Genomic DNA, 43,564 nt, shown 5'->3' with positions numbered 1-43,564 from the left:
AAAAAGCCTGCGGCTTATTGGGATACTATACGGCCTGTTCCCTTAGAGGCGGAAGAGAAAAAAGATTACGATGTTAAAGACAGTATTTACCTGTTGCGTAAAGATTCAATCTTAAGTAAACGTTCTGTAGATTCGCTAAATAAAAAACAGGGCAAGTTAAAACCGCTGGATATTTTTTGGAAAGGTATCGACAGAAAACATTACACTAAAACCAATACCACCAGCTGGGGAATTGAACCATTGGTAAAGGCTTTGGAATACAATACCGTTGAAGGTGTTGCTGCCAACGCCAACTTCTATTTTAATAAATACCTGAAAAAAATAAAATCTAATTTTTCCATTCAGCCACATGTACGTTATGGTTTTAATAATACCCATTTAAATGCCTGGGCCGATATTAATTTTAATACAAGAGACTGGAATAGCGATAAAAAAATAAAACGGGAGAACTGGAGTTTATCAGGTGGTAAAAGAGTAAGCCAGTTTAATAAAGAAAGTACCATAACACCATTAAATAACTCCATTACCACTTTATTTTGGGGCGATAATTTCATGAAGATCTATGAAAATTATTTTGGCAGCATTGGATTCAGCAAACGTTACGAAAGTGGATTAAAGTTATCAGTTAACAGTTTGTACGAAGACAGGATGCCGCTTGACAATACCACTAATTTTACCTTATTTAAAAAAGATTCCATCAATATTACAGGCAACTATCCTGTAAACGAAATAATTAAAAACCAATTTACACCTCACCAGGTATTTTTGCTAAGCTTTGATATCAGTATTAAACCGGGGCAAAAATATATTCAGTTCCCTAATAATAAAGTTGCAATAGGTTCTAAGTATCCTACATTCAGTTTTAACTATACCAAAGGCATCGAAAATATTTTTGGCAGTGATGCAAATTTTGATAAATGGAAATTCTCGGTTAATGATACCAAAAACTTTAAGCTTGCAGGCGAGTTAAAATATAAAATTGGCATTGGCGGTTTTATAAACAGCAAAAAAGTTTATATACAGGATTACCAGCACTTTAATGGCAACCGTTCCACTGCCGCCAGCGAATATGTAAACAGTTTTCAACTGGCACCCTATTATGCCAACAGCACTGTTGCAAATTTTTATTCCATTGCACATATTGAACATCATTTTAATGGCTTGATAACTAATAAAATTCCTTTGTTTAAAAAATTAAATTGGAATTTGGTAGCGGGCAGCAATGCTTTTTATGTTAACCAAAAAAATAATTATGCGGAGGCATTTATTGGCCTCGAAAATATTTTTAAAATTTTACGGGTAGATTTTGTTGCCGCATATACCAACGGTAAACAAACTACCACAGGCATACGCATTGGTTTTGGTGGTATTATTGGCGGCAATATCCGCAAAAACGGAACCGGTCAAAACAGTACCATTTCTATAAGTTTATAATATTTATCTTTATAAAATAAAATTTGGTTTGCCTGCAAGCATCCAATCCAGCACACAAAGTCAGACGGGACGTCAGACCATGTGTGTAAAGATTTCCTTAACCGGATCAAATTAAAAAACTATGGCAATATTACACAACCGCATTTCGCAGGCGGAACTTAAAAAATTATTGTACCGGGAAACGGAGCAACGCACCACCATTTCATTCTACCATTATTTTACAGTAGCAGATCCCAAACAGTTTAGAGATGAGTTGTATAAAGCCTTAAACGAATTAAAAGTTTTTGGCCGCATTTACATTGCACACGAAGGTATTAATGCACAAATAAGTGTGCCCGAAACTAATTTCGAAGCATTAAAAAATTATTTAAATTCCATTGAACCGCTTAATGGCATACGATTAAATATTGCAGTGGATGATGATGGCAAAAGTTTTTGGGTATTAAAAATTAAAGTAAGAGAAAAAATTGTTGCCGACGGCATTACCGATCCCAACTTCAGTATGGCAAAAAAAGGCAATTATGTAAATGCTGTACAAATGAACGAACTTTTAAAAGATGATAATACTGTAGTGATTGATATGCGTAATCATTACGAATACGAAGTGGGGCATTTTGAAAAAGCCATAGAAATTCCCAGCGATACTTTCCGGGAGCAATTACCGATGGCAGTGCAAATGATGCAGGATAAAAAAGAACAGAATATAATTATGTATTGCACCGGCGGCATCCGCTGCGAAAAAGCCAGTGCTTACATGCTGCACAATGGTTTTAAAAATGTATTTCATTTGCAGGGCGGCATTATAAATTATGTACGTGAAGCAAAAGAAAATAATTTACCTGGAAAATTTATAGGCAAAAATTTTGTTTTCGACGACAGGCTGGGGGAGCGGATAACGGCAGATGTAATTGCACAATGCCACCAGTGCGGCCTACCCGCCGATACACATACCAACTGCAAAAACGATGGCTGCCATTTGTTATTTATACAATGCGATACTTGCGCCACAAAATACGATGGTTGCTGCAGTACCCAATGCCAAACCGTTTATAACTTACCAGCAGAAGAGCAAAAAGAATTGCGAAAAGGGATTGATAAAGGCATGATGGTTTTTAATAAAAGTAAAAAAAGATTGCGGCCAAGATTAGATGAAATGAATAAGAAATAGTTATTCAACTCTCTATTCCGTTCCAGCGGGGTTTGCACACTAATAAAATTTTAAGGTAATAAACAGTAACTGTGCAACCCCACTGTTGTGATATCTTTAAATTATTTACCGCCATCCCCCTTGGTTGCCGGGAGTAACAGCATGATGGTTAAGCAGCTTTTATTCAGCAGGGTTTCACCGAAATAGTTTTTAACTTTTTTTGCTAATGCGGTGAAAACCCGCTGGAACTACCCATTTTAAAAATGTCTCTTTTTTACCACCAACCAATATCTTTCCTCACTCATCTTTACATTTCAAAATTTACAATTATGAAACGTAAACAATTTTTACTTAGTTCACTGTTGGCAATTCCTGCTATCGCATTGTCAAAAAACAAATTTCAAAATAATCCAGATGCCGGCAAAGAACCTTTTGTAGTAAATGCCGGCCAATCCCGTTTTGGAGATACTATAAAATTTTTAGGTGTACACCACAACGATTTAAAAATATCTTCTAAAGATACCAACGGGCAATTATCAGTTTTTGAATACACAGGTCTGGCAAAAGTGGGTCCTTCACTGCACATGCATTTATACCAGGATGAAATATTTTCTGTATTGGAAGGGGAATATCGTTTTGTAGTGGGAGCGGACACCCATTATTTAAAAGCAGGACAAACCATTTTTCTTCCCCGCAATATTCCGCATACATGGATACAGCTAACTGATAAAGGAAAGCTTATTTATTTTTTACAGCCTGCCGGTAAAATGGAAGAATTTTTTACGCTGATGAATAGTTTAAAAGAAAGGCCTTCGCCGGAAGAACTGGAAAAATTTCATACCGCACACGGCATGAAATTAATGGGCCCGTCACTGAGTTTGTAATTTAATTGGTAACTTAACTTTTAAATACAGCATACTTTATTTTGTTATACCAAACTGAATTTCATTTTAGGTGAATGTGTGTTGGCTGAAATTCAAGCAAAGCCTTTGTGTGCAGGCCTTTGGTAAATACCGGATGGAATAACCTTAAAATTCAAATCGGTGCTACTAAAAGATTTTATACCCGCCGCCGATGTGCAGGAGTTTGTACAACTCTACCGCATTGTACACCTCAGTTTTGCCCATGGCGAGGCCGTTCCCGTAAAGGCCTACCCGCCACGGCCCGAGCATTGCCTGGCATTTTATCCCTTCGATACCGAAATAGTGGAGTATAAAAATTCAGGACGAATTGTAAAAAATATTCCCGTGGTTTTGTATGGACAGTTTAGCGAAGTTACTAACCGCAGCATTGGTAAAAATTTTTTAGTAGTGCAAATTATTTTTAACCCCGGTGCACTGTTCCGCTTAACAGGCATTGCCGCTACTGCATTAACCAACGAATATATTGATGCAGAAAATATTTTTTCTTCGCAATTACAAAATGTAAACGAACAATTATTTTTTGCAACAACGTACCCTGCAATGATAACCATAGTAAATAATTTTGTACGCAGCCTTATTAAAAAACAACAAAAGCCCAAACTGTTATTGGATGATGCCTGTACTTTCTTGCTGCAAAAAAAGGACAGCCTCAGCATAGATGCACTGGCAAAACAAGCCTGCCTCAGCACCAAACAATTAGACCGAAAATTTAACGAACGCACCGGCGTAAATCCAAAACTCTATGCAAAAATTATCCGCTTCGACAGGGCATTCCGTTTTAAAAACTCCCATCCGCATTTAGACTGGTTACGCATTGCAGTAGAATGCAACTATTACGATTACCAGCACCTGGTAAAAGATTACAAAGCCTTCACCGGCCTTTCACCCACCGCCTTTCACGAAATAGAAAACAATGCCCCAGAAAGAAAATTTGGATTGAGCGAAGGGTATTATAAAGAGTGATTGTAAACTTTATTATTTTTTTTTGGGGGGGGCAAGCATTTGTTCTTTAGGCATCATCGTTGCGTCGCACTCTTGTACGGCAAATCTTTATTGAACTTTTATTGAAGCGTAGATTGAAGGGGTGGTTTTAGCGTTTATACCAGCTGGAAATTAAGGGAATAGTTTTAAGCTGAGAATTAAAAAATTTATGTTGCTTTGCTTTAGTTTTAGTCTATTACACTAAATCGTTTTGTTTTAAAATCAATAATTACAGTATGATCCAGAAAAAGTTTATTTCCGATTGCACCTGCAACTTTTGCTTCATCAAATATTTCAGATTCTCCCTTTTCTAAATAAATTACCATATCCTTATACGTTTTACCCGCTATTTTAACTGCTTTGTTAGTTTTGCCTCCTAATGCATTATATACATTGCCCGACTCACCGTTATTAATATTGTATAAGGTATCTGTAAGTTTTTTTGGGGCAAAAGATGTTGATACCTTTGGTGTTACATTAAGCGTAAACATGCTTGCGCCGCAATCATACATAAAATTTAATTTTTCAGAGCCTATTTGCACAGGCAAAATAATTCTGTTTTTATAAAATTGAAACGGCGAAGAATTTATTTTTTGTTCGTAAAACTGTTTCGACAAGCTATCGCAATAACCTATTTTTTTATTTTTAAAATCCAGTACCAAAACTTTATCCTTAAAAATATCTACACCAATAGTTCCAATACTAAAGCCTTTGTATTTGTCAAGATAATCTTGTGGAAAGTCTCCGCCAATTTTATCATTTTTTAAAATTACATTAGGTAATATAGAATTGTCAAATATAAATGGGGGTGTAAATATTTTATACCAATTGCCATTATAAGCAGTGTCAATACGTTTTATTTTATCAAGTAAGTAAGGGTATTTTGTTGTAAATTTCTTAAAAGTTCCCCCTTCAATATAAGTATATGGGCTTCCGGTATCGAGTTGCCAGCGAAAGAAATAGTCAAGCGTATCAAGCTTTGAAGTGATTAGCATTACATCTTTTTCCGAAGGGTCAGCCCATTCAAAAATTGACCAAGACACATTTTCATTTTTAAATTTATTTTGCCCAAACGAATTTAGAACTGCTAAAAGTATAAATGATGATATAATTAAAAACTTTTTCATTGTAGTTGTGTTTTCAAAAAGTTAAAATCAGTAAATGGCTGTTCAATAAAATTAATAAATTTAAATTAAAATTATCTCTTTGTGATCCTAACTGGCGCAAATGTTCCGCATTAGCGGTTCACTTGTCTCTATTAGGATTTATAGAATCAAAGCAGGAGATATTTAATTTGCAATTTATCAATTTACCCGTTACTGTTTGCTGCGGTTAAAAACCGCCTGAGCTATTTGTCACAAGTGAACTGCCTGCGGCAGAACACTTGCGCCAGTGAATATCAATAAAAAAAAATAACTTTTATATACGCTGCAATAAAAGCTCCCCAAAGATTTACTGTTGAATCCCGTAAGTACGGGACCAATGTCGCCCCACCAGGGAACAAATGTTTATAACAAAAAATTCTACTTTCAAATAATTACAGTGCATTTATTTGGTTACTCAATGGCACTACACTTAAACGGAAGTTTTGCCTTGCATAATATCTTCGCTAATTATTTCCACAATCCTCGCCTTCACTTACCTTCCAATTCCTTCAACCTGTTTTTTGCTTCTTCATAACCCGGTGTTATTGCCAATGCTTTTTTATAAAACGTAATGGCTTCTTCTTTTTTGTTAAGTGCTGCATAAATATTACCCATTGTTACCAGTATTAAATCTTTAGTAGGAAATTCTGCAACATTATTTTCAGCAATTATTTTTGCATCTTCATATCTCTTAAGGTCAAGTAATTGCTGAGCAATAAAATTCATAGATATCCAGTCGATATAATAATGAGCAGTATCCGTTTTCATTTTTTTATATTCTTCAATAGCTTTTGTAACTCCAATTTGCTGAATATAAGTTTCCATTTTTTTGTGTACAGGTGATTTAAGATTAACCGGTTTGTTGTACAGCACTTTGTATAAATTACCTGTTATACCAAAAAAATCAGTTGGCGAACTGTTGCAAAGTATAACCACTACACTGTTGCTAGCAGGAACTCTGCGGATAAAAGAAATAAATCCTTCTGTCATACCCAAATGAAAGTTAGACATTACACTATCCGTAGTGGTGTATTTAAATTGTTTGTTAAACCAGCCATAGCCGTATTGGGCCGGTTCAATACCGGGTGCAAACATTTCTGCTGTTAGTGCTGCATTCAATAAACTGTTATTAGATAATGCTAAATGAAATTTAAAAAGATCTTCTACTGTGGAATAAATGTCGCCGGTGCCCATAGTATTGGATTGGTCTCTGAAATCGGAGGAAGTATAACCGCCAAAACTATAATCGTATCCTGTTGCCCTGTTGGGTACAATCTGCGTATGATAGTAAGAACCGGAATTGTTCATACCGGTTTTTTTAAAAATATCATCCGTCATTAATTGAGCATAGGTTTTATTGGTTACTCTTTCCATAATATAACCTAAAGTAAAATAGCCCCAGCTGCTGTAAGCATAGCGGGTACCGGGTTTAAATGCAAGGGCTGCATCCATAAATATTTTTACATAATCCTGCCGGGTAAAATTTTGTCGGCTTATCCGTGGAAAAAAATCTTTTATAATATCATAATTGGGTATGCCCGATGTATGGCTAAGCAATTGCCGTATGGTAACAGCAGCCGCCGGTTTGTTTTTAAATTCCGGTAAATAATCTTCAATGGTTTTATCCAAAGCCAGTAAACCTTTTTGCACCTGTATTAAAACCAATGTTGCCGTTATAGGTTTTGAAACAGAGCCGATCATAAATTTTGTATCTGTTCTGTTAGCAATATTCCATTCCCTGTTAGCCAGGCCAAATGCATCTTTGTAAATAACTTTTCCGTTTTCTGCTACCAGTACTGCGCCATCAAACATGTTGTAGTTATGATAAGCCTGCATCATTGCTGAGAGTTTGGCTTTTTTATTTTGTGCAAAATTTATTTGCCCAAAGGTTAGGCTGATAAGCAGGATAATTAATTTTTTTAAATGCATAGGTTATCATTTAAGAGTGGCGTTACAAATTATATACAACTTACAAAAAAAGGCCGAATTATATTTCGATTGAACAGGAGCGAAGGTTGCAGCGGAAGATTAGTGAAACATGGGGGCGGGGAACAAGCCACTTCATATTGTCAAACTGTTGTTGTAAGTTGGCCATTGATTCCTTTAAAATTTATGTACGATGTTGATCTGGCCATGGCCTGCCTTTGCCGGTTTCACAAAATAGCTTCAGGCTTTTAAGAAATTGCCCCCAGGTATAGCTGCATTCAGCAAACATCAATGTATATTCTTTCCAGTCATCATGATGGAAAATTAACAGAGTTCCTTTATCATTTTTTTGCTGTTCTACCTGACCCTGCATTTCAGGATATGAATTCAGCAATGTTTCTTTATCTGCTGGCAGCAATTTAAAAGAAATATTAGTCCCTATCCACTCGCCGGCACCTTTTGTGCAATTCCAGTTAACCAACTCCAAAGGTTTTAATGCTGTAATTTTCATTTCTTTGAAGTAACCGGCGCCAAAAGGAAAATGTGCAAAGCTGTTGAGTGCTGCCTTAGCGTTAGTGTCGGGTGTCCACCAGGCCGATAAACCTTCCTGGGTGGTAATTGCACTATAAACTTTTTCAACTGGTACACCGATAAGTAAAGCATAATGAATGTTTGGCATGTTGTAATGTTTTTAATTAATGAGCAAAAATCTGTGGTTAAATAGAATATTTTTTTACGGCTCATGCCTTAACTAACCATTAGCTTCGGTACCTGAACATAAAGTAAAATACAGATTTTTACAACCCATTTTCAAAATAATTACAGTGCATATATTGAGTGCTCAATAGTATTACAATTAAAAGGAAGAGAAGATTGCAGCGAACTACTCTTGATTATACCAATCTTAGCGGTTCGTTGTTCTTTTTCGTGAATGCTGATTTTTGTCTTTCCTTTTATTTTTTTTAAGTTTTGGTTCGGGCAATTCATTAACTGTAATTTTTATTAATTTTCTCAGCCACTCTCTATCATCCAATTTTTCTTCAATTAAAAAACTTGGTTTTGCTCCTGGGTATGGTGGTGCTTCAACAACGTCATTTATATATTCTCTTCCCGATTCAGTAGGCTTAATAAATAGTTTATTGTCACAAATAAGAGCAAATAATTTGTTGTCAAAATACAGTCCGTATTCACCAAACATTTTCTTATGTGTAACTTGCTTTGAAAAACCGATTTGGTCAACAATATAATCTACAAATTTTTGTTCTGATGCCATTATATAACTTCGTTTAATTTAAACTCTCTAAGTGGCCCTGTGTGGCACAAGTTCGCTGTAGCGGTGCAATTGTGTCTATAGCGTTAGCGGTTTTGTAACCATTGAACAACCTGCGGTAAAACACTTGCAATATTGATAGATTGTATGCCCCTCAACAGTGATTTTATTTAGCCTCTACTAATTTGTCTTCCTTATACACTTCTGTTTTTTGCAAAATTCCATTTTCATTGTAAAATTCCCAGATTCCTTCCTTCTTACCTTTTATATAACTACTTTTCGTTTTTAATTTACCATTGGGATAGTACACATAAAAATTTCCTATTGGTATATCTGTATCATAAAATTCATCTTGCCGCAGTTGCCCGTTTTCATGAAAATATTTCCAGGAACCATTTCCTTTTCCGTTTAACCAAAACGATGAAAACTTTAAATTGCCATTTTCATACCATTCTTGAAATTGACCACTGTAAAAACCTTTACTTACTTCAATCCAAATTTTTTGTTTGCCATTTGCGTAATTGTCAACTATAAATCCTGTAAAAAGTTCACCTTTTAATTCGTTAATGGTTACTCCATTTTTCTGCTCAGTTTGTTTAATTTCTTTAATGTTTACAATATTTTGAGCATAACAAAAAGAAGCAGATAAAATAGTAATAATAGCAATGGTTATAAATTTCATTATTTTAATTTTTAAACAGTTCATTAAATTTCAGTGCTTTTGTTTCTAGATAGTAAATACTCCAAATGCCATCCATCTCCGGGTTTGTCCTTTTCTCTCTGCTAAAGAAAAAGTATTTTCCATCTCTTGAAAATCTTGGGCTGCTTTCTTCTGCTGTTGTATTTATTAAACTGCCTATGCCTTTTGCCTTTGTCCAGCCGGTAGCAGTTTTCTTTGCTATGAATATATCTTCGCCACCAACACCGCCTGGTGCACCCGAAGAATTAAAAACTAAATAATTCCCATCAGCTGAATAAACGGCGGAATATTTCCAGTATTTTTCATCATCAAATAAACCGCTAATCTTTTGTGGCCTTGTAAAAGTGCCATTAAGGGCTTTGGTGGTATAAATTTGAATTGACTTGCTGCCCCTTACCATAGTGGTATAAATGAAATTTTTGTCATCATTTGAAAATATAAAATTTTCGTTTGATGATGGCCATTCCTCACCTGTTTCCTGTACCTGGTTAATAATATCCTGCAAAGCTGTTGGAATACTCCATCCGTTTGCTGTTTGCTCTACCTTCCAAATGTTCATATCAAAGTTTCCTTTGGTTGGCCTATTTGGAATAGGTCTTTGAGAACCGAAATACAAAGTTTTTCCATCCCCTGTTAAAAAAGGCGTTTCATCTCTGTCGGTTGAAAATGTACATATTTCAGGAGTTGTCCAGTTTCCGTTTTTGTAATTGGATTGCATAATTTTTTGCTTTTCATTGCCTTTTCTTTTTGTAAAATATGCAGTTTTACCGGTTGGTGAAAATGAAATATCAAACACACTCTCGCTGGTGGTGCAAATAGTTCCTGCTGCAAAAATTTCTGGTGTCAATATTTCGTTAGAGGAGTAGTTTATTTTATTTTTAGTAATTACAGGGCTGCACTGTGTAAATACAGTTATAATAAATATTCCAAAAATTTGTTTATTCATTTTAATTTAGTTTGCTGGGTAACCCCAAAAAATTACTGCTGGCATTTCTATCGCTAATATACGCTACTTGTTGTATAAAAATATACTTGCATATTTACTTTTTGCTTAGGCAATAAAACTTTTTAGATAATTAGAGTAGCGCAAATACAAAAGCAGCTAATTAAACTTCTCCCTTTTAAAATATTATTTAATTTGCTCTTTATTACTTTAACTGTTACTAACCGCTGTGGTTACCCCCCCCTGAGATATTTGAAACAAGAGAACTGCCTGCGGCAGAACACTGCGCCAGTGAGGAGCTCTATTTTATTTTTGTCATGTACATAAACCAATTCCATTCCCAAGTATGCCCATTATCGTTTGAAAAAGCCTGGCTCCAAACAGGGTTGTCTTTGTCCCTTGCATCCCAACGAAAAGCAACTAAGATATTTTTTCCATTGAATATATCTTTTGTAATGAAGTATCCGATATTATTTTCAAATGACCCTAATACTGGCGGGTCTAATCTTCCTTCGTTGGAATCTGCCCAATAAATACTCCATAATTTTGTTTTAGGATTGAAAAGCCTTACGGTCATTCCTTCAAATGGCTGTCCGTTAAATGTGGCAATAAAATTATCAATATTTCCAATTCCATTTAGTACTTTATACATCTCCTGGGTTGATTCAAACTCTGTCCATTCACTACAATTATTTAACCTTGATTTTAATTTTCTATTATGAAGATCCCATTTGCCTTCAAAAAAATCGAAGTCTTGTTTTGACGAAGTTGGGGAAGCTACAATAATTAACTCGCCGTTTGTATCAAAATTAATCTCAGGCATTTCTAAATTTTGTACTGATGTCATTTCTTTAATTTTTTTCAGGTTTAGCTTTTGCTGATTTTGGGCTATTATTTATCCTGGGGCAAATATTTTACAATGTCAATCCCAATTCCGTTGGGATCTTGAATTGCAAAATGCCTGTCGCCCCAGGGCTCATTACGAATGTCAATTTTAATTGCTACTCCTTTCTTTTTTATCTCGCTGTAAACTTTATCTACATCATCCACTTCAATAGTAAGGTACATACCCTGGCCTGCAAAAGGCTTTTGAAATAAAGATTGCTGGCTGGGATGGTTGGGCAGTAAAAAACTAATTTCTGCTTCTTTGTTGGGCGTATGCAATAAAAGATAAAATTCGTTTTCAAATGTTACCCCAAAGCCTAAAATATTAGTGTAAAATGTTTTTGTGTCCGCTAATTTTTCTGTTACGATACCTGCATTTAATTTCATTGTAATTTGATTTTTAATTATTGAATTAGTTTGTGAGCATGCGTTTACAGTAAAGTAAAATATTGTAAATGCTGTTAAAAAATATTTCATCATTTTGCTTTTTAGTTTACAGAACAAAATTCTAAAATATTACAAACCAATCATTGTAAAAATCGGACATTTTTTATCTTCCGAATGCTTTGGCGGGTGTAACCCCATAAAAGTTTTTAAACTCTTTTATAAAATGTGCTTGGTCGTAGTAGCCAACATCAAAAAATAATTTATTTTCTCTTAAGCTTTGTGTAGAAGGCTTGGCTCTTAAAATATTTTGAAAACGAACTACTTTGCTGAAAGTTTTTGCTGTGTCGCCGACATAAAACTGAAAAAGCCTGCGCAACTGTCTTGGGCTGATGCCTGTATCCAGATCTGTTTCAATATTAAGTACCCCAAAATTTGCAAGAATAATATTTATGGATTCATATAGTCTTGTATCGTTGTTAAATTGTATTGTTGTAATCAGTTCTAAAAAATAATTGTCAAACAGTGCTTTAATTTCTTTTATGTTTAGTTGTGCTTCAAAATTGTCTGCAATAAACGACGCTGTTTCAGGAACAACTATTTTTAAATGCTCAAAACGATTGCTTAACGCTGATGCGTTTATATTGAAAATTTGCGGAAACATTGTAGGCAAAAACCGAACACCGATGTAATGAAATGAATTATTAAGAGGGAATGCTGTATATTTTTTACAGAACCCCATTACAAAATTTTCCTGTGGATTGTTGAGTTCAAAAAAAATATCAATGCACCCGTCCGCTACTACTTTATAATTGAATGGTTCTTTAAGTGTTTGGTTTGTTTTAAGTTCCCAATAACAATAAATGTATGGTTCAAGTTGTAAGTGTGGTAAAAATTCAGCATAAGTAACATTGTCAGCCGATTGTTTAATAGTCGGTTGAATTGGATTGTAAAGTTGCCTTATGTTTACTGGAAGTTTCAAATTTGTATTGTGTTCCTTTAGAAAGACCGCTAAAATATATCTCAACGCTAAAATACACTACTTTTTGGGTAAAGGGATATCTGCAAATTTACGGTTTACTAAAGGCTATAAAAAAATGCATGACTGCTTTTTCATAGGGTAAATACAAATCTATTTAAATAAAAATTATCTCTTTCAAAAGTCGTATTAATAAAAAAATCGCTTTTATATACCCTGTAATAAAAGCTCCACAAAGATTTACTGTTGAATCCCGTAAGTACGGGACCAATGTCGCCCCACCTGGGAACCAATGTTTGCAACAAAAAAAATTCAGCACTGGTTCTTGTCTTCAAGAAACATTCACTTTAATACCTGGCCTGAAAATATAAAAGCGTACAAATTTATCCATCAGTTTATTTTCTTTACGGCATAAAAAAAGCAACAGTGTTATGATAAAACAAAAAGAATGTTGTACATTTTACTTCTCTTTTAAAATTAATTATTATGAAAATTATTTCCAGGAGAAGCGTTATTAAAAATATTGCACTTGGCAGTGCTGCAATAATGAGCGCACCCAACAGTTTAATTGCAGGATGCAGCAGCAGGAAAAATAATAAACTGGGTGTGGCTTTAGTGGGCCTGGGTTATTACAGTACCGATCTGCTGGCGCCTGCCCTGCAACAAACAGCCAATTGTTATCTTGCAGGCATAGTAACAGGTACGCCTGCAAAAGCTGAGGCATGGCAAAAAAAATATAATATCCCGGATAAGAATATTTACAATTATAAAAACTTTGATGAGATAGCCAATAACCCGGCTATTGATATAGTGTATGTGGTATTGCCGCCAAGTATGCATCACGAATACGTAGTACGTGCAGCTAAAGCAGGCAAGCATGTGTGGTGCGAAAAACCGATGGCCATAAACCCACAGGAATGCCAGCAAATGATTGATGCCTGTAACAACAATAAAATTACACTTGCAATTGGCTATCGCCTGCAGCATGAACTTAACACACAGGCCTGGCAAAAAATTGTAAATGAACAATTACTGGGCAAAGTAAAACAAGTGAAATGTGCAGCAGGATATTTTGATGGACGAACCAATCACTGGAAACAGATTAAAGCTATGGGTGGCGGTGTGTTGTACGATATGGGTGTATATGCCATACAGGGTGCAAGGTTAGGCACAGGTATGGAACCCATCACCATTCTATCTGCTAAAACGTCTACCACAAGGCCGGAAATTTATACAAACGGTTTGGATGAAACAACCGTTGCCACATTAGAATTTCCCGGCGGTGTTGTAGCCGATATTAAAACAAGCTTTGGAGAGAATGTAAATTTTCTCGACATCAGTTGTGAAAAAGGAAATATTAACATGGCACCGTATTCTGCCTATGCCGGTTTAAAAGGCAAAAGCAATTTGGGCGAAATTAATTTTAGTTACCAGGTGCCGTGGCAGCAGGCTAAACAAATGGATGATGATTCAAGATCTATTAAAGAAGGCAAGCCCATGCTGGTACCTGGAGAAGAAGGTTTAAGGGATATTAAAATTGTAGAAGCTATTTACAAAGCTGCTGCTTTGGGGCAGGCTGTAAAATTATAGCGTAACTAATCTACAAGACTGTTGTCATCACAAACCATTCGCATAGCTGGCACATTTCAAAATGTAATACCTAACTGGCGCAAGTGTTCCGCTTTAGCGGTTCACTTGTGTCTATTAGTCTTAGCGGTTTTTAACCGCAGCATTAACATACCTATTCTAAAAAAACAGCTCATTAAAAACACCACTATTATGCTGTTAGTCGCTAGCAACTAAATATTTACAAAAGTTCAACCTTCAACAACCCATGCTCATTAGTGTAATAATCAATGGCACTGCTATACTTATAATGCCAGGGCTCCCATATTAAGCCACTTCTTACCGGGTTTTCATGCAAATAGTCTAACCGTTGCTTAATTTTTTCGGCAATGTTTAATTCTATCGGGTGATAGTCTTGTTTCCAAAATTGAAACTCTTTATTGTTATTATTATTTTTTCCGGTGTAGCTAAAAATGTTCAGCATCCACTCCTTTCTGCTTTCCATATTATTTTCCTGTATGGCTTTTATAATTTGCTTACTCGTATATTTTTTCAGGTCTCTTACAATAGATTCAATTTTATTGCTGTTACTACTTATTATTAAATGCACATGATTGGTCATTATTACCCGTGCATCCAGTACCATTCCTTTATTTTCCTGGCAATATTTTAAACTTTCAATAAATAACTCTTTATACCGCTCTCTGCTAAATACATCTATCCAGCCTGCCACTGAAAATGTTACAAAATGTGGTATGGCGTCTTCGCCTACTTTATATTTACTACTCATAGTTTTTTATTTTACCTGCATAAATTATAATCAACATTTGTTTTGATATTGTTTTATAAAAAAGGGATTTATAGAATTAGAGCAGGAAATATTTAATTTGTAATTTATTAATTTACTCGTTGCTGCTTGCTGCGGTTAAAAACCGCCTGAGCTATTTGTCACAAGTGAACTGCCCGCGGCAGAACACTTGCGCCAGGGAGGGAAGCAAATGGGGGAAATTATGCCCAGAAAAAGGTATCTTTAATTCTACCAATATGAACATCTAATTTTAAATATCATGAATAAGCTTTTTTTTATTTTAAAATTAATTGGCGTTGTTTCTCTAATAATTTGTGTATCACTTTTTGCAGCAGGCCAAAATAATACAGCTGGCATATTAATTTCCATTTCGCTTTTTTGTTTTGCCTTAATTGTTGCAGTGAAGATTTCAAATTATTACCATAATTATCACACTAACAAGAGACGGACTTAAAGCCAGAAATAACTTGATTAAAAATAAATCAACCTTTTACCAAAAAATCTAAGGCGTGAGCCGAATAAATCAATTATTCGGCTCATAAAGTTTTCAGCTAAGCAAAAACAGACTAGCCAAGCTCATATAAAATATTCTTCGCTTCCAAAAAAGTTGCCCAATGGCATGCCATTGAAAGGATCCCGCCTTGGGCGGGACGATGTTGCCATAAAAAACTGAAGGTGGTAAAAAAAAATAAGTTTAAATCAAACCCTACTTCATCTTTCCATAATCCATTACCAGGTGGCAAAATGTTTTTACACCTATGTACAATTTACTGTCGTCAACCATAAAATCGGGAGTGTGGTGTGGCGGTGCATTTTTGGGGTCATTGCCTTTGGGCATGCCGCCAATATAAAAAAAGAAAGCGGGGGCTTTAGTACCGAAATAGCTAAAGTCTTCGGCACCGGTAACCCATTCCATTGCACGTACATTTTCTTTTCCGGCTGCGGTTAATAAAGAAGGAATCATTTTATCTACCAATGCAGGCGTGTTGTAGGTTACCAATGTTTTGGTATCAATTTTTACTTCGGCAATGGCGTTGCTGGCTTCGGCAATTTTTTCGGCAGTGAGTTTTATTCTTTGGTGTACATCAGTTTGCATTTTACTGTCTAATGTTCTTATAGTACCATCAATTAAGCATTCTTCAGGTATAATATTATTTCTTACACCACCATGAATTTTGCCCACTGTAATTACAACAGGGGCTTTGGTAAGATCCATCTGGCGGCTTACAATATTTTGCAGACCTTCAATAATTTGTGCCGATACACTTATAGGATCTACGCTTAACCATGGCTGTGCGCCATGTGCCGATTTACCTTTTACTTTTATAGAAAACCAATCCGACGATGCCATAAATGCACCTTGCTTATATTGAATTTCGCCGGCCGGAATCCAGCTTTCTATGTGCATACCAAATATCACATCCACTTTTGGGTTTTCCATCACGCCTTCTTTTACCATCAATGCTGCACCACCTTCTTCATCACCGGGTGCACCTTCTTCTGCCGGTTGAAAAATAAATTTAACCGTGCCTGCAATATCTTTTTTCATGCTGGCTAAAACTTCGGCTGTACCTAAAAGCATGGCCACATGTGTGTCATGTCCGCAGGCATGCATTACCGGAACTTTTTGTCCTAAATAATCTGTACTGTCTTTAGAAGCATAAGAAATATTTACTCTTTCTTTTACCGGCAATGCATCCATATCAGCACGTAATGCCATACATGGTCCTGGCTTACCGCCTTTTAAAATGGCTACCACACCGGTTTTGGCAACATTGGTTTGTATTTCTAATCCCAAAGATTTTAAATGGTTTACAATGTAGGCTGCGGTTTTAAATTCACGGTTACCCAACTCGGGGTTTTGGTGTATGTGCCTGCGCCATTCTACTAATTTAGTTTGAATGGCCATAGCTTTTGTATCAATGGTTTTTGAAATGTCCTGTGCAGTAATTGCTGTTGTGCAGAGAACAAAAAAAAGTAGCGCAGTAGTTTTTATCATAAGTTAAAATTTCCTTTTTAAAGATGTTTAAATTTATTGAAGAAGCCACTTTTTATTTATCAGTACTTCGACAAGCTCGGTATGAAAAATAAAAAAGCTGTCAGCCTGCGCTTGTAGAAGGAGGGTGAAGCTAATGCTTCGAAAAAAAAATTATTTATACTCCCCAAAAACTTTCCGCAATTCATCAGCAATCTCTCCCAATGTACAATAATTTTCAACGGCATCTACAACAGCAGGCATAAGGTTTTGTCCGCTTATAGCATACTGATTAATTTTGGTTAAGCAAGCAGCAACTTTTTCTGCCGAACGATTTTCTTTTAGTTTTTTTATTTTTTCTATTTGAACGCTTTGTATATTTTCATCTATTTTAAAAACCGGCGTGGTATTTTTTTCTGCTGACTGAAATTTATTTACCCCCACAATTATTTTTTCGCCACTTTCAATATTACGCTGGTATTCGTAAGCGCTTTTAGCAATCTCGTTTTGCATAAATCCTTCCTCAATGGCTTGTACACTGCCGCCCATGGCATCTATCTTTGCAATCAATTGCAAAGCAGCAGTTTCAACTTCAGCGGTAAGGGATTCTACAAAATAACTGCCGGCCAACGGATCGGCTGTATCGGCAACACCACTTTCAAAAGCTACAATTTGTTGCGTACGCAAAGCAATTTTTGCAGCTTCCTCAGTAGGTAAACTTAAAGCCTCATCGTAACCGTTAGTATGTAAAGATTGTGTGCCGCCCAATACAGCTGCAATAGTTTGTATGGTTACCCGGCTGATATTATTTTGAGGTTGCTGAGCTGTTAAAGTACTGCCACCAGTTTGTGTATGAAAGCGCAGCATCATAGCTTTAGGATCTGTAGCGCCTAAATCTTTCATGATAGTTGCCCAAATTTTTCTTGCAGCACGGAACTTGGCTACTTCTTCAAACAAATTATTATGGGCATTAAAAAAGAAGGAGAGGCGTTTGCCAAAAACATTAATGTCTAATCCTTTTTCCAATGCCGCTTTTACATAGGCTTTGCCATTACTTAAAGTAAAAGCAATTTCCTGTACTGCCGTGCTGCCAGCTTCACGTATATGATAACCCGAAATAGAAATGGTATTCCATTTAGGCACTTCGGTTGCACACCATTCAAAAATATCGGTGATGATACGCATAGAAGCTTTAGGCGGATAAATATATGTTCCTCTTGCAGCGTATTCTTTTAAAATATCGTTTTGTATGGTGCCGGTAATTTTTTTAAGATCGGCACCATTTTTTTTTGCTACTGCAACATATAAAGCCAGTAAAATAAAACCGCTTGCATTAATCGTCATCGAACTCGAAACTTCTTCTAAATTAATACCCTGAAAAAGTATTTCCATGTCTTCTAAACTGTCGATAGCAACACCTACTTTTCCTACTTCACCATCTGCTAAAGGATGATCGCTGTCGTAACCAATTTGTGTAGGCAGATCAAAAGCAACACTCAAACCGCTTACACCCTGGCTCAATAAATAATGATATCTTTTATTACTTTCTTCAGCAGTAGAAAATCCTGCATACTGGCGCATGGTCCATAGTTTGCCCCTGTACATATCGGGCTGCACACCACGGGTGTAAGGAAATTCGCCGGGCAATTCGTTATTAGTTTTTACATCAGTACTGTAATAAACCTGCTTTATTCCAATACCCGAATCAGTAACTATTTTCTTTTCATTTGCCATACACTTGTTTTATAAAACTCCCTTCGATAACTCTTGGAGGGTTTAGAACCCTCCAAGAGTTTAACACACTTTACTTCAATATTTTTTGCGACTCGTAATGCAATGCTTCTAAAACAATTTTATTTATTTCAGCATTATTTGTCATGGTATATTCTAAAAGTGCTTTGCTTAATTCAATTGCGGCTGCATTGGCCGGCAGTGTTGCTGCAATCTGGTTGATAATAAAAATATTCTGATCCCTTAATTTAGTAACCGCTTTCCACATTTCGGCACTTACATAAATTTGCTGGGTAACATTATATTCGTACTCGTTGTTTAATGTTTGCAGTAAAGTCATTTGCATTTCTCTTGCACTCATTTCATCTGAGTATGTTTTTGAAACAAGATTTTTAAGCCCGGCTCTTTCGGCATATAAGGTAAGCCTTTCGTAAGCCTGCAATTTTAATTTTATAGTTTCATTGTTGATACCCAATCGCAATTTAATCTCTTCTTTCATACCGTTAAATTCGGCCAGCAGCCAGGCAATAGCAATAAAGAAAAGAAAAGTGCCGGCAATTTGAATATGGGTCGAGTTAATCTCCAGTAAATACATAGATATAATTTAGGCAACAAAAATAAGGTAAAAGTTAATGGGGAATTGCGAATGGTAAATGGTGAATATTTTGTGATTGATAATTCGTTATTAAAAAATCACCATTACCGGTATTTTGCAGGCCTAGTTAAAAGATTCAGAAATTCCTGTTTTCGAAAGGAGGCGTTGTTGCCACGGTTTAAATTATTTATACCTTTGTACTAAATTAATAAAGATGGAAACTACAACAGAAGCTCCTGTTACACTTACTAAAACTGCGGTAGAAGAAATAAACCGCCTGATGCATGCAGAAGGTTTTGACGCCACTCAGCAATTACGCATTGGCGTAAAGGGTGGTGGCTGCAGCGGCATGACCTATGTTTTAGGCTTTGATGCAAGAACTGATAAAGACGAAAGTTTTGAAATAAATGGCATCCCCTGCATCATGGAAAAATCTCATGGCATTTACTTAATGGGCATGGAAGTAGATTGGCAGGGTGGATTAAATTCAAGAGGTTTTACTTTTAATAATCCTAATGCAAGTAAAACCTGCGGCTGCGGAACAAGTTTTGCAGTGTAAATAATAATTAAGTTTTCAGTTTTATAAAAAAGCCATTCAAAAAAATTGAATGGCTTTTTATTTTGCTAACACTTATCTTCATATAACTTCAAAGTTTTTATTAATTGACCACACCCGATTATTCCACAGATATTTTAATAGCAGGCGCTGGCCCTGCAGGTGCTGTTACATCTATCTTTTTAGCGAATGAAAAAATTAACCATATCATTATTGACAAAGCAATTTTTCCACGGGATAAAATATGTGGCGATGCCATGAGTGGAAAAACAGTAGGTATTTTAAAAAGAATTACAACTGACTGGCAACAATATTTTTTGGATAATACTGAAGCCTTAGTAAGCAGGGGCATACAATTTATTGACAGTGATAATAATTGTTTGAGTATCCCTTTTCAATCAAGTGCTGCTGACACAAAAAATACACCCGGCTTTGTAAGCAAGCGGATTGATTTTGATAACAGCTTAATAAAAATGATTGACGAAACGTTTGCAAACTTTATAACCGATTGTTCAATTGAATCTATTGAACATATTACTGAAGGGTTGTTAATAAAAGTAAAACATGCCGGTGTTGAAAAAACAATTTTCACAAAAATGATTGTGGGTGCAGATGGCCGTGGCAGCATTGTTGCTAAAAAAATGGCCATGCATAAAGTGATACCTGAACATTACAGCGCAGGCATACGGGCTTACTACAGCAATGTAGCTGGCATGCATGATGATAATTATATTGAGTTACATTTTTTAAAAGAAATGCAACCTGGATATTTTTGGATTTTTCCTCTGCCCAACGGTATGGCCAATGTGGGCATGGGTATGCTAAGCAGTGCTGTAGCAGCTAAAAAAGCAAACCTTAAACAACTGATGCTTGATGCAATTGAAAAAAATCCTGTAATTAAAAAGAGGTTTGAAAATGCAACACTTGAAAGCAAAATAGAAGGGTGGGGCTTACCACTGGGCTCAAAGAAAAGATCACTCAGCGGCAATCGTTTTTTGCTGGCAGGGGATGCCGCTTCGCTGATAGACCCATTTACCGGCGAAGGTATTGGCAATGCAATGGTATGCGGTTTGGTAGCATCAAGACACATAAAAAAAGCATTAGAAGCAAATGATTATTCAGCAGCATTTTTAAATGGTTACGATAAAGAAATTTACCATAAACTTTGGGCAGAATTAAAACTGAGCCATTACCTGCAAAAACTAAGCAGTAAGCCATGGCTGTTTAACTTTGTTATTGGCAAAGCCAGCCGCAGTAAAGAACTGAGAGAAACCATCAGTTGCATGTTTGAGAATGTGGACATCAGAAAAAAATTTACCAACCCCATGTTTTACCTGCGTATATTATTTAACAGGTAAAGTTTTTTAAAATAAAAATGTTGCACAGGATTATCTGTTCACGCCCTGAATTTCTCCTTTCTCTTTCATAACCAATAAATCTTTTTTTGCTATGGGCAAATAATCTTCTGTTATAAAACTGCTTGTTGCATTCATTTTAGATTGTCTTAAGCCACTTTGTTTATTAGATTGAAACTGGTTAAATAAAATATAAACAGAATCAGTTTTTACTTCACTCACTTTATACAATGTGTATTGCCCGTCGGTGGTTCTTATTTCATAAATATCTCCTGCTTTAGGTGCATTTAAAAAAGCAATATCTTTTTTATTATCTTCTCTTACAGAACTGATAACTGAAATTATCAGCACGGCAAAAAGTACTGCACCAATATATTGCCAGTAAGGCTTTTTTATATTTGCCTTCATCTCTTCGTACTGACTTAATAAATCTGAAGAAAATTCTTTTTTATTTAAAATTTGTTTGCAATGATTGCATTGGGTTATTGCCTCTTTTTTATAGGGAAAAACGGGTATCCAGAAAACATGAAAATACCTGCTGAACGTGTACATCTCTAAAGAATCTTTTGTGCCGCAGCTGCTGCACTTGGTGCCAAATAAACTTTGGTGGCCGGTTTTGGTAGCCCTGTTTCCAGAAATTATCATACGTAATTAATTTTAATTGAAACTGTAAAATAAGCTTATCAGTTTAATAAATAAAAAAACCTGTTATCTTTTTTTGATAACAGGTTTGTATTAATACGAAATTAAATTATGCTTTTTTAGCAGCTGCAATTGGTTTTGCAGGGGTAGCAGCACTGCTGATAATTTCTGCTTCGCCTAATGGTTTATCTTTTGCAAAATCAACCAGTATTGGTGCCGCAACAAAAATAGAAGAGTAAGTACCCGTAACCACACCAATCAACATGGCAAATGCAAAACCTCTTGTTACCTCTCCACCAAAAATAAATAAGATCAACAGGGTTAAGAACACCGTTAGTGATGTCATAATGGTACGGCTAAGCGTATCGTTAATGGCACGGTTAATGATATTGCCTTTTTCTGATGCTTTACTTCCCTTACTGTATTCCCTTATACGATCGAATACAATTACAGTATCATTCATACTAAATCCAATTACAGTTAACACCGCAGCTATAAAATGCTGATCAATTTCTAAAGGGAATGGTACAATGTTTTTAAAGAAAGAGAATACAGCTAATGTTACCAATACGTCATGCAGCAAAGCTACAATGGTACCCAACGAATATCTCCAGTCTCTAAAACGGATGAAGATATAAATGAAGATGGCGAAGATGGCAAAGATGGTAGCTTTAACGGCTCCTTTCTTCAAATCATCTGAAATACTTGGTTGCACTGTTGTAGTTCTTTGTACATACTTGGTGGTGGCAAATTCTGCGTAAGTTAAATTAGCAGGTAACACCTTTTTTAATCCTTCAAACAATTTAGTTTTTACTGTACTGTCTGCATTATCATTCTCAATTAAATAAGAAGTAGTGATATTAAGGTGACGGCTGTCGCCTTCTGTTTTAATGATAGGGAAATCGCCATTAAACGCATTTTTTAAATCGTCACGTACATCATCGTTTTTTACAGCTTTGTCAAATTGCACTGTATAACTTCTTCCTCCTTTAAATTCAACCCCCTGGTGAAAACCATTAAAAAAAGATGCAACACCTAAAAGCAATACCACAATAGAAATACTGTAAGCTACTTTTCTGTATTCAATAAATTTAAAGCTGGCATGTTTAAAAATGCGTTTAGATATAGCCGTAAAATAATTGAAGTGACGTTGTTTGTTCATCCATACTTCAGTAATCAATCTTGATACTAAAATTCCGCAGAACAATGAAAGTACAATACCAATCATTTGCGTAGTGGCAAAACCAAGTACAGGGCCTAAACCAAAAAAGAATAAAATTGCAGCGGTTAAGAAAGTAGTAACGTGGGCATCCAATACCGGTGCAAGCGAACGGCGGTAACCATCGTTAACAGCCTGCTGGTACGATTTTCCACGGGTAAGTTCTTCCTTTATCCTTTCAAAAATAATTACGTTGGTATCAACTGCCATACCAATGGTAAGTACCAAACCTGCAATACCGGCAGCAGTTAATGTAGCACCAAAAGCAGCCAATGTACCAATGGTAAATAATAAGTTTAATATTAAGGCAATGTTGGCCACCCAGCCTGCAGTGTTATAATATACCAGCATTAAAATAAATATCACCAAAAACGAAATAGCAAAAGCCATTGTTCCGCCTTTAACCGCTTCTTTACCTAAAGTTGCACCTACTTCCTGGCTGGCAACAATTTTAGCAGGCGCACTAACCTTACCCGATTTTAATGTTGTGGCAAGATCATTAGCTTCATCGGTAGAAAATCTTCCGGTGATAATTGAAACACCATCTTCAATGGCAGTAATTACATTTGGAGCAGAATATACAATATCATCTAAAGCAATAGCTATAGGTTTGTTTACATTTTTTGCAGTTAACCTTCCCCATAATTTTGCGCCAAGCGGTGTCATCTTCATTCTTATAGAGGGCTTACCCATTTCATCATAATCAAGATTGGCATCTTCTACTGATTCTCCTTCTAAAGGCGCTTTATCGCTGCCGGGCTGTGTTTTTACTGCATACAAAGGAAAATATCTTAAGTTTCCTTTTTCAGATTTTTCTTCTATCCCTAATAAAAATTTGCAATTGGCGGGTAAAGCGTTTTTAACAACTTCGTTATTGATGTATTTATAAAATAATGGAGTATCCTGCAAAGCAATATTTGCAATGGATGGAGAATAAGACGGGCCTTTACCATCTTTATTATCCTGCGGAGGAATTACACTTACAATTTTTAAAAATGGATTTGCATTTTGTGCTGCTTTAAGCGAATCAACTTTTACACTGTCGCTGCTAACACCATTTAAATAATTTTGCAATGCTATATCAGCTGCCTGTAAAGATGGGTATAATTCATCTACACGATATACTTCCCAAAATTGCAAATGAGCCGATGCTGATAATAATTTTTTTACCCTGTCCGGGTTATCAACTCCTGGTAACTCTACGTTAATAATACCTTTGTTTTCATCTAAATTAATATTGGGTTGAGCTACACCGAATTTATCAATACGCTTTAATAATACTTTATAGGTTTCGTTAATAGCGGTTTTAGATGTTGCCGTTAATTTATTAATTACCTGGTCGTCGTTATCTGTAATTTTTACATCTTTACCCTGGCCTGCAAACAAACCTGCTAATTTACCAGCACCATTTTGTTCTATGTAAGCATCTTTAAATAAGCTGATAAAATTTGCATCGCTGTTAATCTTTCTTTCTGTAGCTGTTTGAATGGCTTTTAAAAGTGTTGGATCTTTCGCATTATTACTTGATGTTTTCAGTAAACCATCAAGGCTTACATCCATTGTTACACTAAGGCCACCCTGTAAATCTAAACCAAGGTTTAATTCACTTTCTTTACATTGCTGATAAGTGGTACCAACAAGAGGGAATATGGCTTTATCTTTTGTAGCCAAAAGAATACTGTCAACTTTTGGTTTAATAGCAACCTTTAATTCTTCTTCGCCTTTAAGTTGCGGAGAAATTCTTTTTACAATTTTTGTAGCCTGTGCTCTTACACCGCTTTCATAGTTGCGTACCACCAAAGTGTACGACAGTTCCCAAAGTGATATTAAAATCAACGCAATGGTAAAAAACCAAACCAGCCCTTTCAATTTCATAATAGTAAACTTTTAATAGCTATTTCTTCTTTTTTAGAAGTGTGCAAAGATAGGGGAAAAACCAATTTAAGATTACTGCTTGTTAATTTTGCCCCTATCCTGTAAAAGATGACATTTGCGTTTCTATTTGAATCTTAATAATTAGTGCAATTTTCAATCAATAAACTGGCCTGCAATTTTAAATAAACCTTTTAAAATATAAATATGTTTTGTTTCCGTAATAATTTGAAGGTGCTGATAACCGCAATGTGTTTTTTATATGGCTGTTCTTCCACAAAAAAAATTACTCCTATGCCCCAAGCTCCGGTAACTGTTACCAGTGCAATACCTGTTGACAGCACAAAAACAGATGCTTTTTTAGAAAATTTACTTGCAGCAAACCCACAATATTTCGAAAGTGTTTTAAAAAATCGCAAACAATGGAACACACAAATTATTTATACTCAAATTAACCGTGGTGCCAATGGAATTGCGGCACTAAAAAACTATTATTTTAATGTAAACCCGGCTAATTATTTTTATCCGGCATCAACAGTAAAATTCCCAATAGCCTTACTGGCATTGCAAAAATTAAATGAGTTAAAAGATAAGGGTATAGACAGGAACACTACAATGATTACCGAAGCAGGCAATGCTTCTCAAACTGCAGTGTATAACGACCCAACAACGCCTGATGGCAAACCAACTATTGCCCAATACATAAAAAAAATATTACTGGTAAGTGATAATGATGCCTATAACCGGCTGTACGAATTTTTAGGGCAAGATTATATTAACAGCGAACTGCACAAAAAAGGGTACGAAGATGGGCAAATACTGCATCGGCTTGATATTGCCTTATCCGAAGAAGAAAACAGGCAAACCAACCCAATAAAATTTTTAGATGGTGCTAATAATGTTTTGTACGAACAACCGGTGCAAACCAATACATCTCAATATGCATTAAGAAACGACAGTATGGGAACCGGATTTTTAAAAGCCGGAAATTTAGTAAACGGCCCCATGAATTTTTCTAAGAAAAACAGGATTAGCCTTGAAGATCTGCACAGTATTTTAATCAGCCTAGTGTTTCCGAATAAGGTTTATGCAAACCAACGTTTTAATTTAACAGAAGATGACAAACAGTTTATTTTCAAATATATGAGTCAACTTCCAACGGAAAGTACATACCCGCCATATTCAGCAGATAGTGCCAGCTACTGGCCGGCATTCTGTAAGTTTTTATTGTTTGGAAGTGAGAAGGGAAACCTGCCAAAAAACATTCGTGTTTTCAATAAAATTGGAAAAGCTTACGGGCAAATTTTAGATGTGGCTTATGTGGTGGATTATGAAAAAGGAGTGGAGTTTTTTTTATCGGCTGTAATGTATTGCAACAGTGATGGTATTTTAAATGATGATAAATATGATTCTGAAACCATTGGTTTTCCTTTTATGAAAAACCTTGGCCAGGTAATTTATGACTTGGAAGTAAAGAGACAAAAAAAGCATTTGCCTGATCTTTCGAAGTTTAAATTCAGTTACGATAAGTAAACTATGTGTCAGACCACAACGCAGACTATAAAAGCTCTAATACTTTTTGCTAACTAACCTTCTTTAAAATTTAAAGATTCTTTATAGTGTCCAGACACATTTCAAAAGAATAATCTCTTTGTTGATATTTTTTTAACTGTTTATAATTACTTTTGCAAAATATGCAACTATCTACACTTTTATCGAGATTTAATGAGCCGGAAACCCTTAAAATGGCCAAATTAGGAAGAGAATTAAGAGCAAAGGGAATTGATGTAATTGACCTTAGCCTTGGTGAACCCGATTTTGATACGCCCCAACATATTAAAGATGCCGCAATAAAAGCCATCAATGACAACTGGAGCCATTACACACCGGTTGCAGGTTTTGCCGATTTGCGTGAAGCAGTTTGTACCAAATTAAAACGGGATAATAATTTAGCCTATAAACCTGAAAATATTATTACTTCTACAGGTGCAAAACAAAGTTTAGCCAATGCCATTTATGCTGTAGTTGATAATGGCGACGAAGTGGTTATTCCCACACCATACTGGGTAACTTATTCGGAGTTGGTTAAAATGGCCGGAGGTAAAGTTGTTGAAGTTCGTACATCGCAGGAGAGTGGATTTAAGGTTAGTCCGCAGCAATTGGAAGCGGCAATAACTGGCAAAACAAAATTGTTTATGTTCTCTTCGCCCTGTAATCCATCGGGCACAGTTTACAGCAAAGCAGAACTGGCAGCATTAGCCGAAGTATTTAGAAAACATCCGGATGTTTTAATTATCTCCGACGAAATTTATGAGTATATTAATTTTGTTGGCGGGCACGAAAGCATTGCACAATTTGAAGATTTAAAAGAACGTGTTATTTTAATAAATGGGTTAAGCAAAGGTTTTGCTATGACGGGTTGGCGCCTGGGTTATATTGCTGCCAATGTAGAAATTGCAAAAGCCTGCGAAAAAATTCAGGGACAATTAACCAGTGGCACTTGCTCCATTACTCAAAAGGCAGCAGTAGCTGCACTTACCGGCAATTTAAAACCTTCGGAAGAAATGACGCAAGAGTTTACAAGAAGGAGAGCAAGGGTTTTAGAATTGATAAAAGATATTCCAGGTTTTAAATGCGCCGAACCTGATGGAGCGTTTTATATTTTTCCTGATGTAAGTTACTACTACGGCAAAACAGATGGTACACAAACTATTGCTAACGCCGCTGATTTTAGCATGTATTTATTAAACACTGCTAATGTTTCTTCTGTAATGGGTGATGCTTTTGGCGAACCTAATTGCGTACGTTTTTCTTTTGCTAACAGCATGGCAAATATTGAAAGGGCTTGGGTGAGGATTAAAGAGGCGTTAGGAAAATTGAAATAGTCAATGGGCAAAAAAAAATAATCCAGTAAAATAATAAAAACCATCCGTTATTTTCGGATGGTTTTGTTTTATGGCTAAGCTATATTGAGTAAAAAAATAAAAAAAAAGTTCCAAAGTTCACTTTTAATATTTGACCATTCACCTTAAAAAGTAAATCTTGCAGAAAAACCAACTCCCGATGCTTCAAACCCAACTTTAGTAATAATATTTAATTCAGGCTTCCAGTCAACAGTAAGGTTTAAAGGAATGTTGGCAAACTTATAGTCTAACCCGATAATACCTGCCGCACCAACATTACTGCCACTGTTATTAAATGCAACGTACCCACCAAAGCCAATCAACCATTGCAGGTTTTCTGTTGCAAGTGGTTTATGAATTTCGTACAGGCCGCAAATGCCCACACCATCACCAAAACTTAAAATACCTTCCAAAGCGTTTTTACCAATAAAATGTTTGTAAGTAATACCACTTTTAATAGCCGGTATCGATGAACCGAGCCTGACACCAAGGGCATTTTTGTAAGCACTTTCATCCTGTGCTTTTGTGGTTAAGGAAAAACTAAGGGCAATAAGAAATAATAACAATAATTTTTTCATGGTATTTTTTTTGAGTAGTGTAATCGAAAATAATGCCAGCGTAATTGTAATTTTTAATTACAACGCACAAAGCTTTATTAACTGTGTTAAGGATTTTATAAAAAGTAAAAGAGATGGAAAAATAAAAATCAAAGAATAGTTAGCTGTCGCATAAGATTTTCAAAATAAAAATTTTGTGTTTCTGTACCTCTCCGAAACAATCGGGACAAGTGTGGCATATCACTCAAACAATTCCAGTTTATTTTTTGGCCTCCTGTTATCAAGCCATTTAAAATTTTTCAATTGTTTTTTATCAGCAGGGGTTTGGCGAATAGGATACATTACACCATCAACATTATTCACAAACTTTACTTTATTCAATTCTTTTTTTACAAAGAAGATATCAATTACATCACCGCTGCTTCGGTTCATGCCTACAAAAGCACTGTCATCATCCTGGGGATAAAAAATACTTTCAGCAGGTGATCCCTTCACTCTTACGTAATCAATTTGGCCATCTTTAAAATAACCATTCAGTGTACGTCCGGCAATTTGATTAAATAATTTATCTGCTGTTTTATTAATGATGATACTGTTATAAAAAACGTACAGCTGTTTTGCTTTTTGGTTTTCGGTAAACATATAAATGGTATCGCCGGCAATTTGTGTTTTACCATTCCAAACCAGGGGCTGGCCAAATAATTTAAAAGTAGAATCTTCGGTAGAGTAGTAGAGGCTGTCGCTAACGGCCTGCAGCGAATCGTTGAATATCCGAACATTATGAAAACCCAAAAAATAACGAATGGCAGAATCTTTTTTATTAAGATTGATGACCATTGCTTTTGTTGCAGTATCTTTTTTGGGCAATGATTTTATTTGCAGGCTGTCACTTTTTTTCTTCTGAGGCAATATAATATCATCACTGTCCATTTTATTTTCAGTTACAGCAATCTCTTTTTTAACAGTGTCAACTTTTTCAGGCTCACTAATTACTACTTTGTCATTTTTTTTCTTACCTAAAAAACTAATATCGGTGCTGTCAGTTTTATTTATTGTAATGGCTTTTGTTTTTTTTAAGGTATCAATTGCAGTGGTTGTTTTTTTTGCAATAGTGTCATATTTTCTCAAACCAGAAAATAAAGTATCAGCAGCTATGTAAGTGCTGTCGCCATCTTTGTGTAAAATCATTACAGGCTTGTTGTAAGCTAAAAAAGAATTTTCCTTTGTGTTTACTTCAACATGACCGCCAATGGTTGTAACCTGGTTTATACTGTCCACCACTTTTGCATTACCGTCGGCAGTTACAATTCCTTTTTTATCATCAAAAAAAATCTTATCGCCAATTATAGAGCGGCTGCTGTCTCTTATATAAGACCGTTCGTAAAAAATAGCTTCGCCAGTTTTTAAATTGTAAATTCCTGATTTGGTATCAATAATTCCATCTTTACTTACAATATGTGTAGGCGCAATAAATGTTGCTACATCTGTAGTGATGTTGTACAATAAACTGTCCGTTCTTATATCATATTTTGGATCTACAAGGTGTACATTCTTTTTAAAAATCACATCTTTGGTATCTGCATAATAAACCCCATCGGTGCTGGTTAAAACTGTTTTACCATTTAAAACCCTGCCGCCATTTTTATAAGTTGCAATGCCGGTACGTAAATTATATTCCAAATCATCACTTAATAAAACACCTTTCTTATCGGTAAGTTTTACCGACTTTTTTAAATAAGCAATTCTTTCCCCACCAATATATTTCAGGTACTGTGCGTATGTATGTATGCTGTCGTTATCGTTGATGTGTACGTTTCCAAAAGCTTCTACTACGTTTGTTCTGCGGTTTATTACCACACTGTCGCAATAGGTTGTGGTAAGGCCTTCCTTAATAATAACATTGCCTGCAGCAGTTTCAATAGTTGTAGCAGAGTCAATTGTTTTTTCCCTTAAGTTTTTTGCCTGTACAATTTGTATTATTCTAATAGTATCCTGCGGCGAGGGTAATGTTACAGGCTGTTGTGCATGCGATGTTTTGTTAAAAACAAATAACAGCAGAAGTAAAGAGAAAGTAGTAGTAAATTTTAAATGCAATGCTTAATATTTTTTACTGCTGCAAGTTGCCGAAATTATTTTATAACGTAATGGTAAAGTTATTTTTGCAATACTTTCAAATAAGGTGCATTAACAGTATCGGGTAAAGGCACCACAAGAGCTTCTCCTTTAGCCTTTTTTCCAAAAACAGAAAATGAAATATATCGTTTGGGATTAGTTTTAAAATCATCCAGTAAAACATTTAGCTTATTGGCAGTAGCAGCCAGATTATTATACAATTTTGCATCGTTAAGTAACATACCGGCAGTTCCATCTTTTGTATTTAATTTACCCAAACTTGTTTTTAAATCTCCAACAGTAGCATTTAAAGTATTTAAAGTTTTTTCTAAATCAAGCTTAGAAAGATTAGTTGTTGTTTTATCAAGGTTGGTCATTACGGCTGTTAATTTTTCATTATTATTAGCCAAATTACCTGTAAACGAACTTACATTATTTAAAGATTTTGCCAGCGCCCCGGTTTGTGTATTTAATAAACTTTGTAAAGATGCAGATGAAACAGTTAAACCAGCGGTTGTTTTATTCAGGTTTTCTAATATTCCTCTAATGTTATGTTTTGAATTAGGATCAAGTACACCGGCAAGGGTCATCAATACCGAGTCGAGAGATTTTACCGCATTTTTCACCTGCCCTAAAACCGGCCTTAACTCCTGTATAGCACCATCTAAAATACCTGCACTGGTTTCTGTACGTATAGTATCGTTTTTAGGAAGATATTGTTGAGCATCGCCTAATTTTATTTCAATACTGGTAGTGCCTAAGGGATTATTTTTTATAGAAGCAAAAGAATTTACCGGGATATTTACATCCTTGTTCAGCGTCATATTCACCAAAATTTCTTTCATGTTTTTATCGGTAGTAATGCTGTACACCGTACCTACCTGCAAACCATTTATCATAACCGGGTTACTGTTGGCAAGCCCCTGCACATTGGTGTATTTAGCAAAAAGGCTGTGGCTTTTACCAAAAAAAGTTTTTCCTTTTAAAAAATTAAAACCCAGTACCAGCAGGGTAATGGCTATTGCAGTTAATGCGCCAATTTTGGTTTCGTTACTAATTTTCATTGTAGTAGTTAGTTATTGAAATATTATTAATAAACTTCCCAATCTTCGGGCCAAATTTATGGTTTAGGTTTTGGTTTCTGCGACTTAAATTCAAACCTTATTGAGGCATTGTTTTTTAAATCTGCCGACAATCTTACTTCATAACGGCTTACGCCATCTGTTATTATCATTAAAGCGGTATTGGGTGGTATGCTGCCCATGTTATCGGCATATAATACCAGTTCGTTAGTTTTGCCAGGCACTAAATCAATAGTAAAACTGTAAGGCTTTGCAGTTAAAGCTCTATTACCCGTTACTAAATCTTTATTAAAATAAACAGAAACAATATCATTATCAATTTCCCCATCATCATAAATTTCTATTTTTACTTTATCGCTTTTTACCTGTAAAATTTTGGTATCTTTTGTTGGCCTGCTCTCTAATTCTGCTGGTGTAGCTTTTTCTTCAGCAGGTTTTGTATCGCTGGTTTTGTTAGTGCCTTCTACCTGTTCCTTGTATCTTATAACTGCAGCAGTTATAGCTTCTGCCAGTTCCTGCTGTCCTTTTTCGCTGTTAATATAACGTTCATCTTCGGGGTTATTAATAAAACCGGTTTCAATTAAAATAGCCGGCATATTGGTAGATTGTAAAACACGAATGCCTACCTGCCGCTGATTGACACCTAAAGCTGCCCGTCCTGTTTTTTCAACTTCATTGTTTACATATTTGGCCAGCAAATCACTTCTTTCCTGAAAACGTTTAGCATAAATTTGTGCAAGTGTGCGGCCTTCCGGAGAGTTAAAATCAAAATCATTAAAGGTGGAATCAGCATTATCAGTTTCAATTTCAAAATCTTCGCCACCTTCCATTATGGCTTTTAATTTATCACTGGTTTTATGCGGAGCAAATATCCAAACGCTGGTGCCACTCCGGGTTAATGGTAATTTAAAATATTCATAAACCGGTACAGTTACTTTATAAGGGGTAGAAATTTTTACCTTTTTCTTCTTTACTTTCTTATATGTTATTTTATACCTTGTTTCTTCTTTAGTACCAATTTGTCTTTTGCCGGTTTTTAAAGGGCCGCCGTCGGCATGAATACATAAAAAAAGATCGCCTTTAAACTCATTCGCTAATCTTGCTTTTTCCCTCGGGTCCTGGTAAATGTCGGTGGTACGAGTGGGCTTTACGCTAACATCGGGTAATTGTTTTTTTAATTCTTCAACTAATTTAAGGGAGATGGCAAGGGTAATATCTTTTTCTTTGGAGCGTAAAGAATGTTCGTACTGGCCAGTGGCTCCCGGATCCCTTGAACCGCCATGCCCGGCATCAACAACAATTGTTTTTATTTTTTTTTGTGAAAAAGTATTGGGTAACATTAACAAATGCAAAGCAGCAATCAATATTAAAACAGGTACTTTGTTTTTCAACATATCCAAAAGGTTTATCCGGGGTTAGTAATTATATTAATATTCACAATTTCATGCTGTTATAATGGCTATTTTTGCCAATCATAATTATGAACCAACTGTACAAAGGTAAGGCAAAATATATATTGACATGGGCTTTGGCGCTGTTGTTTGCAGGCTTAACGCTGTATGGTGGTACTAATAGTTTTAATACACATTACTTTCACAGTAATTTAACTACAGATACTATTTTTAAAAATCAAAAACCGGTTACTGTATTGGTAGTGGATACACCTCCTGTAAAAAAACCGGATACTAATATTATTAAAAAACAAATTCCCGATTCGCTTAAAATAAGTGATTCTACTTTTGCTGTAATCGACACCGTAAATTTTAAAACTTCTAAAGATTCGCTGGATGCACCCGTAACTTATCATGCAGATGATTCGATGGTGCTGGATGTACCCACCGGTAAAATAATTTTATACGGTAAAGAAACAAAAGTTAATTACATCGATAACCAACTGGTGGCGCCACATATTGAGTTTGACCAAAAAACCAGTTTAATAAGCGCTTATTTTGTTAAAGACAGTACAGGAAAAGTTGTTTCGTGGCCCACTTTTACCCAGGCTGATTTTTTAACCATCAGCGATTCTATAAAGTTTGATATGAAAACCGGCAGGGGTATAACCAAAGGCACCTATACCAAGCAGGACGAATTGTTTGTGTATGGCGATAAAATTAAAAAAGAAAGTGCCAATGTTTTTTACGCTTTAAATGGCAGGTTTACCACCTGTAATTTAGATACGCCGCATTTTGCATTTGTAAGTAAAAAAATAAAATTCATTAATAAAAAAATGGCTTTTACCGGGCCCGTGCATCCCGAAATTGAAGGTATTCCGCTGCCTGTTGTTACATTGCCCTTTGGAATATATCCTTTATCGCAGGGCAGGCACTCGGGTTTAATTGCGCCAACATTTACTGCAAACGAACAATTGGGTTTGGCGCTGGAAGGTATTGGCTATTATAAAATTTTAAGCGATAACTGGGATGCTGTTGCAAGAGGAACTATTTATTCGTACGGCGGATGGACGGCGAGTATAAACCCCCGGTATTATAAACGCTATCATTACCAGGGTAATTTTAATATTAACATTCAGCATTTTAGGGATATTGATGAATCGGGGGCAAGAAATTTTAATGTTACCTGGTCGCACTCTGCCGATACAAAATCACGGCCGGGGGTAACTTTTAGTGCCAACGTAAATGCAGGCAGCAGCAAGTTTAATGCATCGGTGCCTAACAGTCCGCAACGCAATTTTCAAAACCAGTTAAATTCTTCCATCGCATATTCAAAAATATGGAAAGATAAGCCGTTCAGCCTTACCGTTAGTGCCAACCATAATCAAAACACTGCACAAAATTTAATCAACCTTAATTTACCGGATATTGCTTTTAACGTAAATACTTTATATCCATTTAGAAGGCAGGAGCCGGTGGGTGAATATAAGTGGTACGAAAATTTAGGGGTGGCATTAAACAGCAATGTAAAAAGCCTTACTTATTTTTATGATACTGCAAGTAATATTGGTAAACAGTTAATTGATAAACTGCAATATGGTGCAAGCCATAACGTCCCTATATCATTATCGTTGCCGCCGTTGGGGCCTGTGCAAATTGCACCTTCCATCAGTTACCAGGAGTATTGGTATCAAAATAAATTTGTACGTAAATGGAATGCTGCCAATAAAAAAGTAGATACTGCAATAACAAAAGGTTTTTTTGCAGCAAGAGAAATGTCGTACGGCGTGTCGGGTACTACAAGAATATTTGGCATGGTTGCATTTGGAAAAAACAGTAAGGTGCAGGCAATCCGTCATGAAATAAGACCCAGCTTTGGTTTTAGTTATCACCCCGATATGAATGCTAAAGACCATTATTTATTACAAACAGATACAACCGGAACTAATTTTATAAGACCATCAATTTATGAAGGCAATATTTTTTCTGCCTTTGGCGAAGGTAAATCGGGTGCTATAACATTTGGTGTTGATAATAACATACAGATGAAAGTAAAAAATAAAAAAGATACCGGCGAAGCAGCAATAAAAAAAGTTACTTTAATTGATGGGTTCAGCATCAACAGCAGCTATAATCTTTTAGCCGATTCTTTTAAACTGCAGCCATTCAGCATTCAGGCACGTACCAATCTTTTTGAAAAAATAAATATTACTGCAGGTGCTACGGCCGTGCCTTATTTAATAAACAGCCGTGGCGAATTTATTGATAAAGTAGTGTGGAGTAAAAAGCCATTGTCGCTGGGTAAAATAACTACTGCAAATATTGCAGTACAAAGCAGTTTTAAAGGCGGAGATAAAGATGAAAAACTACCAACAGATAATAGTAACCCCAACCAGGTAAATCCCATATCGGGTTTGCCTTTAGATGAATATCAGCAGGAAGCGTCCTATATCAGTAACAACCCTGGCGAATTTGCAAATTTTAATATTCCGTGGAGTATTAATTTCCAGTATGCCTTATCTTATTTTAGAGAGAGAAAGGCAGATTACAGCGGATACAAAGGTTCTATTTCTCAAAATATAAACTGGAGTGGTACTTTAAACTTAACTTCTAAATGGCAGATAGGATTAAACGGGTATTATAATATTACTACAAAAGAACTGGGTTCGTTAAGTATGTATTTAACAAGAGAAATGCATTGCTGGCAAATGGCCATTAATATTTCGCCAGTGGGTAAATATCGTTTTTTCAATATCAGCATCAGCCCCAAGTCGGGCATTTTAAGAGACTTGAAAATAAACCGAACAAGATATTTTTATGATTTGTAAAATTGGTTTAGACGTTTAGGGTTTAGGGGTTTAGGAAAAAACATTCGATGCTAAACCTCTAAACCCTAAACTTCTAAACGTCTAAACCCCTAAACTTTCTTCCACATAATACTCCTTCATCACAGTAAATACATTTTCTTTTAAATCTTTTGCCGAAATATTTTGGGAAGATACCGCAGGCATAAAATGCATTTTTAAACGTGTTGGTAAAAGATAGAATGTTTTATTTATGGGCATGGCTTTTTTTGTTCCAATAATTACGCAGGGCAGTATTTCTTTTTTACTTTCTATGGCTAATTTAAAAGCGCCGTCATAAAATTGTTTTAGTGGTTCGGCAGTTCTGTTTCTTGTGCCTTCAGGATAAATGCACATGTGCATGCCCTTAACTAAAACTTTTTTCATTTCATCAAAACTTTTTATCCGGCTCCTTTCATCTTTTCTGTTTACTAAAATGGCACCCCGTTTATAAAACCAGCCAAAAATCGGCACTTTGGCAAACGAATCTTTTGCAATAGTCATATTGCCACCGGGCACATACGGTGCCGATAAGGGAACATCCAAAAGCGCATTGTGATTAAATACCACCACATAATTTTCGTTTGCAATAAAATTTTCTTTCCCGCTAACAGTAACAGGGCAGCCCACTAAAATTAACCAAACATTCATCCACCATTTAGAAACATTTATAAAAAAATCCTGGCCTTTTTTTTCATCTTTAAATAAATGCGATAACATTGACGGTAAAAAGAAAATTAAAAACGTAACCACAAAACTTACCAAACCCCAGAGTGCCCAAATTCTTGCAAAAATATTTTTTATAAAATCCAGCAAAAAAAAGGAATTGCTATTTTTTTTATTTTTCATAATCTATAAATTTCCCCCTTTTCCACAGGATGCTGTGCAAGGGGATAGGGGTTTATGGGGTTAAGAGTTTCCAGTCAATGGGCTGTAATCCCTGCTTAACCAATAAATCGTTTGTTTTTGAAAAATGTTTGCAGCCATAAAATCCTTTATCTGCCGAAAAGGGAGAAGGGTGGGCTGCCTTTAAAACAAAATGTTTTGTTTCATCAATCAGTATTTGTTTTTCCTGTGCAAATTTGCCCCACAGCAAAAAAACGATGCCGCTTTTTTCATCAGAAATTTTTTGAATAACTGCATCGGTAAAATCGGCCCAGCCAAATTTTGCATGGCTGAAAGGTTCGTTAGCCCTAACCGTTAATGCAGCATTTAATAACAATACCCCCTGCTCGGCCCATCTTGTTAAATTACCATATTGCAGTGGCATGGCCACACCAATATCGGTTTGTATTTCTTTAAAAATATTTACTAAAGAGGGTGGTGGCTTAATACCATTTGGCACAGAAAAACTTAAACCGTGTGCCTGGCCGGGGCCATGATAAGGATCTTGCCCCAATATCACCACTTTTAATTTACTAAAAGGCGTTTGGTTAAATGCATTAAATATCAGCGCTCCTGGCGGATAAATAATTTTACCGGCTAATTTTTCAGTTTTTAAAAATGTTACCACCTGCATAAAATAAGGTTTGGTAAACTCATTTTTTAAAACTTCCCGCCACGATGCTTCTATTTTTACATCCATTTATTGCATGTTTGTATAAAAATACAAAAGCTTCTAAATATGAAAGCATTTATATTAAACGAAAGCTGTAATTTTTCCAGATACATCGATTCTCATTAAAAAATATTATTTAAAATTTCAAATATTTATAAACCAGAATACGCTCCGTAAAAGCTCAATAAAGATTTGCAGTTGAAGAGTGTCCTTCGTTCCTCAGGATAAACTCTGCCAATGAAGATGAACATAGATTTACTGCACGGCCCAAAAATGTATTATTTTGTTTTCCACTTACCACTCTTTAAAAATATAAATGCCATTATAAAAATGGTTAACCAGTACACCACTTCGTTACTCCATGCCATAGCCAATGAAATAAAATGCACTTTTACAAATATCCAGCTGTAAATAAGGTACACGGTTATAGCAACAATTTCTATAAGTAAATTCATTTTTGTTTTACCGGTACCGGTTACACCGTTTAGCCAAATGTTGGCCACACTCATAAACAGCATCCCCAGCGAAACAACTCTTGCTACTGGAATACCTGCTGCTACAAACGCATCATCTTTACCAAATAAATTAAAAAAAGTGGCCGGAAAAATATTGAGCAGCAAAACCATTATGCTGCAAAAACCAATACTTAACAGCATTATTTTATTGATAGCCAAAATAACTTTATCTTCTCTTTTTTGCCCCATTAAATTACTTACCACCACATTGCTGGTGCTGGCAAATGCCCATACAAAGACGCCTGCAAGCCCAAATACATTTCGCATTACATTGCTGATGGCTTTATCCATCTGATTGTTACGGGCTTCTATTAAAAAGAAAAAGATCAACCAGGTGGTTACACTAATTACATACTGCATTACCAATGGCGCCGACACTTTTATTATCGCCTTATTGATAATTTTATCGTAAGCAAAACTTTGCAGCAGGCTGTATTTCTTTTTTAAACCGGTTTTGTATAATACAGCAAACACTACTATAAATCCGACCACCTCGGCAATTACCGATGCCACTGCAGCACCATTAAAGCCCATTTCAGGAAAACCAAAATGCCCGAATATTAATACATAATCCAGCAAAATATTTACCAGTGCTTCACAAATAAAACCAATCATTAAAAATTTACTGTTAAGCGAGGCTACTAAAAAAGCATTACCGGTAAGAAATAAATATAAAAAAGGCAATCCCAAAATACGGATACGTAAAAAACTTATTTCTTTTGGATAAGCATCGGCTGTTGCTACAGCCTGTAAAATAAATGGCGCCACTAAACAGGTAAATAAAATACCAAAAACAGCAAATTGTAAACTTATACGAATGCCCTGTGTTAAAATAATTTTAAATGCATTGGTATTGCCACTGCCTGCATGGCGGCTAAAAACCGATTGTATAGCATTGTTTAAACCATGCCCGGCCACAGCAAATATTAAATAGAAGACGCCTGTTATTCCTGCATTGCCTAAGGCATCAGGGTCTTTATGATAATTACCTAAAAAAATGCTGTTGGTTAGCATATTTACCTGTGGTATAAGTATAGCCAGCGTAATAGGTAACGCAATAGACAAAATTTGTTTATTGGTTACTTTTATTTTTAAATCGGTTATTGTTGCTGCACTTTCCATAAAGTCAGCAAAATTATCTTATTTTGCCTGCCGAAAATCATACAGTGAATCCATCATTTAATATAACAACAGAAAATACGCCGCTTAATAAACCTAATCTGTTTATTACCGCAGGCAAACAGGGCATGTCTTTTATTCAGTTAGATACTGAAAGCAATACTTTTATATCGGTGTTGGTGTATCACTTTGCAAAACATTTAACTGCTGCAGCTGTTGCCGAAGAAATAAATAATATTGTAAGTGCCGAAAATTTATCACAACAACATTTTAAAAAAATATTTGTTACTTGGTGTTTTGATGAAAACGTTTTAGTGCCCCATGAATATTTTGATGCAGGTAGCAGTAAAGAAATGCTGGAATTGGTACATGGCGATTTAATGCAGGGTGCTGTTCAAAATGAATTGGTAACCACACATAATTTGCATACGGTGTATAAAATTCCTGCAGCGGTAAAAAATATTTTTAACAATCATTTTCCGTTTTGCATTCAAAGCCACCAGAGTTCTTCTTTAATAAATTTTGAAAAGAATAATAAAGATTTGCTGTATTGCAATTTTTATCCGGAACATTTAACGGTACTGTTGCGAAAGAACGGGCAATTACAAATTATACAGCAGTATGAATATGCATCGCCGGAAGATGCCGTTTATCATTTGCTGAATGTGTGCCAGAGTTTTGAAACTGATGCCGCTAAAACAATTTTAACGGTTAGCGGTATGATTGATACGGATTCAAGTTTGTACAGCGAATTGTATAAATATTTTCAGGCGGTTAATTGTGCTGACTTACCTGCTGATTTTAATTATGCAGAGGAAATAAAAAGTCATCCTAAACATTATTTCAGTCATTTATTTGCTATAGCATCATGCGTATTATAAGCGGCATACATGGCGGAAGAAAAATTTCTCCACCCAACAATATGCCTCACACAAGGCCCACCACCGATATTGCCAAAGAAGGTTTATTTAATGTGCTGCAAAATAATTTAGCCATAGAAGAATTAAAAGTGCTTGATCTTTTTGGCGGCACCGGTTGTATCAGTTACGAGCTGGCCAGCAGGGGAGCAGCCGATATTACCATTGTGGAAAAGGATAATGCGATGTATGATTTTATAAAAAAAACAGCAGGGGAGTTGGCCTTAGAAAATTTTAAAATAGTAAAGCTGGATGTATTTCGTTTTATAGATACTGCAACAGATCAATACGATTTTATTTTTGCCGGGCCGCCTTATGCATTGGCAACTATTGATGAGCTACCTATAAAAATATTTGAAAAAAAATTATTAAAACCCAAGGGCTGGTTTATTTTAGAGCATACACCAAGAAACGATTATAAAAAGTTTGAGCATTACAAAACAGAACGTAATTACGGCACAACCATTTTTTCAATTTTTATAAATTAGGTTGCCACGAATTACACAAATTTTCACAGATTACAATGCACACTAATTAACCAATAAACTAATCAACTATTTAACCAATCCATGCTAAGAAGTTTTAGATATTTATTTTTTCCTCTTTCATTAATCTATGGTTGCATAGTATGGTTACGCAACTGGTTATTCGATAAAAATATTTTGAAATCTGCTTCTTTTAATTTCCCCATTATTTGTGTTGGTAATATTGCAGTGGGCGGTACGGGCAAAACCCCAATGGTGGAAAATTTGATTCGTCTGCTGCAAAAAGATTTTAAAACCGCTACTTTAAGCCGTGGTTATAAAAGAAAAACAAAAGGTTACACTATTGCAAATGAAGCATCAACAGCTTTAGAAATTGGTGACGAGCCGATGCAGTTTCATAATAAATTTCCTGATGTTGCAGTGGCAGTGGGAGAGGAAAGGTTAGTGGCTATTCCGCAATTGTTGCACGACAGGCCGGATGCTGAAGTAATAATTTTGGATGATGCTTTTCAGCACCGGCAGGTAAAAGCAGGATTAAATATTGTGCTTACAGCATACAACAATCTCTTTACAAGAGATATAATTTTACCCGCCGGAGATTTACGTGATGTAAAAACAAGTATGAAACGTGCCGATATAATTGTGGTTACAAAATGTAAAGCCGGATTATCTGCCGCAGAAAAAAAATCAATTTCCGAAGAAATAAAACCATTGGCGCACCAAACAGTTTTTTTTACAGAAATTATTTATACAAAACCATATCATCTTTTTAATAAGGGTCTGGCAAACATAACATCTCTAACCAATATTTTATTAGTATGCGGCATTGCCAATCCCAATCCGTTAAAAGTTTATTTAGCCGATAATGTGCATGAGTACGATATGCTGCGTTATCCTGATCATCATATTTTTAACAGCGATGATTTAGCAGATATAAAAAAGCAATTTGAAAAAATTGAAAATAATAATAAAATAATTTTAACCACCGAAAAAGATGGGGTAAGACTGATGAAGTTTGAAGAACAACTGAAAGATTACCCGGTGTATGTTTTGCCAATAGAACACCACTTTATGTTTGATGAAGCGAAGGCTTTTGACAAACTGGTAAAAGATTTTATAGAAGGCTACAAAAAATAAATATAGTTTACAGCAAAGGTTTTACTAATTGCGAACGTCTAAATAAAAATTACCCGCCCATTTGACCGAACAGGAATTGCTTTATGGACTCCGTAACGGGGAAGAGCTGGCTTTTAAGGAACTGGTACACCAGTTCCAGCTTAGCGTATTTAATACATCGCTGGGCTTGCTGCAGCACAGTGCCGATGCCGAAGATATTGCCCAGGAAGTTTTCATACAAGTGTATCGTTCCATCAAAAAATTTAAAGAAGAAGCTAAACTCTCTACCTGGATATATAAAATTACTGTAACAAAATGCCTAAATCATCTGCGCAGTAAAAAAAGAAAAAAACGGTTTGGTTTTATAAGCAGTTTATTTGGCAACGATAATACGCCATTATATGAGCCGGAAGAATTTAATCATCCCGGCATACAGTTGGATAAAAAAGAAGAAGCCGCTATACTTTTTAAACTGGTGGATCAGTTACCCGAAAACCAGCGCACAGCATTTATACTAAATAAAGTAGAAGAGCTAAGTTACCGGGAAATAGCAGCTATTTTAAATACTTCAGAACCAGCCGTGGATGCGCTGTTGCAACGGGCAAAACAAAACCTGCGGAAAAAAATAAATGAATTACCTCCATAAGCGAAGGTTTCTGCAAAAAATAACATCTAACTAATGAATTATTGCTAATGAATAATAAAGAAGATAAAATATTAAATAGTTTGGCAGGTTTGCAAAAAGCAGCAGCGCCTGACTTTTTTTATACCCGTTTACTGGGGCGTATGCAAAATGAAAGCGTACCTCAACAAAAACAATTCTTTTTGCTGAGCCCGGTGTTTGTTGGTGCTGTACTTTTTTTAGTATTGATCTTAAATGTATTTTCAATAGTACAGTTGAATAAAACCCCGGAACAAAAAGTAACGGTGCATTCAGCAGGCCCTGCATCACTGCAATCATTTGCAGATGCATATAATATGAATACAGCATTGGTTTACGAATAAATTTTTAGTATGAATGCTATTACAAATAACCGCTGGATAACCATAATAATATTGCTGATGCTTACAGCAAATATTGTTACACTGGTTTTATTGTGGACACATAAAAGCAACAACAACAGCTTACCCGGTCAACCTCCAGTGGCAGGTCAGGTGTTTGAATTTGTTACAAAAGAATTGCAATTAAATGCTGCTCAGCAGCAAGCGTATAAAATTTTAAGAGAAGAACATCAAAAAGGGCAGAGGGCCTTGCAGGATAGTATCAGAAAAGCAAAAGATATTTTTTTTGCTTTATTACAGCAGCCTGCAACTGCAGATACACAAATACAAATACTAAGCAGCAAAGTAGCTGAAGCAGAGCAGCAGTTGGAAATTTTTAATTTTAAACATTTTCAAAAATTACGAGCTATATGCAATGCTGATCAGCAAAAAAAGTTTGACAGTATTATTAAAGATGTATTGCGCAGGTTGGCTCCGGGCAGAAGACAGGGACCACCACCACCCGGCATGGAACCCGGAGACAGAATGCCGCCGCCACCACAATAAAATAGTTACAATATAAATTATAGATTACCCAAATTAATAACCCTGATATTTACTCTAATACCAACGCTACATGACAAAAACGCAAATTACCTTCGCCGCAATTTTTATTTTACTGATAATAGCAGTTAGTTGTTCAAAAAACAATGACAGTGGCACCGGCAGCACGGATACTTACCCTGCAATTAAAGCCGCATTCGGAACAAATATCGATCTTAATAATCTTACTAACTATGCCGGCCAGGGCAAGCCGGCTTATATTGTTAAAGACAATACTGCCGGTAATACCATCACTAATGCAAAAGCAACATTGGGCAGGGTGTTGTTTTACGATAAAAATTTGAGTATCGATAATTCAGTGTCTTGCGGCAGTTGCCACAAACAG

The 43,564-nt window shown here is 35.7% G+C and carries 39 protein-coding genes; 17 read left to right on the top strand and 22 right to left on the bottom strand.

The window, feature by feature from the left end; all coding sequences use genetic code 11:
• The 4 genes from ACY651_RS19650 to ACY651_RS19635 all read left to right on the top strand — a co-directional run.
• Positions 1 to 1,434: DUF5686 family protein (locus ACY651_RS19650; RefSeq protein WP_462255212.1), on the top strand; the 1,434-nt coding region annotated here is incomplete at its 5' end.
• 121 nt (positions 1,435 to 1,555) lie between these two features.
• Entirely contained in the window at positions 1,556 to 2,602 is a 1,047-nt protein-coding gene (gene trhO, locus ACY651_RS19645; RefSeq protein WP_462255211.1) for an oxygen-dependent tRNA uridine(34) hydroxylase TrhO, read from the top strand.
• 308 nt (positions 2,603 to 2,910) lie between these two features.
• The gene (locus ACY651_RS19640; protein WP_462255210.1) at positions 2,911 to 3,465 is read left to right on the top strand and encodes a cupin domain-containing protein; all 555 of its coding nucleotides are present in this window, start codon (positions 2,911 to 2,913) and stop codon (positions 3,463 to 3,465) included.
• Positions 3,466 to 3,624: 159 nt separating this feature from the next.
• Positions 3,625 to 4,467: a helix-turn-helix domain-containing protein gene (locus ACY651_RS19635; RefSeq protein ID WP_462255209.1), complete on the top strand. Its 843-nt coding sequence runs from the start codon at positions 3,625 to 3,627 to the stop codon at positions 4,465 to 4,467.
• Between the two features lie 206 nt (positions 4,468 to 4,673).
• On the opposite strand, the gene ACY651_RS19630 is transcribed toward ACY651_RS19635, so the two are convergent.
• The 9 genes from ACY651_RS19630 to ACY651_RS19590 form a co-directional block, all read right to left on the bottom strand.
• Positions 4,674 to 5,612 carry a hypothetical protein gene (locus ACY651_RS19630; RefSeq protein ID WP_462255208.1) on the bottom strand — a complete coding sequence of 313 codons (939 nt, stop codon included), beginning with the start codon at positions 5,610 to 5,612 and terminating at the stop codon, positions 4,674 to 4,676.
• A 507-nt stretch (positions 5,613 to 6,119) separates the two neighbouring features.
• The gene (locus tag ACY651_RS19625) at positions 6,120 to 7,559 is read right to left on the bottom strand and encodes a serine hydrolase (RefSeq protein ID WP_462255207.1); all 1,440 of its coding nucleotides are present in this window, start codon (positions 7,557 to 7,559) and stop codon (positions 6,120 to 6,122) included.
• 181 nt (positions 7,560 to 7,740) lie between these two features.
• Positions 7,741 to 8,235, bottom strand: a complete 495-nt coding sequence (locus ACY651_RS19620; RefSeq protein ID WP_462255206.1) for an SRPBCC family protein — start codon at positions 8,233 to 8,235, stop codon at positions 7,741 to 7,743.
• 225 nt (positions 8,236 to 8,460) lie between these two features.
• On the bottom strand, positions 8,461 to 8,829 hold the full coding sequence (locus ACY651_RS19615) for a TfoX/Sxy family protein (RefSeq protein ID WP_462255205.1): 369 nt from the start codon (positions 8,827 to 8,829) through the stop codon (positions 8,461 to 8,463).
• 163 nt (positions 8,830 to 8,992) lie between these two features.
• Positions 8,993 to 9,508: a toxin-antitoxin system YwqK family antitoxin gene (locus ACY651_RS19610; protein WP_462255204.1), complete on the bottom strand. Its 516-nt coding sequence runs from the start codon at positions 9,506 to 9,508 to the stop codon at positions 8,993 to 8,995.
• 4 nt (positions 9,509 to 9,512) lie between these two features.
• Entirely contained in the window at positions 9,513 to 10,472 is a 960-nt protein-coding gene (locus ACY651_RS19605; RefSeq protein ID WP_462255203.1) for a hypothetical protein, read from the bottom strand.
• A gap of 298 nt (positions 10,473 to 10,770) precedes the next feature.
• Complete coding sequence (locus ACY651_RS19600; protein ID WP_462255202.1) at positions 10,771 to 11,316, bottom strand: hypothetical protein; 546 nt, start codon at positions 11,314 to 11,316, stop codon at positions 10,771 to 10,773.
• Between the two features lie 44 nt (positions 11,317 to 11,360).
• On the bottom strand, positions 11,361 to 11,834 hold the full coding sequence (locus ACY651_RS19595) for a VOC family protein (RefSeq protein WP_462255201.1): 474 nt from the start codon (positions 11,832 to 11,834) through the stop codon (positions 11,361 to 11,363).
• A gap of 70 nt (positions 11,835 to 11,904) precedes the next feature.
• Entirely contained in the window at positions 11,905 to 12,720 is an 816-nt protein-coding gene (locus ACY651_RS19590) for an AraC family transcriptional regulator (protein WP_462255200.1), read from the bottom strand.
• Positions 12,721 to 13,203: 483 nt separating this feature from the next.
• On the opposite strand from ACY651_RS19590, the gene ACY651_RS19585 reads away from it, so the two are divergent.
• Positions 13,204 to 14,307: a Gfo/Idh/MocA family protein gene (locus ACY651_RS19585; RefSeq protein ID WP_462255199.1), complete on the top strand. Its 1,104-nt coding sequence runs from the start codon at positions 13,204 to 13,206 to the stop codon at positions 14,305 to 14,307.
• 217 nt (positions 14,308 to 14,524) lie between these two features.
• On the opposite strand, the gene ACY651_RS19580 is transcribed toward ACY651_RS19585, so the two are convergent.
• The 4 genes from ACY651_RS19580 to ACY651_RS19565 all read right to left on the bottom strand — a co-directional run bounded on the left by ACY651_RS19580 (position 14,525) and on the right by ACY651_RS19565 (position 19,392).
• The gene (locus ACY651_RS19580; RefSeq protein WP_462255198.1) at positions 14,525 to 15,073 is read right to left on the bottom strand and encodes an REP-associated tyrosine transposase; all 549 of its coding nucleotides are present in this window, start codon (positions 15,071 to 15,073) and stop codon (positions 14,525 to 14,527) included.
• A gap of 724 nt (positions 15,074 to 15,797) precedes the next feature.
• Positions 15,798 to 17,090 (bottom strand): amidohydrolase, encoded by a 1,293-nt coding sequence (locus ACY651_RS19575; protein WP_462255197.1) that lies wholly within the window; start codon positions 17,088 to 17,090, stop codon positions 15,798 to 15,800.
• Positions 17,091 to 17,240: 150 nt separating this feature from the next.
• Complete coding sequence (locus ACY651_RS19570) at positions 17,241 to 18,800, bottom strand: acyl-CoA mutase large subunit family protein (RefSeq protein ID WP_462255196.1); 1,560 nt, start codon at positions 18,798 to 18,800, stop codon at positions 17,241 to 17,243.
• Between the two features lie 70 nt (positions 18,801 to 18,870).
• Positions 18,871 to 19,392: a DUF7935 family protein gene (locus tag ACY651_RS19565; protein WP_462255195.1), complete on the bottom strand. Its 522-nt coding sequence runs from the start codon at positions 19,390 to 19,392 to the stop codon at positions 18,871 to 18,873.
• Positions 19,393 to 19,606: 214 nt separating this feature from the next.
• On the opposite strand from ACY651_RS19565, the gene ACY651_RS19560 reads away from it, so the two are divergent.
• Both ACY651_RS19560 and ACY651_RS19555 read left to right on the top strand, forming a co-directional pair.
• Positions 19,607 to 19,951, top strand: a complete 345-nt coding sequence (locus ACY651_RS19560) for a HesB/IscA family protein (RefSeq protein WP_462255194.1) — start codon at positions 19,607 to 19,609, stop codon at positions 19,949 to 19,951.
• A gap of 104 nt (positions 19,952 to 20,055) precedes the next feature.
• Positions 20,056 to 21,306 (top strand): NAD(P)/FAD-dependent oxidoreductase, encoded by a 1,251-nt coding sequence (locus ACY651_RS19555; protein WP_462255193.1) that lies wholly within the window; start codon positions 20,056 to 20,058, stop codon positions 21,304 to 21,306.
• 30 nt (positions 21,307 to 21,336) lie between these two features.
• Here the strand turns inward: ACY651_RS19555 and ACY651_RS19550 are convergent, their stop codons facing one another.
• On the bottom strand, positions 21,337 to 21,948 hold the full coding sequence (locus tag ACY651_RS19550) for a zinc-ribbon domain-containing protein (protein ID WP_462255192.1): 612 nt from the start codon (positions 21,946 to 21,948) through the stop codon (positions 21,337 to 21,339).
• Positions 21,949 to 22,054: 106 nt separating this feature from the next.
• Entirely contained in the window at positions 22,055 to 25,039 is a 2,985-nt protein-coding gene (secDF, locus tag ACY651_RS19545; protein ID WP_462255191.1) for a protein translocase subunit SecDF, read from the bottom strand.
• A gap of 291 nt (positions 25,040 to 25,330) precedes the next feature.
• Between secDF and ACY651_RS19540 the strand changes: the two genes are divergently transcribed.
• Together ACY651_RS19540 and ACY651_RS19535 are read left to right on the top strand one after the other, a co-directional pair.
• On the top strand, positions 25,331 to 26,569 hold the full coding sequence (locus ACY651_RS19540; protein ID WP_462255190.1) for a serine hydrolase: 1,239 nt from the start codon (positions 25,331 to 25,333) through the stop codon (positions 26,567 to 26,569).
• A gap of 161 nt (positions 26,570 to 26,730) precedes the next feature.
• Positions 26,731 to 27,921 (top strand): pyridoxal phosphate-dependent aminotransferase, encoded by a 1,191-nt coding sequence (locus ACY651_RS19535; protein ID WP_462255189.1) that lies wholly within the window; start codon positions 26,731 to 26,733, stop codon positions 27,919 to 27,921.
• A gap of 143 nt (positions 27,922 to 28,064) precedes the next feature.
• Here the strand turns inward: ACY651_RS19535 and ACY651_RS19530 are convergent, their stop codons facing one another.
• The 4 genes from ACY651_RS19530 to ACY651_RS19515 all read right to left on the bottom strand — a co-directional run bounded on the left by ACY651_RS19530 (position 28,065) and on the right by ACY651_RS19515 (position 33,084).
• Entirely contained in the window at positions 28,065 to 28,517 is a 453-nt protein-coding gene (locus ACY651_RS19530) for a hypothetical protein (RefSeq protein WP_462255188.1), read from the bottom strand.
• 219 nt (positions 28,518 to 28,736) lie between these two features.
• The gene (locus ACY651_RS19525) at positions 28,737 to 30,590 is read right to left on the bottom strand and encodes an OstA-like protein (RefSeq protein WP_462255187.1); all 1,854 of its coding nucleotides are present in this window, start codon (positions 30,588 to 30,590) and stop codon (positions 28,737 to 28,739) included.
• 59 nt (positions 30,591 to 30,649) lie between these two features.
• Entirely contained in the window at positions 30,650 to 31,672 is a 1,023-nt protein-coding gene (locus ACY651_RS19520) for an MlaD family protein (protein ID WP_462255186.1), read from the bottom strand.
• A gap of 56 nt (positions 31,673 to 31,728) precedes the next feature.
• Positions 31,729 to 33,084 carry an N-acetylmuramoyl-L-alanine amidase family protein gene (locus ACY651_RS19515; protein WP_462255185.1) on the bottom strand — a complete coding sequence of 452 codons (1,356 nt, stop codon included), beginning with the start codon at positions 33,082 to 33,084 and terminating at the stop codon, positions 31,729 to 31,731.
• Between the two features lie 86 nt (positions 33,085 to 33,170).
• On the opposite strand from ACY651_RS19515, the gene ACY651_RS19510 reads away from it, so the two are divergent.
• A complete protein-coding gene (locus ACY651_RS19510) occupies positions 33,171 to 35,909 on the top strand; it encodes a putative LPS assembly protein LptD (protein WP_462255184.1) in 2,739 nt (912 codons plus the stop codon).
• Between the two features lie 81 nt (positions 35,910 to 35,990).
• On the opposite strand, the gene ACY651_RS19505 is transcribed toward ACY651_RS19510, so the two are convergent.
• From ACY651_RS19505 to ACY651_RS19495, 3 genes are all read right to left on the bottom strand, one after another.
• Positions 35,991 to 36,773 (bottom strand): lysophospholipid acyltransferase family protein, encoded by a 783-nt coding sequence (locus tag ACY651_RS19505; protein WP_462255183.1) that lies wholly within the window; start codon positions 36,771 to 36,773, stop codon positions 35,991 to 35,993.
• Between the two features lie 52 nt (positions 36,774 to 36,825).
• On the bottom strand, positions 36,826 to 37,509 hold the full coding sequence (ung, locus tag ACY651_RS19500) for a uracil-DNA glycosylase (RefSeq protein ID WP_462255182.1): 684 nt from the start codon (positions 37,507 to 37,509) through the stop codon (positions 36,826 to 36,828).
• 251 nt (positions 37,510 to 37,760) lie between these two features.
• Entirely contained in the window at positions 37,761 to 39,119 is a 1,359-nt protein-coding gene (locus ACY651_RS19495) for an MATE family efflux transporter (RefSeq protein ID WP_462255181.1), read from the bottom strand.
• A gap of 44 nt (positions 39,120 to 39,163) precedes the next feature.
• Between ACY651_RS19495 and ACY651_RS19490 the strand changes: the two genes are divergently transcribed.
• The 7 genes from ACY651_RS19490 to ACY651_RS19460 all read left to right on the top strand — a co-directional run.
• Entirely contained in the window at positions 39,164 to 39,997 is an 834-nt protein-coding gene (locus tag ACY651_RS19490; RefSeq protein WP_462255180.1) for a DUF3822 family protein, read from the top strand.
• Positions 39,985 to 40,521, top strand: a complete 537-nt coding sequence (locus ACY651_RS19485) for an RsmD family RNA methyltransferase (protein WP_462255179.1) — start codon at positions 39,985 to 39,987, stop codon at positions 40,519 to 40,521. Before ACY651_RS19490 ends, ACY651_RS19485 begins: the two co-directional genes overlap by 13 nt.
• A gap of 81 nt (positions 40,522 to 40,602) precedes the next feature.
• On the top strand, positions 40,603 to 41,655 hold the full coding sequence (lpxK, locus tag ACY651_RS19480) for a tetraacyldisaccharide 4'-kinase (protein ID WP_462255178.1): 1,053 nt from the start codon (positions 40,603 to 40,605) through the stop codon (positions 41,653 to 41,655).
• Positions 41,656 to 41,716: 61 nt separating this feature from the next.
• Positions 41,717 to 42,280 carry an RNA polymerase sigma factor gene (locus ACY651_RS19475; RefSeq protein WP_462255177.1) on the top strand — a complete coding sequence of 188 codons (564 nt, stop codon included), beginning with the start codon at positions 41,717 to 41,719 and terminating at the stop codon, positions 42,278 to 42,280.
• A gap of 47 nt (positions 42,281 to 42,327) precedes the next feature.
• On the top strand, positions 42,328 to 42,639 hold the full coding sequence (locus tag ACY651_RS19470) for a hypothetical protein (RefSeq protein WP_462255176.1): 312 nt from the start codon (positions 42,328 to 42,330) through the stop codon (positions 42,637 to 42,639).
• Between the two features lie 9 nt (positions 42,640 to 42,648).
• Positions 42,649 to 43,182: a Spy/CpxP family protein refolding chaperone gene (locus tag ACY651_RS19465; RefSeq protein WP_462255175.1), complete on the top strand. Its 534-nt coding sequence runs from the start codon at positions 42,649 to 42,651 to the stop codon at positions 43,180 to 43,182.
• Positions 43,183 to 43,252: 70 nt separating this feature from the next.
• Positions 43,253 to 43,564: cytochrome c peroxidase (locus ACY651_RS19460; protein ID WP_462255174.1), on the top strand; the 312-nt coding region annotated here is incomplete at its 3' end.

The sequence above is a fragment of the Ferruginibacter sp. genome (genome assembly GCF_031391665.1).
Classification (GTDB): Bacteria; Bacteroidota; Bacteroidia; order Chitinophagales; family Chitinophagaceae; genus Ferruginibacter.
The sequence above is the reverse complement of the archived record's forward strand: the minus strand, read 5'-3'. Positions and strand labels throughout refer to the sequence as shown.

Bases quoted from the DNA above. Each gene is read 5' to 3' on its own strand.
- lpxK (WP_462255178.1), top strand. From the start codon at position 40,603: ATGCTAAGAAGTTTTAGATATTTATTTTTTCCTCTTTCATTAATCTAT.
- ACY651_RS19605 (WP_462255203.1), bottom strand. From the start codon at position 10,472: ATGAATAAACAAATTTTTGGAATATTTATTATAACTGTATTTACACAG.
- ACY651_RS19610 (WP_462255204.1), bottom strand. From the start codon at position 9,508: ATGAAATTTATAACCATTGCTATTATTACTATTTTATCTGCTTCTTTT.
- ACY651_RS19470 (WP_462255176.1), top strand. From the start codon at position 42,328: ATGAATAATAAAGAAGATAAAATATTAAATAGTTTGGCAGGTTTGCAA.
- ACY651_RS19620 (WP_462255206.1), bottom strand. From the start codon at position 8,235: ATGCCAAACATTCATTATGCTTTACTTATCGGTGTACCAGTTGAAAAA.
- ACY651_RS19595 (WP_462255201.1), bottom strand. From the start codon at position 11,834: ATGATGAAATATTTTTTAACAGCATTTACAATATTTTACTTTACTGTA.
- ung (WP_462255182.1), bottom strand. From the start codon at position 37,509: ATGGATGTAAAAATAGAAGCATCGTGGCGGGAAGTTTTAAAAAATGAG.
- ACY651_RS19505 (WP_462255183.1), bottom strand. From the start codon at position 36,773: ATGAAAAATAAAAAAAATAGCAATTCCTTTTTTTTGCTGGATTTTATA.
- ACY651_RS19625 (WP_462255207.1), bottom strand. From the start codon at position 7,559: ATGCATTTAAAAAAATTAATTATCCTGCTTATCAGCCTAACCTTTGGG.
- ACY651_RS19615 (WP_462255205.1), bottom strand. From the start codon at position 8,829: ATGGCATCAGAACAAAAATTTGTAGATTATATTGTTGACCAAATCGGT.
- ACY651_RS19510 (WP_462255184.1), top strand. From the start codon at position 33,171: ATGAACCAACTGTACAAAGGTAAGGCAAAATATATATTGACATGGGCT.
- trhO (WP_462255211.1), top strand. From the start codon at position 1,556: ATGGCAATATTACACAACCGCATTTCGCAGGCGGAACTTAAAAAATTA.
- ACY651_RS19530 (WP_462255188.1), bottom strand. From the start codon at position 28,517: ATGAAAAAATTATTGTTATTATTTCTTATTGCCCTTAGTTTTTCCTTA.
- ACY651_RS19540 (WP_462255190.1), top strand. From the start codon at position 25,331: ATGCCCCAAGCTCCGGTAACTGTTACCAGTGCAATACCTGTTGACAGC.
- ACY651_RS19550 (WP_462255192.1), bottom strand. From the start codon at position 21,948: ATGATAATTTCTGGAAACAGGGCTACCAAAACCGGCCACCAAAGTTTA.
- ACY651_RS19600 (WP_462255202.1), bottom strand. From the start codon at position 11,316: ATGACATCAGTACAAAATTTAGAAATGCCTGAGATTAATTTTGATACA.
- ACY651_RS19520 (WP_462255186.1), bottom strand. From the start codon at position 31,672: ATGAAAATTAGTAACGAAACCAAAATTGGCGCATTAACTGCAATAGCC.
- ACY651_RS19580 (WP_462255198.1), bottom strand. From the start codon at position 15,073: ATGAGTAGTAAATATAAAGTAGGCGAAGACGCCATACCACATTTTGTA.
- ACY651_RS19630 (WP_462255208.1), bottom strand. From the start codon at position 5,612: ATGAAAAAGTTTTTAATTATATCATCATTTATACTTTTAGCAGTTCTA.
- ACY651_RS19560 (WP_462255194.1), top strand. From the start codon at position 19,607: ATGGAAACTACAACAGAAGCTCCTGTTACACTTACTAAAACTGCGGTA.
- secDF (WP_462255191.1), bottom strand. From the start codon at position 25,039: ATGAAATTGAAAGGGCTGGTTTGGTTTTTTACCATTGCGTTGATTTTA.
- ACY651_RS19640 (WP_462255210.1), top strand. From the start codon at position 2,911: ATGAAACGTAAACAATTTTTACTTAGTTCACTGTTGGCAATTCCTGCT.
- ACY651_RS19515 (WP_462255185.1), bottom strand. From the start codon at position 33,084: ATGTTGAAAAACAAAGTACCTGTTTTAATATTGATTGCTGCTTTGCAT.
- ACY651_RS19585 (WP_462255199.1), top strand. From the start codon at position 13,204: ATGAAAATTATTTCCAGGAGAAGCGTTATTAAAAATATTGCACTTGGC.
- ACY651_RS19495 (WP_462255181.1), bottom strand. From the start codon at position 39,119: ATGGAAAGTGCAGCAACAATAACCGATTTAAAAATAAAAGTAACCAAT.
- ACY651_RS19575 (WP_462255197.1), bottom strand. From the start codon at position 17,090: ATGATAAAAACTACTGCGCTACTTTTTTTTGTTCTCTGCACAACAGCA.
- ACY651_RS19570 (WP_462255196.1), bottom strand. From the start codon at position 18,800: ATGGCAAATGAAAAGAAAATAGTTACTGATTCGGGTATTGGAATAAAG.
- ACY651_RS19565 (WP_462255195.1), bottom strand. From the start codon at position 19,392: ATGTATTTACTGGAGATTAACTCGACCCATATTCAAATTGCCGGCACT.
- ACY651_RS19535 (WP_462255189.1), top strand. From the start codon at position 26,731: ATGCAACTATCTACACTTTTATCGAGATTTAATGAGCCGGAAACCCTT.
- ACY651_RS19485 (WP_462255179.1), top strand. From the start codon at position 39,985: ATGCGTATTATAAGCGGCATACATGGCGGAAGAAAAATTTCTCCACCC.
- ACY651_RS19465 (WP_462255175.1), top strand. From the start codon at position 42,649: ATGAATGCTATTACAAATAACCGCTGGATAACCATAATAATATTGCTG.